The following is a 56,453-nucleotide window of genomic DNA, read 5'->3' as shown; positions in this document are numbered from 1 at the left end:
GCGCTTCCTGCCCCGCTGGTGCAGGGGATGCTGTTCCTGTGCGCCCTGCCCGCGACGGTGCAGTCGGCCATTGCCCTCACCAGCGTTGCCCGGGGCAACATCCCGGCCGCCGTGTGCAGCGCTTCCGGCTCGACCCTGATGGGCATCGTGTTCACCCCCCTGCTGGTCGGCGCCCTGCTGGCGCACAGCGGCGGCAGCGCGGGCGACCCGCTGGAGGCCGTCGCACGCATCGCCGTGCAACTGCTGCTGCCGTTTGCCGCAGGCCACCTGCTGCGCCCGTGGACAAGCAAGCTCTTGCAGCAGGCGGGATCGAAAATCCGCATCGTCGATCAAGGCTCGATCTTGCTGGTCGTCTACGCCGCCTTCAGCAGCGCCGTGGTCGCCGGACTGTGGCAGCAAATGCCGCTGCCGGCCATGGCGGTGCTGTTCGGCCTGTGCGCCCTGCTGCTTGCCATCGTCATGGGCTGGTGCCTCTGGATCAGCCGACGCCTGGGCTTCAGCGCGGCGGATGAAGCGACGATTCTTTTCTGCGGCGCCCAGAAAAGCCTGGTCAGCGGTATTCCCATGGCCAAGGTGTTGTTTTCCGCCGCCATGGTCGGGCCGATGGTGCTGCCGGTGATGCTGTTCCACCCGATGCAGATCATGGTGTCGGCCGTGCTTGCCGGGCGCTATGGGCGTCGGCACGACGCTGCCAACACCCTGGCCTGACAACAAGTACAACCCATGGTTACCCTCGATATACAAATATTAAAAACCATGGTTGCACCTACCTTTTCCCAGGCTTGCGAAAATAGGACGAACGTCCCCTTCGTGCGTGCTTGCAAAGCGCGTGCCAAGCGGGACTTTTCCTTTCAACAACGGCTGGCACCGCCAGCCCGCCAAGAAAAGAGGCCTATTTCATGCACATCAACTTCAGTGCCTACTACACGCTGATCCTGGCAGTGCTTGTACTGCTGCTCGGTAAATTCTTAGTCCAGCGCATCCGTTTTCTGCGCGATTTCAATATCCCCGAACCCGTGGCCGGGGGGTTGGTCGTTGCCGCCGTGATCTACACCCTGCATGAGACCATGGGGCTGACATTGGGTTTTGAAAGCAGCTTGCAGACGGCTTTCATGCTGATCTTTTTCTCCTCCATCGGCCTGAGCGCGAATTTCTCCAAACTACGCGAAGGGGGGATGGGACTGATGGTGTTCCTGGGCGTGATTGCACTGTTCATCGTTGTGCAGAATACGGTCGGCATGGGCCTGGCCGGACTGCTGGGACTGGACCCGCTGATCGGTCTGGTAGCCGGTTCGATCACCCTGGTGGGCGGACACGGCACGGCCGGTGCCTGGGGTTCGGTGCTGGAGGGGCAATATGGCCTGACAGGTGCAACCACTCTGGGGATTGCATGTGCCACCTTCGGCCTGGTGATTGGGGGACTGCTGGGCGGCCCGCTGGCCAAGCGCCTGATTACGCACCACCAGTTGGCCACGGCACGCCCGGACGCCGAGCAACTGGCCGCTACCGCCCCGACGGTGCCGGAGAGCGGCGAGCTGCCCAACTTCGAGTTCCCCTCGAATGCGCCACGCCTGATTACGGCCGACGCTGCCATCGAAACCCTGGCCCTGTTTGCCGGCTGCCTGGCGTTCGCCGAATTCATGACCCATTTGACCAAGGACACGGCCATCCAGCTACCGACCTTTGTCTGGGCGCTGGGTTCGGGGGTCGTGATCCGCAACGTTCTGGACTACGTCTTCGGCATCAAGGTGTTCGACCGTGCCATCGACGTGTTCGGCAACGCCGGCCTCTCGATTTATCTGGCCATGGCCTTGCTCTCTCTGAGGCTGTGGGAGCTGACCGACCTGGCCGCCCCGCTGATGGTGATTCTGGCAGCACAAACGGTGGTGATGGCGCTGTACGCCGGCTTCGTCACCTTCCGCATCATGGGCAAGAACTACGACGCCGCCGTGCTGGCCGCCGGTCATTGCGGGTTCGGCATGGGAGCCACCCCGACGGCCGTCGCCAACATGCAGGCCATCACCAACCAGTATGGCCCCTCCCACAAGGCATTCCTGATCGTGCCGCTGGTGGGTGCCTTCTTCATCGACATCATCAACGCCTTCATGATCCAGGGCTTCATCCAGCTGGTGCGCTAATCCCGGCGCTACGGCCCGGCCGCGCCACAGGGCTTTTTTCCGGCAGCACGGCGATGGGCTCCCGGGTCTGCGCATACCATCGGGGCCATGCGTTTTTTCCGGTTCCTTTCCGTCGCCCTGCTGGCACTGCTGGTTTGCGGCTGTGCCTTGCCGCCCCTGGCCGAACGCAGCCACAGCGCCGCCGTACCGGCCAGCAGCACCGCACACACGCTGCTGGGCCTGACGGCAGCACACCTGCGGGCGCAAGAGCAAGCACCGGCACAGACCACCGGCATCACCCCCCTGGACAGCCCGCGCGAGGCTTTTGCCGCCCGCCACTTCCTGGCCCGCAGCGCGGTGCAGACGCTGGACGTGCAGTACTACATCTGGCGCCCGGACACCAGCGGCCTGATGCTGCTGGGCGATCTGCTGGCCGCTGCCGACCGGGGCGTGCGTGTACGCCTGCTGCTCGACGATGGCGGCACGGGGGGCATGGACACCCTGCTGCACACCCTGAGCAGCCACCCGAATCTGGAGGTGCGCCTGTTCAACCCCTTTGTGCTGCGCTGGCCCAAGTTGCTGGGCTACCTGTTCGACTTTCAGCGCACCAACCGGCGGATGCACAACAAGTCGTTCACGGCGGACAACCAGGCCAGCATCGTCGGCGGGCGCAACATCGGCAATGAATACTTCGGCAGCCCGCAAGGGGTGCTGTTCGCCGATCTGGACGTGCTGGCCCTGGGCCCGGCGGTGCAGGACATTTCCCAGGACTTCGACCGCTACTGGGCCAGCGCGTCGGCCTACCCGATCGAGCGCATCGTCACCGTCCCCTACCAACTGACCCTGGCCGGGCTGCGCCAGCGCATCCAGGCCAAGGTGGACAGCGCCGAAGGCCAGCGCTACCAGCAGGCCCTGACGGGCAGCCGCCTGCTGCAACAACTGGCGCAGCAGGATTTGAGCCTGCTGTGGGCACCAACGCACCTGGTCAGCGACGATCCGGCCAAGGTGCTGGGCCAGGCCCCCGAACAGCAGCTGATCGGCGCCCAGCTCGCCGCCGTGATCGGCACCCCGATGGAATCGGTCGATCTGGTATCGCCCTACTTCGTGCCGACACAGGCGGGGGTGGACGCGCTGGCGCAACTGCGCAGTCAAGGCATCCAGGTGCGGGTGCTGACCAATGCGCTGGAGGCCACCGACGTGAGCATCGTCCACGCCGGCTATGCCCGCTACCGCGTCCCGCTGTTGCGCATGGGGGTGGAGCTGTACGAGCTGCGCCGCCAGGCACCGCCGGAACCGCCGCGCCCCCTGCACGAGCGCTTCAAGCGCCGCTGGCTGCTGGCCGGCAGCGGCACCAGCCTGCACGCCAAAACCTTTGCCATCGACGGCCAGCGGGCGTTCGTCGGCTCGTTCAACTTCGACCCGCGCTCGATGCTGCTCAATACCGAAATGGGGCTGATGATCGAAAGCCCCACCCTGGCCCAGCAAATCAGCAATGCCTTCGAGCAGGAAATTCCCTGGCGTTCGTATCGCCTGGGGCTGGATGCGCAGGGACATGTGCAGTGGGAAGTGCCGCCCCCGGGCAGCGGCATCGTCTACCGCCAGGAACCCAACACCCGCTGGTTCAAGCGCTGGGGGCTATGGCTGTTGCAGCACTTGCCGCTGGAGCCATTGTTATGAAAAAAGTAGCATTTTCCGCGCAAAAGCATTGATTTTCAGACCAATAAGATGCTGATATTCACTATTTATCAGCGTAAGAAGCTATCTTTTTAAAGAAAAATTCCTTTTACGCTACTGCCCCGGCAGGCGGGACAGCTCCCGCTCGATGCCCTGCACGTCGCTTTCCTGGCGGGCGATGCGGGCTTTCAAATCGGCCGCCCGGGCCTGGTACAGCTCGGGCTTGCTCTCCTCCAGCGCGGTCTTGGCAGGCTGGCCGTCGTTGTATTCGGTCTTCAGCACTGCCAGGCGCTCCTGGGCCTTGGCCAGTTCGGCCTGCAAAATCGCCCGTGCATCGTTGTCCCGCACCTGCTGCTGGCTGCTGCTGACCTGGGCGCTGGCCGGCCCCCGGCTGGTCGCAGCCGCCGTCGTACCGCTGGCCGTACCGCTCGTACTGGCCCGGCTGCTGCCCGCGCCCTGCGTATGCACCACGGTGACAGAGCCGCCTTCGACGACCCGGCAGTTTTCCTTTTTCGCCTGGGCCGCATTGTTCGTGTATTCGTTGCCGCAGCGGTAAATCCGGCTTTGCCCCCAACTGGCAGAGGCCAGCACCAGCAGCGCCACGGCACAGGCAGACTTCATACGGATTGATTTCATTGCGCTATCCACCTTCATAATTTTGCGTATCCTTGCAGACGAGAGTTTCCCCCAGCACTGTAAGCCACAGACGTGCCCAAGGTGCATGGCCCGGCAGCGTTCCTCCGTATGCAATACTTGCAGAAACAGTTTTTTACCAAAGCAGTGCGCCCATGACCACTACCGCCCACCCCGCAGCCACTGAGCGCGTAATCAAAAAATACCCCAACCGCCGCCTGTACGACACCAGCACCTCCACCTACGTGACCCTGGCCGAAGTCAAGCAACTGGTCATGCAGCGCGAGCCTGTCGTCGTCAGGGACGCCAAGACCGGCGAAGACCTGACCCGCTCCATCCTGCTGCAAATCATCCTGGAAGAAGAAGCCGCCGGCGCCCCCATGTTCAGCGAAGCCATGCTGGCCAACATCATCCGCTTCTACGGCCATGCCATGCAGAACCACATGGGCAGCTACATCGAGAAGAACGTGCAGATGTTCACCGACTTCCAGACCAAGCTGGCCGAGCAAACCGGCAACCCCGACGCCTGGGCCAAGATGATGCAGATGCCCCAGGCCATGCTGCCCGCCGGCTACGCCGAGCAAATGCAGAAAATGCAGGAGCAGATGCGCCAGCAGACCGAGCAAATGATGGGCATGTTCGGCTTCAAGCGCTAACGCGCTCTCCTGGCCCCTACACGTTCACACCAATGACGCCCAGGGTCCCAGCACAGCGGTAAGCCGCTGATCTTTTAAGGAAAAACGAAGCGGCAGCGCAATCGCTTGCGCCAGTGCGAACACCAGTGCAATGCCCAGGCCGGCGTGCTCTACCGTGCCGCCTTCCGGGTCCTTGCGCCAGAAGCGCTTGCCCAGATGCTCCAGATCGGCCATCTGCAGCCGGGGTGCGGTATTGGTAATGGAGAGCACCCAGCCCGCCTCGCCGCGCTGCAGACAACATTCAAGAACATCGCCTGCAGGGGCGTACTCCATGGCATTGCGCAGCAAGTTCGAGAGAATGCGCTCCAAGATGCCCTGGTCGCTTTGGATCCATACGGACGCAGGCAAATCCTGGCGGATGGCGGGAGGGATGCGCCCCGCCTGCATGGCCTGCTGGCGGCTGCACTGCAGCAGCTCCCGCACCAACGCCGCCAGATCCAAAGGGTCCGGAGCCGGTATTTGCTGGCCCGATTCCAGCTGGGCGACCAGCAGCAGTGTGTCCACGCTGCGCTGCATCCGCGAACATGCCTGGATGGCGGTACGCAGACCACGGCGTGCGCGTTCAGGGTCGGAATCGCGCAAGGCACTTTCTGCGCTGGTGCGAATTTCTGCCAACGGCGTGCGCAACTCGTGGGCCACATCGCTAGCGAAACGCCGCTCGCGGTCAATGGCGCTGTACAGGTGGTGCAGCCCCAAGTTGAACGCATCGACAAAGGGGCGCAGCTCGTGCGGAAAATCCCCGCCCAGCGGCTGCATCGGACGATCGGCACGCAAGCTGCTCAAGGCAACGCCTGTACGTTCCAGGATGGCCACCACCCGGCGCACAAGGTACAGCGCCAGGCCAGTGGCCAGCAGGGTGGCCAGTGCAATCCCTCCCAGCAAAGCGAAGTGCACGCGCCGCTCAGTGCGGTTCCAATCTTCGCGCTCTGTGGCCACCACCAAAATCTTGGAACGTCCCTCCGGCATCGGAAGGCGTGTGGCCAGGGCCCGACCAACATGGCCATCGGGGAGCGTGACATCGTAGTAGCGCGGCGTACCCTGCTGCATCGGCCCCAGCGAAAGGGTGGCACCCGCGCTGCTGGGCGAGCGCAACGCGACGGTGCCAGCCTCCTGATCGAATACCGTAAAAAATTCGGTATGCCCCTCAGGCTCGTACTCGGGCATGAGCAGCTGCAGCGCTTGTGGGCCCAGCGCCTGCAGCATGCGCCCCACGGCGGCCGAGCGCTGCATCAGCGAGGTATCCATGCGCTGGTAAATGGCACGGTCAATCCAATAATCCAGGGTCAGAAACAAGATAGCGAAAGTGCTGCCTATGGACAGCACCAGCCCTATGACCAAGCGGCGCTGTAAAGACCAGGAAGTGCCCTTTTCGGGCAAGCGTGGCTTCATAAACATCCGGTTCAAGGCAATACGTAACCAAAACCTCGGCGCGTCAGTATCACATCGCCCAGGCCGTGCTGACCCAGCTTGGTGCGCAAGGTGCTCACAATGACTTCCACCACTTTGTCCGAAGCGTCGCTGCTGCTGTCGTACAGATGCTCAAAAATTTGCGCACGCGAAAACGTCACCCCCTGACGGCGCAACAACAGCTCCAGCAGCGCGTACTCTTTGGGTGTCAGGCCCACATCCAGCCCCTGGCACTTGGCGGTACGTGAGCGTGGATCAACTTCCAATGCACCATGGCGCAGCACCGGAGTGTCCCGTTGCGGGGGGCGGCGCACCAGCGCCCGCAGGCGTGCCAGCAACTCCGCCAGTTCAAAAGGCTTGGTGAGGTAATCGTCGGCCCCGGCATCCAGCGCTCGCACGCGGTCGTCCAGGGCGTCACGCGCCGACAACAGCAGCACCGGCGCAGCATGGGGATCCTTGTTGAGTTCGCGCAATACGTCCAGACCATCCAGCCGGGGCAGCATCCAATCCAGGATCACGGCGTCATAGCGGTAGCTGGCCAGAAACGTCAAGGCCTGCTGACCATCGCCCGCAATATCGCAGGCATACCCCTCCAACACCAGGCTGCGGCCCAAGGCACTGGCCAGCATCTCTGAATCTTCAACAATCAATACACGCATGAAAGCAGTCCCGCCACTCACTTTTTATTTATAAAGAAATCGCCATATACCCCTTATAAATCAAGAGGTAACAGCTATCAAAAAACAAACCCATTCAGGGTTTGATTATGGGCAGCATTTGGGGAGAAATGCTCACACCGTGGTCAAGCGTGCATCCAAAGCTTTTCCAAAGCTTCGTTACCCAAAATAAGGGAAATTGCTTATTGGAGAACTGCCACCAATGTCTTATAGCCCGCTCTTACCCCATTCTCCCCGCCTTCGGTTGTTCAGCCACGGGCATTTATCCAACGGAGGGGCCTTGCTATGACCCCTCCCGCCCAAACCACCACAGGCTCCAGGGGCCACACCAAGGTTCTGGCAACGGCTGCTGTATTTGCCGCTGCGGTGGCCGCTGGCTATGGCGTGTGGACGGCGTCCACGCGCCCGGCAGCAGTGACCAGCTCCAGCACGGCTCAGGTACCGAACGCGCAGGCAGCCCCCGACGGCAGGGTGGTGCTGAACGCTGCCCAGTTGCGTGCGCAAGACCTGGAAACGGCAGCGATTGCGACCACCAGTGTTTTGTCTGTGGACGGACTGATGGCCCAGGCCATGGTGCCCCTGGCGGCCAGCGCACAGGTGGTGGCCCCGTACGGCGGGGTGGTGACACGCCTGCTGGTGGATGAGGGAACACCGGTACGCCAAGGCCAGGCCCTGGTACGCATCCAGAGCCAAGAAGTGCTGAACGCCGAAGCCGAGCTGGCACGCGCACGCACCGAAGCGGCCACCGCCCGCTTGCAGGCGCAGCGTGACGCAACGCTGCTGGCCGAGGGCATCATCGCCGCAGCCCGCAACGAGCAATCCCAGGCCCGCGCGGCGGCAGCCCAGAGCACGCTGCAACAGGCCCAGGGCGCATTGGCACGGCTGCGGCCCGTGACCAGTGGCGCAGCGGGCGAGTACGAATTGCTTGCCCCCATCGCTGGCCAGGTGGTTCGCCGCCAGGTCGTGCCCGGTCAGGCTGTGGCGGCCCTGGAGACGGTATTCATGCTGGCCGAACCCGGGCAGTTGGACATCTTTTTTTCTGCCCCGCTGCGGCTGCGTGCCGATTTGCGTCCAGGTTTGGAGGTGCGCTTGCCCGATGGCTCCCTGGCCCAGGTGCAGGCCGTGGGGGCCGATGCCGATGCCTCCAGCCAAAGCCTGCGGGTACGCGCACGCCTGTATGCCGCCGAAGGTGCAGCCCTGCCCTATGCGGCAGGCCAGCAACTGCGCGTGAGCCTGCTGCTACCCGCTCCCGACAATACCTTTATCGTGCCAGCATCTGCGCTGCTGCCCTCGGGCACTGGGCACGTGCTGTTTATCGCTGAAACCCTGCCCCAGCAGAAAACCAACCCCCAGCCTGCCCCAGTCGGCATCCGTGCAGTGGCAGTGGAATTGCTGGAAGAAAGCGATGCCGGCAGTGCCGTACGCGCTCTGCAGGTTACGGGCACTGCGACCGGCTCGGCCACCGGCGCCAGACCATTGGCGGCTGGTATGCAGGTCGTCACCCGGGGGACGGCCTTGCTCAAATCCATGATTCCCATGCCTTCGGCTCAGTAAGGAGGGACTGCCGATGTTGTCTCGCCTGATCGAGTTTTCCCTGCGCCAGCGTGCACTGGTGCTGCTGGCGGTGCTGGCCTTGGCCGGTGCGGGCATCGCCTCGTTCCTGAAACTGCCCATCGATGCCTACCCGGACATCTCGCCCACCCAGGTCAAGCTGATTCTCAAAGCACCCGGCATGACGCCCGAGGAGGTGGAATCGCGCGTCATTGCACCGCTGGAGATGGAACTGCTGGGCGTCCCCCAAGGGGTGATGCTGCGTTCCACCGCCAAGTACGCCATTGCCGATATCACGCTGGACTTTGCCGAGGGCAGCGATATTTACTGGGCACGCCAGCAGGTGGCCGAGCGCTATGCCAGCGTCTCGGACAATTTGCCCGAGGGAGTAAGTGGCGGCCTGGCCCCGATCTCCACCCCGCTGTCGGACATCTTCATGTTCACCCTGGAGGGTGGCGGCCTGAGTCTGGATGATCGCCGTACCCTGCTGGACTGGACGCTGCGCCCCGCCTTGCGCACCCTGCCCGGGGTGGCCGATGTCAACGTGCTGGGCGGACAGGCCAAAAGCTTCACCGTTGTCCCCGACCGTGCACGACTGTCTGCTGCAGGCCTGGGCTTCGCCGACATCATCACGGCGATTGGCGAGAACAACCGCAACGATGGCGCAGGCCGCCTGGAAGCGGGGGAAAACACACTCATCGTGCGTGCCGAGGGTGCCATCCGCAACCTGCACGACCTGTCCCGGGTGGTGCTGCGCCCAGGTACGGCCACCTCGCCCCCTGTCCTGCTGGGCGATGTGGCCAGCGTGCGGATCGAGGGCTTGACGCGCTACGGTGCCGTCAGCCGCGATGGCGCAGGGGAATCGGTGCAAGGCATCGTGGTGGCGCTGCGTGGTGCCGATGCTTCCACCTTGGTGCAAGCCATCCGCACCCGCCTGGACGAACTGGCCCCCAGCCTGCCCCCAGGGGTAAAAGTCGTGCCGTTTTACGATCGCAGCACGCTGATTGCCCGCGCCGTCGGGACGGTGGAAAGCGCATTGATGGAAGCCACCGCCCTGGTCATCGTACTGTTGCTGCTGTTCCTGGGGGAACTGCGGGCCGCCCTGGTGGTCGCGCTGATGGCCCCCCTGGCGGCCCTGGGCACGTTCTTGCTGATGCGCCTGACCGGCATCAGCGCCAACCTGATGAGTCTGGGCGGCCTGGCCATTGCCATCGGCATGCTGGTGGATGCGGCAGTGGTGGTGGTAGAAAACGCCGTCAGTCGCCTCGACCCCACCGCCCCTGGTGCACAACTGCCGCGCTTGCACCGCATTTTTGCAGCAGCACGCGAAGTCGCCGTCCCGGTGGCTTCCGGCATTCTCATCATCTGCCTGACGTTCATGCCCTTGCTCACCCTGCAGGGGCTGGAAGGCAAACTGTTCACCCCGGTGGCCTTGACCATTGTGTTTGCGCTGGCAGTTTCGCTGCTGCTGTCGCTCACCCTGGTGCCGGTGCTGGCATCGTTGCTGCTCAAGGAACAACCCCACAGCGAGCCTTGGGTCATGCGCGGCGCCATACGCCTGTACAAACCCCTGCTGGAGTCCGCGCTGCGCCATCCGCAGCGTGCTTCCGCCGTAGCGATTGCCGCGCTGGCCCTGGGATTTGCCGCCTACTTGAGCACGGGCAAGGCCTTTATGCCAACGATGGATGAGGGCGACATCCTGCTGCAGCTGCAAAAACCGCCGTCCATCGGCTTGCAACGCTCGCTGGAAATCGACCTGGCGGTGCAGCGTGCCATCGGTGCGGCAGTGCCCGAAGTGCAGCACAGCATCGCCCGGGTCGGCTCTGACGAACTGGGCCTGGATCCAATGGGCCTGAACGAGACCGATATGTTCATGCAGCTGGCCCCACACGCAACGTGGCGCATGGCCGACAAGGACGCCCTGAGTACCGAGATCCGCAAGGTGATGGAGGATTTTCCTGGTCTGGAATTTGGCTTTACCCAGCCAATCGAGATGCGCATTTCCGAAATGCTCACCGGCAGCCGGGGCGACGTGGCCGTCAAACTGTTCGGCCCCGATCTGCAAACCCTGGGGGACTTGGCGCAGCGCATGGCTGCCAGCATCGAAAAGGTGCCTGGCGCACGCGATGTGCTCACTCAGGCCAGCGACACCGTCGAATACCTGCAGGTGCAGGTGGACACCCAGGCGGCAGGCCGTGCCGGGTTGGCCGTCACGCAGATTCAGGACGAGCTACGCGCCCAGTTGGAAGGCGTGCCCGCCGGCACGGTGATTGAGCCAGACCGGCGCACCCCTATCGTGGTGCGCGGCGATGCCCAGCTGCGCACCTCTGCCGAGCGCTTTCAGAGCGTGCGCCTGGCACGGGGCGACCAGGGCGAAATCCCGTTGACGGCCCTGGCCAGCATCGGCGTTACCGACGGCCCCGTGCTGGTACACCGCGAAAATGGTTCGCGCTTCGCGCTGATCCAGTCCAGCGTGAGCGGGCGTGACCTGGTCGGCTTTGTGGCCGAAGCCCGTGCCGCCGTGGCCCGCGACGTGCCCCTGCCCCCCGGCTACCGGGTCGAATGGGGCGGCCAGTTCGAGAACCAGCAACGCGCCGCAGCCCGTCTGGGGCTGGTGGTGCCTGTAGCCCTGGGCCTGATCTTCTTCGTGCTATTCATGACCTTTGGCTCCGTGCGCCAGGCCACGCTCATTCTGGGCAACGTGCCCTTTGCCATGGTGGGCGGCATAACCGCACTATGGCTGTCCGGGCAATACCTGTCGGTGCCCGCATCGGTAGGCTTTATCGCATTGCTGGGGATTGCAGTACTCAACGGCTTGGTGCTGGTGACGCACTTCAACCACTTGCACACCCTGGGCTTGCCCATGGAGCAAGTCGTGCGCGAAGGCTCGCTGCGCCGCCTGCGCCCGGTGTTGATGACCGCCTCCATCACCGCCTTTGGTCTCGTCCCCTTGTTGCTGGCTTCCGGCCCCGGCTCGGAAATCCAGCGTCCACTGGCAATCGTGGTGATCGGCGGCTTGGTCACCTCCACTGCGTTGACGCTGGTGTTGCTGCCCGTTCTCTACCGACGTTTTGGTCAATCCCAAACAACCCAAGGAGGTGCCGCATGAGCACACCCCAACACCCCGCAGATATCGAATGGGTTCGGCTGAACCTCCTCTTCCCGCCCGCTTTGGAAGATGCCATCACAGACACCTTGATCGCCGACCCCTCCCTGCCTGGCTTTACCCTGCTGCAGGCCGAGGGGCACAGCAGCGATTTCGCCCACGCTACCATCCGTGAACAGGTGCGCGGCCGGGTCGATAAGCGTCTGCTCTGGATCGTGACCGAGCGCCAGCGCGTCGACAGCCTGCTCGATACGCTGCGCCAGCGCATCACCTCGCGCGATGTGCGCTGGTGGCTGGAGCCTGTGATTGCCGGAGGACGACTGGCATGAAGCTTCTTCCCTCTCTGAGTGCCCTGGCCCTGGCCTGCGTGTCTTGGTCGGCACCAGCGCAAGACGCCGCCGTCCCCTGGCTACCCGCCCCGGCGCAAGTTCAAGCCGCCATGCAGGCGCACCCCACCGTGCGAGCCGCTGCCGAACGCGTGCAGGCCGCCAGCACCACCCAACGCGCCCTGGACGTAGGCAGCCATGAATTCCAGGCCGATACGGTCCTGCAACGGCGCAATGTGCACGATGAACAACGGCGCTACAACGAGTGGGAGCTGGGCCTGAGCCGCGCCATCCGCCTGCCGCGCAAAGCCGCACTGGATCGGCAGATTGGCGACAGCACCCGCCACCTGGCCGATTTGCGCCGGGAAGATGCCGAGCACCAAGTCGCCCGACGGCTGCTCGACGCCTGGATGAACTGGCTGCGCTGCAGCGCCATCACCATCGAGACCACCGCACAAAGCCAACTGCTGGAACGCGAGCACGACACCCTGGCACGCCGCCTGACCCTGGGTGATGCGGCACAGCGCGATGTGGACGTACTGGAGGCCGAACGCGCCTCCCTGGCAGCTCAAACCCTGATGGCCCGCGACGCCCAGGCGGCCGCTCACCAGGCACTGGCACTGGGATTTACCCCCATCACAGTGCCCGACCAGCTGCCACTGCTGCCCAATCCGACGGATTGGCTGGACGACAGCCAAGACTGGCGTGCCCGCATCATTTCCGAAAACGCCGAAGTGGCTATTGCCCAGGGCACCAGCCAGTTGCAAGCCCTCACCGCCGAACGCGCCCGTGCAGATCGCACCCCAGACCCCACGCTCGGAGTGCGTGTCCTGTCCGACCGCGGCGGGCGCGAGCGCACCGTGGGCGTGGTGCTGTCCATCCCCATCGGTACCTCCTACCGCAGCGCCATCGCCAACGCAGAAAACGCCAACGCGAATGCTGCCGAAGCCGACGCCGCCGACATGCTGCGCACGGTCGAACAAGAGGCATGGATATCCGTACAAGCCGCCCAAAGCAAGCACGCACAATGGCAAGCGCTGCAACAAGCCCTGACCGCCCAGACAGCAGCCAGCCAACGCACACGCAAAGCCTGGGAATTGGGTGAGGCGCCATTGAGCGAATACTTGCTGGCCCTGCGCAACCTGCACCAGGCCCGCTTGGCAGAAACCCAGGCCCGGGTGGACGCGCTGCATGCCGCCCTGCGTGTACGCATTGATGCCCATGCCATGTGGCACAACGCCGCAGCAACACCATAGGCCACCGCAGCCCGAGCGGCTACGGGCGGTGGCCGCTATGGATCGCCGATCATTTCGAGAACGGCAAAAAGACCGGCGCTGCGGTATCGGTCTTTTTTTATACGGCCAGAGCCCTACGCCGGACCGGGCACTAAAATCGGTGCCATTGACGGCTGCCGCCGTCCCCATTTTCTGCATACAAAGGCACCCCGGGTGCCTTTTTCTTATCGCTTCGCGCTTTGTACCCTCCATGAACAACCTCACCAGCGCCCCCAAAGTCGGCTTCGTCTCCCTGGGCTGCCCGAAGAACCTGACCGACTCGGAACTCATCATCACCCAGCTCAGTGCCGAGGGCTACCAGACCGCCAAGAGCTTTGCCGGGGCCGATCTGGTCATCGTCAACACCTGCGGCTTCATCGACGATGCCGTCAAAGAAAGCCTGGACACCATCGGCGAGGCGCTGAACGAAAACGGCAAGGTCATCGTCACCGGCTGCCTGGGCGCCCGCACCAACGCCACGGGCGACAACATGGTCGCGGGCATCCACCCCAGCGTGCTGGCCGTCACCGGCCCGCATTCCACGCAGGAGGTGATGGACGCCGTGCATGAACACCTGCCCAAGCCGCACGACCCCTTCATCGACCTGGTGCCCGGCCTGCCCGGCGCGGTGGGCGAGGCGGGCATCAAGCTCACCCCGCGCCATTACGCCTACCTGAAGATTTCCGAAGGCTGCAACCACCGCTGCACCTTCTGCATCATCCCCAGCATGCGCGGCGACCTGGTATCGCGCCCGATTGGCGACGTCCTGAAGGAAGCGCAGGCGCTGTTCGCCGGCGGCGTGAAAGAGCTGCTCATCGTCAGCCAGGACACCTCGGCCTACGGCGTGGACATCAAATACCGCATGGGCTTCTGGGAAGGCCGCCCGGTCAAGACGCGGTTGTTCGAGCTGGTGCAGGAGCTGGGCAAGCTGGCGCAAAGGCATGGCGCCTGGGTGCGCCTGCACTATGTCTACCCCTACCCCAGCGTGGACGACATCCTGCCGCTGATGGCGCAGGGGCTGGTGCTGCCCTACCTGGACGTGCCGCTGCAGCACAGCCACCCCGACGTTCTGAAGCGCATGAAACGCCCAGCCAGCGGCGAGAAAAACCTGGAGCGCATCCAGCGCTGGCGCGAGGTCTGCCCCGAGCTGGTCATCCGCTCCACCTTCATCGCCGGATTCCCTGGCGAGACGGAGGAAGAATTCCAGCACCTGCTGGACTTCGTGCGCGAAGCGCAGATCGACCGCGCGGGCTGCTTTGCCTACAGCGACGTGACCGGCGCCACCGCCAACGACCTGCCCGGCCAGTTGCCGCAAGCCGTGCGCGAAGAACGGCGCGAGCGCTTCATGGCCGTGGCCGAGGAAGTCTCCATCCAGCGCCTGCAACAGCGCGTGGGCCAGACGATGCAGGTGCTGGTCGACAAAGCACACAGCCTGGGCAAGAAAGGCGGCATCGCCCGTAGCTGGGCCGATGCGCCGGAAATCGACGGCCTGGTTCACCTGCAACCGATTGCCAAGGCCAGCCAGCAGTACAAGGTGGGCGACATGCTCAAGGTGCGCATCGCCGCCGCCCAGGGGCACGATCTGATCGGCGAAGTGCTTTGATAAACATAGCTTTTACCGCTGGTATTCATTGGTTTTCAGATATTTTTATCCTTGAAAACCCTATCGAATCATCGGAAAAAGCTACTCAATCAATAGCATAATCCCAAAAAAGCGCCCCTTTCACAAGGGGCGCTTGGTATTTTTCTGCTGACCTGGAACGTATTTACGCTCCCGGCGCGAAAAGGTGTGCGCGGTGCGGATTTACACCGCCAGCAACTCGACGTCGAACTTGAGCGTGGCGTTCGGGGGAATCACGCCGCCGGCGCCACGGGCACCGTAGCCCAGTTCGGCCGGAATGATCAGGGTACGCTGGCCGCCGACCTGCATTCCCTGCACGCCTTCGTCCCAGCCGCGAATCACCATGCCGGCGCCCAGGGCGAACACAAAGGGATCGTTGCGGTCTTTGCTGGAGTCGAACTTGGCGCCTTGCTGGCCGTTCTGGTAAAGCCAGCCGGTGTAGTGAACGGTAACGTTTTTACCGGCAACCGCCGTCGCGCCGGTGCCGACGACGGCGTCTTCATATTGCAGGCCGGAGGCCGTGGTGGTCAGTGCCATGGGATTCCTTCATCCATCAGTCAATAAGAAGCCCGGCAAGCCGGGCTAAGGGAACAACGCCTGCGGTGCAGGCCGCTGCTGCAATTACCCCTTGGGCTTGCCGGCCCAGCGGTTGGCAAAGGCTTGCAGATCGCTCAGGCGCTTGAGCAAATCCTGGCCTTGCAGGGTGACGGTGTAGCCGTCGCTGCCATGCTCCATGAAGCCGGCTTCGCGCAGCTCCTTGATGCGGGTGTTCAGGGTGTTGGGGGTGATGCCGCCGACGCTGTCCTGCAGCAGGCGGAAGGTTTGCGGATGGCCATCGCGCAAGGCCCAGAGGATACGCAGGGCATAGCGGCGCTCGAGCTGTTCGAGCAACTGGTTGATGGCAATGTTTTCTTTGGGGCTCATGGGTGCTTCTCCTGGTGCTACGCCATGGTGGCGCGTCATTTCGCTACAAGTTTAGTAGCTCTAAAGGTGCGCTGACAAGGAACTGCCCCGGAATTTCGGACAATTTTCCTGAAAATGTTGCATTGCTGCTACGTTTTTTGCGGAAAATCAAATGAAAACCGATAAAAAAGAACGCCAGGCCTGATGCCATCAGTGCCTGGCGCTATCGGTTTGGAAATGGCTACGCGGCGACTCAGGCTGGCGTGCCGCCTTCGGGAGCGGTTTTCTGGTCGGTGCCTCCAGCGGCCATGGACAGTTCTGCCAGCTTGGCAGCCAGGAAGTCGTCGTAGCCTTTTTGCACCAGCTCGAAGGTTTTATTGATGCCTTCGGCAATCGGGCTGCCCTCGCCCAGGACGCCCAGGCCATTCAGGATGTCGCTGGCCTCGTTGAAGCCCTGCTCGAACCCGCCCCGGATCAGCGCGACGAAGTTGCGGGCCACGTCCTCGGGCGCCTCGTTCTTGTGCTGGGCCGCATAGGCATCGAAGAATGCCGTGGACATGCTCAGAATCCGCCCTGCCGTGGCCTCCGGGCTGTTGTCCTGGCCCATGGCCTGACCGATGGCATCGGGCCCCAGCTCGGGCGCCAGGTACTCGTTGATGCTGTCGATGGCACTGCGGTACAGCAAGGCCATGCTGTTGTTGCCCGCCTGCAAGGAAACCTGCAGCGAAGCCTGCAGGATTTGCGCATTCAGCGCATCGCGCTGGCCTTGCGGGCGGCTTTGGGCTGCGGCCTGGGCTTCGGTCAGCGCATCGCTGGCCGGGGCCGCATGGCCGGAAACGGGCTGAGGCTGGTTCGGGGACAGGCCAGAGGTGGATGCAAGCATGGGGTTCTCCTGCGTAGCTAAGGATGGACTTGGCCCTTTATCGGCAATCTGGCGCAGAACTTGAGTGCTGCAGGAGAAGAAAAATCACCCCTGCTCGGCCAGCAGTTCCTGCAAGGTCTGCACCTGCAGGCGCAGGCGCTGGTTTTCTTCCTCCAGCGCAGCGACACGCTCTTGCAGGGCGCGGGTCTGGGGGGCATCGCCAGGGGTGTCTGCCAAGGCCGATGGCTCGGCAGCATCCAGGGCCGTGGCTTTTTCCTGCCGGGCGGTCTTTTTTGCCTCGCGTACCCGCTTGGCGGCGTCTTTCAAGGCCTGGGCACCCTGCTGGGCCGTGGTCTGCTGCTCGGCCAGGGGCAGGTTGGCCAGCACGGCAGCGGTACTCAGGGACAGTTCCCCGTTCTTGACGGCGCTGACCACCTCGGGCGCGGCCTTTTGCTGGATGGTTTCGATCTGCTTGACCTGGCTGGGTGTCAGGCGGGCCGCCCGGGCCAGGGCTTCGCGGGTGTCCAGCGCCTGCTCGGGCACCTTGGCCACGCCGGCCAGGGCACTGCTGGCAAGGCTTTCCGGCTCGACGGCGGCATCGGATTCCTGAGCGCTGGCGTTTTGCGCGGCCTGCACGGCAGTGGCGGCAGCGGTGCGGCGCTGGGTGATGATTTCGCGTTTGCGCAGGGCCAGCACACCGCGCTGGAAGTCGGAGACGCTGCGCCGGCCCAGGTGCTGGTCGATCATCCACAGATGCACGTCCTCCATGCTCTGGAAGTGCGGGTTCTGCACGGTCTGGAACGGCAGGCCATGCTTTTGGCAGATGCCGTAGCGGTTGTGTCCATCGACCAGGATGTTGCCCCACAGCACCAGGGCATCGCGGCAGCCTTCGGCCAGGATGCTGCGCTCCAGCGCGTCGTGTTCGTCGGGGGTCAGGGGGTCGATGTACGCCTGCAGCTCGGGCAGGATGGTGATTTCCGAAGTCATAAATGGTTTTTCTGTGGCAGAAGCGCCCCGGTGCGGGGCCGTTTTTCACCCCGGTATTGTCGGCAAGACAGAGACGGATGGCAGCGCTAGGGATGTTCCTGTGCAGCACAGCACCCGTAACAATTGGTGTAAACACCAATGCGAACGCACGTTCGATGGTGTCCACTTCATAACCTGATTTAGCACGACCGTGCTTTTATTGATAACAGGAGTGGGCACTGTGACCAAAGGCAGGATGCATGGCATGAGCGTGACGCAAAAATTGTGGCTCGGCGTCGCGGCGATCGTGGTTGGCTCGATCATCATTACCGGCCTGGCGGGCTGGAACTCGGCACAGCACCAAAAGAGCTTCAATGCCCATGAACAGGTGCTTTCGACCCGTCTGGCGCAGGCGGTGCAGTGGCAGGCCCTGGCCCAGGTGAATGCGGTGCGCACCCAGGCCCAGGCGCTGGGCCGGGAATCCGGGCAGGCGGCCCATTTTGCCGAGCAGATCAGCGCCACCAGCGCCGAAATCGATACGCTGGCCCAGGCCCTGACGGCCAGCGCCCAGACGCCCGAAGACCATGCCCAGTTGCGCCAGGTGCTGCAACTGCGCCAGCAGGCCCAACAGCATCGGGCCGCCGCCACGGAGGCAACCGCCTCGGCCACGGCAGAGCAGGCGGCGGTCGAACAGACCTACCTGCCCGCTGCGCACAACTATCTGCAGGCGTTGCAGACACTGGTGCAGCACTGCAGGCAAAGCCTGGATGCCATGCGCTCGGAAATGGGCGCGGCCCGCCAGGGCGTGGTGCGGGGAGCGGCACTGAACATGCTCGGCTTGCTGGCGGCGATTGCGTTTGGCGCGTACCGGCTGATCAACGGCATTCGCCGTGACCTGGGCCAGGCCAATGCCGTGGCCGGGCAAATTGCCGCCGGGGACCTGGATGTGGCCGTGCAAGTGCAGCGCGGCGATGAATTTGGCCAACTGCTGCAATCCCTGCAAGCGATGAGCGGCTCGCTCGGCCAGATGATGGTGGAGGTACGCGACAGTGGCGACGCCATTGCCCTGGCGAGTGCCGAAATTGCCGGCGGCAACCAGGATTTGTCGCAGCGCACGGAACTGACCGCCAACCACCTGCAACAGGCCGCAGCCGCCATGCAGGAGCTGGTGCAGACCTTGCAGACCACCGCCGACGGCGCCCACCAGGCGGCCCAACTGGCCGGGCAGGCTTCCAGCGTGGCCCAGCGCGGCGGTGCGGTGGTCGGCGAGGTCGTCACGACGATGCAGGACATCCACGCCCACAGCGAAAAAATTGCCGACATCACCAGCGTGATCGACAGCATCGCGTTCCAGACCAACATCCTGGCGCTGAACGCTGCGGTCGAAGCGGCCCGCGCCGGGGAACAGGGCCGGGGCTTTGCCGTGGTCGCCGCCGAGGTGCGCCAGCTGGCCCAGCGCAGTGCCCAGGCCGCGCGGGAGATTAAGCAGCTCATCCAGGATTCGGTGCAGCGCGTGGCCGATGGCGCACGCCTGGTCAATAGCGCAGGCAGCACGATGACCGAGGTGGTCACCTCCATCCACAGCGCCAGCACCGTGATGCACGACATCAACACCAGCGTTGCCGCCCAGCGCGACAGCGTGGCCCAGGTGCATCAGGCCGTGGGGGCGCTGGATCAGATGACGCTGCAAAACGCCAGCCTGGTCGAGCAAAGCGCAGCCGCCGCGCACAGCATGCACCAGCAGTCCGAGCAGTTGCGGGCACTGGTGCAGCGGTTCAACCTGGGCACCACCGCACACGCCCTGTCCGCTTCGCCACCGGCTTTGCGCCTGGCGTAATTCCATTGCCAATATTTATACAATCGCCGATTCTTGATTTACCGTGCAAAGCCTTGCGGAATTTGCATAGCAAGCTATGAATTTAATGAATCTACGGAATCTGCGCATTGGCGAAGGCTGGGATGTCCACGCCCTGGTGCCCGGGCGGGCGCTGATGCTGGGCGGCGTGCAGGTGCCGCACAGCCACGGCCTGCTGGGGCATTCGGATGCGGACGTGCTGCTGCACGCCATTACCGATGCGGTGCTGGGCGCGGCCGCCCTGGGCGATATCGGACGGCATTTTCCGGACACCGACGCCCAGTTCTACGGTGCCAGCTCTGCCGTGCTGCTGCACGAGGCCATGCGCCGCGTGCGCCTGGCCGGGCTGGAACTGGTGAATCTGGATGCCACCGTGGTGGCGCAGGCCCCCAAGCTGGCGCCGCACATCCCGGCCATGTGCCAGACCATTGCCCAGACCCTGGGCGTGGCGGTCGAGCAGGTGAATGTGAAAGCCAAGACGGCAGAAAAACTCGGCCCCGTCGGCCAGGGCCATTCGATGGAAGCGCGGGCCGTCGCGCTGCTGGTACGCCAGGAAGCTTGATAAAAAAATAGCTGCTTCCGCTTTCCAAATAACGATTTCAATGCTTATTTATCTTGAAATCGTTTATTTACAAGCGAAAGCAGCTATTACTTCTCAACTATCTTTCAACTGTCGCCTTCCACCCCGGGCGGCAATTGGCGCTTGACCGACGGGCGCTGCAGGCGTTGCTGGGCCTGGGGACAGTCATCGTGGACACGCTGCAGGTGAATCTGCGCGACCAGCCCTCCGTCCTCGGCGTTTTGCAGGACGAAGCGTCCCCCCATGCGCTGCACGGTCTTGTCCACAATCGACAAGCCCAGCCCCGCGCCGGCAGCGGCGGTGCGGGCCGTGTCGCTGCGAAAGAACGGCTCGATCAGCTTGGCCAACTGCGCCGGCGGGACGCCGCTACCGTGGTCGCGCACCAGCAAATGGGCCTCGGAGCGGTGCAACTGCACTGAAATATCGACGTAGGCAATGTCGGTGTCCGGGGTTTTCCCGTAGCGACGGGCGTTTTCCAGCAAGTTGGAAATCACCCGGGACAGTTCCACCTCATCGGCAAGCACGGAACAGTCCTCGGGCACCTGCATGACGATTTGCAGCTCGTGGTGGTTCTGCACGGCGTAGACGCAGGAGGAGATCACCTGGTGTAGGTTGATCGCCGTCAGGCGCACGTGGTCGGGGCGGGCGTAGTCCAGGAATTTGTCGATCGTAGCGTCCAGCTGGACGATGTCGGCCACCATATGCTGGCGGGCAATGTCGTCGGTAACGCTCATTTCGGTTTCCAGACGCAGGCGGGCCAGCGGGGTGCGCAGGTCGTGCGAGATGCCGGCCAGCATCACCGCCCGGTCTTGCTCCAGGCTGGCAAGCTTTTGCGCCATGCGGTTGAAGCCGATGTTCACCTCGCGGATCTCGCTGGTCACGGCCTCTTCGTCCAGCTGGCTATCGACAAAATCGCCTTCGCGCACGCGGCTGGCCGCCTGGCGCAACTGCTTCAGGGGCCGGTTGATCAGCCCGGCAATCATGGCCGCGCCCGACAACGACAGCACCAGCGCCACGAAAAGCCAGATCAGCCAGGTCTTGCCCCCGGCCGCGGGCGACGAATCACGCGAGTCGAGCAGCAGCCAATGCGGCTGGTCGTGGATGTTGAAGCCCACCCAGGCACCCGGTGTGCCATTGACCTCGCTGGCCAGCAGCGTATCCGGCCCCAGGCGCTGGCGCATGGTGTTCAGCAGGTGCTGGTTCTCGGGCGTCAGTTCCACAAGGGCAAAGCGATCGTCCTCCTTGCGCTGGCGGATGCGCAGCCCTTCCTGGTCCGCCAGGGTTTTCAGCAGGGCCACCTGGGTGATGCCGTCCGCATGTTCCAGCGCAGCGCGGCTGAGGTTGACCAGCGAGGCCGTCTGCTCCGCCGTCTGCAGGCTGTGCGGCTGCGCGTCAAACGCCCGCAGGGCCTGCAGCCAGCCGCCCGTGCTGCACAGCATCAGAATGGCCAGCAGGAAAAAAGTGCGCCAGAAAAGGCTCAACTCCACCTTGCGCAGGTTCGACTTGGCCGGCATCAGTGTGTTCCATCAGGAACAAAGACGTAGCCCACTCCCCACACGGTCTGGATATAGCGCGGATTGGCCGCGTCCTCTTCCACCAGCTTGCGCAGGCGCGAGACCTGGACATCCAGGCTGCGGTCAAACGGCTCGAACTCGCGGCCCCGGGCCAGCAGGGCCAGCTTTTCCCGCGACAAGGGCTGGCGCGGGTGGCGCACCAGGGCCTTGAGCATGGCGAACTCCCCGGTGGTCAGGGGCTGCTCCTCGCCATGCTTCTGCAGCACCCGGGTGCCCAGATCCAGGCTGAAGGCGCCGAAATTGACCACCTCGTTGTCGTTGCTGGGAGCGCCCGGCGCCTCCTGCAGCGGACGGCGGCGCAAGACAGCATGAACGCGGGCCAGCAGCTCGCGCGGGTTGAAGGGCTTGCCCAGGTAATCGTCGGCACCGACTTCCAGGCCGACGATGCGATCGACATCCTCGCTCTTGGCCGTGAGCATGATGATCGGCGTGCGGTCGTGCGCCGCCCGCAGGCGCCGGCAAATCGACAGGCCATCCTCGCCCGGCATCATCAAATCGAGCACGATCAAATCCACGCTCTCGCGCAGCAGCAAGCGGCCCAGGGCCTTGCCATCTTCGGCCACGGAGACTTCAAACCCCTCCTGGGTCAGATAACGGCGCAGCAGATCGCGGATGCGGGCATCGTCATCAACCACGATGATTTTGTCGGCACGATTCGGGGAGGTGGACATGAAGGCTTCCTTTCGTTTCCTTGCGGGTAGATGCGATGGATTGTGCCGACTTCCGCCAGGGGAAAATGTTATTTTCTGTTTACCTGACTAAAAGTTACAGAATTCCCCTCCGCCCCCAACAGGCGCAGCCGAAAAGAAGCCCGCCGAAACGGGCGGGCTCGAGAGCGTGGCATGGATGCGGGTACAGGCTTATTGCGCTGCCCAGCCACCATCCATATTCCAGGCTACACCGCGCACGTTGTTGGCCGCCGCAGAGCAGAAGAAAACGGCCAGCGCCCCCAGCTCCTCGGGGGTGGTGAATTGCAGCGAAGGCTCTTTTTCCCCCAGCAGCAGCTTGGTCGCTTCGGCGTTGGACATGCCATGCTCGGCCGCCTTGGCGTCCACCTGCTTCTGCACCAGGGGGGTCAGCACCCAGCCGGGGCAGATCGCATTGCAGGTCACGCCCGTGGTGGCATTTTCCAGTGCCGTCACCTTGGTCAGGCCGACGATGCCGTGCTTGGCCGCAACGTAGGCCGACTTGTGCGCCGAGGCCACCAGGCCATGCACCGAGGCCACGTTGATGATGCGCCCCCAGTTGGCCTGCTGCATCGCGGGCAGCGCCAGCCGGGTGGTGTGAAAGGCGCTGGAGAGGTTGATGGCCAGAATGGCGTCCCACTTCTCCACGGGGAAATCCTGCACCGCCGCCACATGCTGAATACCGGCGTTGTTCACCAGAATGTCCACACAGCCAAAGCGTTCGGCAGCGAACGCCATCATGGCGGCAATCTCGTCGGCCTTGCTCATGTCGGCACCGTGGTAATCCACCTGGATGGCACGGTTGCCGCCAGCCTGGCGCACGGCGTCCATGGCGCTCTGGTGATCGCCGAAACCATTGAGCACCACGTTCGCCCCTTGCGCGGCCAGGGCCTGGGCAATGCCCAGGCCAATGCCGCTGGTCGATCCGGTAACTAAAGCTGTTTTCCCTGTAAGCATGGCGACTTCTCCCGTCTTTGATAGCACAAGAATGAATTAGGATGAGGCGCCGATTATCAAACGCCTCACTGCGAGTTTTCTACCATGATTGAACCTAGGCTGAACTACGTACTGTGCCCTGGCGCAGCCTGCGGTCCCGTGCCGCCCGTGCAGGATGGCATCGCCCTGCACCGTCTCGCGTATTGGGAATGGAATCAGACCGGCCAGAGCGACCATCCCCACGTCATCGTCTGCGTGCATGGCCTGACACGCCAGGGGCGCGATTTCGACGTGCTGGCCGAGGCCCTCAGCCACCATGCCCGCGTCATCTGCCCCGACATGGCCGGGCGCGGGCACAGCGATTGGCTGGCCGACCCCATGGCCTACGGCGTACCGCAATACACGGCGGACATGCTGGTGCTGCTGCAGCATGTGCATGCCCAGGCGCCGATCGGCACCCTCGATTGGGTCGGCACCAGCATGGGCGGACTGATCGGCATGGCGGTGGCCGGCTCCCCCGGGCTGGCTCTACCGGCCCCGGTACGGCGTTTGCTGCTCAACGACGTCGGCCCGCGCCTGGAGTGGGCAGCGCTGCAGCGTATCGGCGCCTACGTAGGCGAGCCGGTGCGCTTCGATTCGGTCGCCGAAGGGGCGGCGCTGATGCGGGTCATTTCCGCCAGCTTCGGCCCGCATACCGATGCCCAGTGGCTGGCCCTGAGTACGCCCATGCTGCGGCCCTTGCCGCAAGGCGGTTTCGGCCTGCATTACGACCCGCAAATCGCCGTGCCGATGCAGGGCATGTCACGCGAGCAGGTCGATCAGGGCGAAGCCTTGTTGTGGGCACTGTACGACGCCATCACCGCCCAGACCCTGGTGCTGCGCGGGGCCGAGTCGGACCTGCTGAGTACCGCCACCGTACAGGAAATGGCCCAGCGCGGCCCCCAAGCCCGCAGCGCCACGCTTGAAGGCGTCGGCCACGCCCCCACCTTGGTGCAGCCAGAGCAAGTGGCGCTGGTGCAAGAATTCTTATTTGGGTAATCCATGCCTGACACCATCAATGGCATCTGCCAGGAGACTCCATGCGCAGCGTAACCTCCTTGCCACCCACCGTGGGCGAGAACGTCGCGCCCCCGAACGCCATTGCCAAGCCGGTTGCGATGGTGCCCGACCTCATCGCTGCCACGGCCAACACCATTCCCGGCCAGGTCAACGCCCTGGTGCGGGCCCGCAGCTTTGCCGAGCCGTTGCTGGCCGGGGAAACCCTGTCCACCGGGGAAGGCACGCTGGCCCATGCCGATGCGGTGGCCGCCATCCTGCAGGGCATCGGCGGCTCGGAAACAATGCAGGCAGCGGTCTATCTGGTCTACGCCAGCCTGCATTTGAACAAGCCGCTGGAGGTGCTGACCAAGGCGTTCGGCCCGCACTTTGCTTCGCTGGCCGTGGAAACCGTCAAGCTCATGCGCGTACAGCAACAATCACGCAATGCCGAGCGGCTGGTCGCCCAGGCACATAACCCCAACCTGCAAACCGAGACGGTGCGCAAAATGCTGCTGGGTTTTTCGCGCGATGTCCGCGTGGTATTGCTGCGCCTGGCCTCGCGCCTGCAAACCTTGCGCTGGTATGCCGCCAGCAAGCAGCCGATTGCCCCCGCCATGGCGCACGAGGCGCTGCATGTGTTTGCCCCCCTGGCCAACCGCCTGGGGATCTGGCAAATCAAGTGGGAAATCGAAGACCTCTCCTTCCGTTTCCTGGAGCCGCAGACCTACCGTGAAATCGCCAAGCTGCTGGACGAAAAGCGTGCCGAGCGCGAGGTCTACCTGGAACAGCTGCGCCAAAAGCTCGAAGCACAATTGCGGGCTGCCAGCATCAGCGCCAGCGTGCAGGGGCGGCCCAAGCACATTTACAGCATCGTGAAAAAGATGCGCGGCAAGCGCCTGAGTTTCGACCAGCTGTTCGACATCCGAGCCTTGCGCGTCGTGGTGCCCACGGTCAAAGATTGCTACAGCACCCTGTCCTGGGTCCACCAGCACTTCAAGCCCATCGAATCGGAATTCGACGACTACATCGCCCGCCCCAAACCCAACGGCTACCAGTCCCTGCACACCGTGGTGCGCGACGAGAATGGCAAGGCCATCGAAATCCAGATCCGCTCCCAAACCATGCACGACCATGCCGAAAACGGCGTGGCCGCCCACTGGGCGTACAAGGAAGCTGGCACCAAGGGCTACGCCGGGGTGAGCGCCACCGGCCAGTACGACGCCAAGATCGCCGTGCTGCGCCAGTTGCTTGCCTGGGGCAGAGACTTGTCCGAAGACCCGGCACACAAAGGCCTGTTCGACGACCGCATTTACGTGCTGACCCCCGATGCCGCCGTCATCGAGCTGCCCCAGGGCAGCACACCCGTGGACTTTGCCTACAGCGTGCACACCGATCTGGGACACCGCTGCCGGGGCGCCCGGGTGGACGGCTCCATGGTGCCGCTCAATGCCACGCTGCAAAGCGGGCAGACCGTGGAGATCATCACCGTTCGGGAAGGACGCCCCTCGCGCGACTGGCTCAACCCCGATCTGGGCTATCTGCACAGCAACCGCGCCAAGGCCAAGGTGCGGGCCTGGTTCAATGCCCAGGCCACGCACGAAACCGTGGCCCGTGGGCGCGAAGCGGTGGAAAAGCTGTTGCAGCGCGAAGGCAAGACCGCGCTCAAGCTGGACGATCTGGCACTGCAACTGGGCTTCAAGTCGGCCGACGCCCTGTTTGAAGTCGTCGGCAAGGATGAGTATTCCCTGCGCAACATCGAAACCCTGTTGCGCCCCACAGATACGCAGCCCCAGTCGACCGAACCGCAATCGCTGGTGCGCAAGCCCCGCTCGACCGCAAGCAAGGGCGGCGTGCTGGTGGTGGGGGTCGATTCCCTCATGACCCAGCTGGCCAAGTGCTGCCGCCCGGCACCGCCGGATGCGATTGCCGGCTTCGTCACCCGGGGCAAGGGCGTGAGCGTACACCGCACCGATTGCAGCAACTTCCGCGAGATGGCCGCCCGCAACCAGGAGCGGGTGATCGACGTGACCTGGGGCGAAACCAAGCCCAGCAGCGATACCAAGACCGCCGTCTACCCGGTGGACGTGGCCGTGCAGGCCAGCGACCGCCAGGGCTTGCTGCGGGATATTTCCGAGGTTTTCGCCCGGGAAAAAACCAATGTGATCGGCGTACAGACCCAGTCGATCAAAGGCGTGGCGTGGATGACGTTCACCGTGGAAATTTCCGACGCTGTGCGTCTGGCCAAGGTGCTGGGGCAGGTGGCGGGGGTGCCCGGCGTACGATCTGCACGCCGAAGATGAAACAGCGCAAAAATGGTGCTAAAATTCGATCTTCGCAACGACAGGCGCGTAGCTCAGTTGGTTAGAGCACCACCTTGACATGGTGGGGGTCGTTGGTTCGAATCCAATCGCGCCTACCAAATTCAAAAAATCCCGCAACCACCGTTGCGGGATTTTTTTATTTCCATGCCTGCAACACCTCCTGCAACACCTTTGCGCTGGGATATTTTTTGCCAAGTCATTGATAATTTTGGCGATATTGGCGTGTGCTGGCGGCTGGCCGCCAATCTGGCCCAGCGCGGCTGCACCGTGCGTTTGCGGGTGGACGATGCCAGCGCCCTGGCCTGGATGGCCCCCGACGGGCTGGACGGCGTTCAGGTGCTGCCCTACGACGCGCCCTGGGATGCCAGCCACCCGCCACAGGCCGTAGTGGAAGCATTCGGCTGCGCAGCGCCTGCGCCCTATCTGGACGCACTGGCCCGGCAGCCTGCACCGCTGCTCAATCTGGAATACCTGAGCGCCGAGGACTACGTGCTGCGCTGCCACCGCCTGCCCTCGCCCATCCTGCACGGCCCCGGACAAGGGCTGACCCGCTGGTTTTTCTACCCCGGATTCACGGCAGGCACTGGCGGGTTGCTGCGCGAGCCGGATTTACTGCCGCGCCAGGCCCTATTCGACCGCCAGGCATGGCGCCAGCAGCACGGTGTGCGGGCCGATGCTGTCGCGATCTCCCTGTTTTGCTACGAGCCTGCCGCCTTGCCACACTGGCTGCAGCAATGCACCGCCCACGCCGACTGGCAATTACTGGTCACCCCCGGGCGGGCCACGGCCGCCGTCCAGAAAAACATGAATGAAAAGGGGCTGAACCCTTTGCCGGCAAAGCGCGAGAAGCTCCTGTTTCTGAAATCTTGCAGCCAAACGGATTTTGACGCGCTGCTCTGGGCCTGCGATCTGAACCTGGTGCGCGGCGAGGATTCGCTGGTGCGGGCGCTGTGGGCCGGGCAGCCCCTGGTCTGGCACATCTACCCGCAGGACGACAACGCCCACCATGCCAAGCTGCAAGCCTTCCTGGACTGGCTGCACGCCCCGGCCAGCCTGCGTGATTTTCACTACGCCTGGAATGGCATGGCCGATGCGCAGACCCTGCCGCAGGTGGATGGCCCCATGCTTGCGCAGTGGCGGGACTGCATCCAGGCGGCACGGACACGCCTGCTGGCACAAAACAGCCTTATTGATCAATTGCAAATGTTTATTAGCGAAAAAAGTTAGAATCCGCAGCTTTTGCTGCCCGTGGCCGATTCCTTCTTGCATTTCTGTGCGTTCTGACCGCTGCGTGCTTCCCCCTCTTCCTTCTTTTCCCCCTCACAGATTATGAAAATCGCTCAAGAAATCCGCGCCGGTAACGTCATCATGAACGGCAAGGACCCCATGATCGTTCTGAAAACCGAATACGCCCGCGGTGGCCGTGGCGCTGCCACCGTCCGCATGAAACTCAAGGCACTGCTGGGCAACATGGGCACCGAAGTGGTGTTCAAGGCCGACGACAAGATCGACAACGTCATCCTCGAAAAGAAAGAGTGCACCTACTCCTACTTCGCCGACCCCATGTACGTGTGGATGGACGAGGAATACAACCAGTACGAAGTCGAAGCCGAAAACATGGCCGATGCCCTGAACTTCCTGGAAGACGGCATGACCGCCGAAGTGGTGTTCTACGAAGGCAAGGCCATCTCGGTGGAACTGCCCACCATCGTGGTGCGTGAAATCACCTGGACCGAGCCGGCCGTCAAGGGCGATACCTCGGGCAAGGTGCTCAAGCCCGCCAAGATCGCCACCGGCTTCGAAGTGGCCGTGCCCCTGTTCGTCGATCAAGGCGACAAGATCGAAGTCGATACCCGCACCGGCGAATACCGCAAGCGCGTGTAAAACATCGGCCAGCGCTGCACAAAAAAGGCTTCCCCTTCGGGAAGCCTTTTTGCTTTCCAGCATTTCGCTGCCAACGATGATTCATATTTTGATAGCATTTTCCGTTCCATCAATAAGGATTTCAGCATTGAAAGAGACTGAAATCAAGGTATGAAAAGCGGAACAAGCTACTATTTTTTATAAAACCGGCTCACTGCCACCGTGACCAACACCCCGACCGGCACACCGAAGACGGCAGCGGAAATCGGCTGGATATCCCACCACAGGCCATCCGCCAGCCAGGCAGCGGGCACCACGGCCTGCACCATGGCGGTATGCGAAAGCATGTAGTACAGCGTCACCCCCAGGCCCGAAAGCATCCCGGCGACCGCCCCGACACGGTTGGTACCGCGCCAGAAAATGCCCAGCACCATGGCCGGAACAAAGGCCGAGGCCGCCACCGAGAACGAGGCCGTGACCATCGGCAAGATATCCGAAGAACGCCGGCTGGCCACGAAGGCGGCGGCCAAGGCCACTGCCATCAGCACGAACTTGGAAACGATGACGCGCTGCTCGGTACTGGCCTGGTGCGGGCGGGCCTGGAAATACAGGTCGCGCACCAGGGCGTTGCTGATCGTCAGCAGCAGGCCGTCGGCGGTCGAAAGCGCCGCCGCCAGCCCGCCGGCAGCAACCAGCCCGGACATGACGTACGGCAGCCCCGCGATTTCCGGCGTGGCCAGCATGATGAGGTCGGCTCCCAGACGGATTTCGCCCCACTGCAGGCGGCCATCGCCATTGACATCTTCGACCGCCAGCAGCGAACTATCGACGCGCGACCACTGGGCAATCCAGGTGGGCAGCTCATCGAAACGCACGCCGACCAGGTTGTGCATCACCTCGTACTTGACCATGGCGGCCAGGGCCGGGGCGCTCAGATACAGCAGGGCGATGAAAAACAGCGACCACGCCACCGAGGTACGTGCCTCGGCCACCGAAGGCGTGGTGTAGTAGCGCGTGAGCAGGTGCGGCAGGCCCGCCGTGCCGACCATCAGGCAGAACATCAGCGCCAGAAAGTTGCGCCGCGACTTGTCGAACAGTGCCTGCTCCTCGGGCGAACCATCCGGGTCGCCGGCAAAGGGCCGGGTGTGGCGCGGCACGCCACTGAGCGGTTTGGAGCGCTGGCGGTACTCGTGCATCTGCTCTTTCCACAGCGCCTGAGCCTCCTCCTCGGTCCGCGGCAAATCCGCCAGATCGCGGTTGGCCTGGACGATGGACGCCATGTCGCTGCGGATCGAGCGCAGGTAACGCACCCGCTCCTGCAGCACCTGGCGCTCCTGCTCCAGCGTCTGGGCCACATTGCTCAACTTGTACTCCAGCACCTGGGCGCGGCGCTCGAACTCCCGGCGCACCTGCAGCTCCTGGGGCGAGGCGAGCAACTGCGTCTCCATATCCGCAATGGCCTGCAAATGGCTGTCGTACGCCACCGCCGCCACCGGGTTGCCCAGCTGCTTGTACGCCAGCCAGGACATGGGGGCCAGAAAGGCGAGCAGGACAACGATGTACTGCGACACCTGCGTCCAGGTGATCGCCTTCATCCCGCCCAGGAAAGAACACACCAGCACCCCGCCCAGGCCGAGCATGACGCCGATCTCGAATTGCACCCCGGTCAGGCGCGAGGCAATCAGCCCCACCCCGTAAATCTGCGCCACCACGTAGGTGAACGAACACAGCACCGCAGCCAGCGCCGCAATGATGCGCGGCCAGCTGCCGCCAAAGCGCTGCTGGAAAAAATCGGGCAAGGTATACAGGCGCATGGCCCGCAGGTGCGGGGCCACCAGCAGGGCCACCAGCACGAAGCCCCCCGTCCAGCCCAGCACGTAGGCCAGCCCCCCGGGCCGCTCCGGGGTGCCGCCAAAGCCTTGCAGGTACAGGGCACCGGCCAGGCTGATGAAGGACGCCGCGCTCATCCAGTCGGCAGCGGCGGCCATGCCGTTGTAAATCGGCGGAATGCGCCGCCCGGCCACGTAATACTCTTCCGGGCTGCTGGTACGGCCGAAAATGCCGATCAGCGCATACACCATGACCGTGACAAACAGGAAAATCGGCCCAATCCACTGGCGCGACAGGCCCAGGCTCTCCGCCCAGGCCATCCAGGCCAGAAAGCCCAGCGTCCCCAGGGTGTAAAGCCCGACGAACCGATGCCAGCGCCCCCGGTAGGCGCGTTGTGCGGCAGACCGCCCCGCGCCCTTGCCGTCAGAATGAAGTGTCATCGGCAGACCCGTCGAGAGGGGCCGGGCCAGGGTTCTCTTTCCCGTCCCGGCGTTCAAACCGCGCCATGGCCCAGCAGTACACCACCACGATGGCGATGAAGATCAGTACCGAGCCCTGCGCCGCCATCCAGTAGCCCCACTGCCCGCCATCGCCCCAGGCTTGCAGTTGCCGCGCAAAAAACGTCCCGCCAAACGCCACCACCACCCAGACTGCCAGCAGGATTGCTTTCAGCCACAGGTGGTGGGTGTCATGCAGATCGGGAGGGAACACGCCCTCCTCGTCGGCGACGGCCTCGTCATGCTGGGCAGGGGGATGCGCGGGCACGGCGGGCTGGAACCGGCCTTACTTGGCCAGGTTTTGCCAGGTCTCGATCACGGTGTCCGGGTTCAGCGAGATCGAGACGATGCCCTTGTCGGCCAACCACTTGGCAAAGTCGGGGTGATCGGAAGGGCCCTGGCCGCAAATACCGACGTACTTGCCCTTGCTCAGGCAGGCGTCAATGGCGCGTTCGAGCATCTTCTGCACGGCCGGGTCGCGCTCGTCGAAGTCCTTGGCCAGCAGTTCCAGGCCCGAGTCGCGATCCAGACCCAGGGTGAGCTGGGTCAGGTCGTTGGAGCCGATGGAGAAGCCGTCGAAGTATTCCAGGAACTCCTCGGCCAGGATGGCGTTGGAAGGCACTTCGCACATCATGATCAGCTTCAGGCTGTTTTCACCGCGCTTCAGGCCGTTGTCCGCCAGCAGCTCGGTCACGCGCTGGGCCTGGCCCAGGGTGCGCACGAAGGGAATCATCACTTCCACGTTGGTCAGGCCCATGTCCTCGCGCACGCGGCGCAGGGCTTCGCATTCCATCTTGAAGGCTTCGCCGAAGTCGTCCGAGATGTAACGCGCCGCGCCCCGGAAGCCCAGCATCGGGTTTTCTTCTTCCGGCTCGTAGCGGCTGCCACCGATCAGCTTGCGGTATTCGTTGCTCTTGAAATCCGACATGCGCACGATGACGGGCTTGGGCCAGAAAGCCGCAGCGATGGTGGCCACGCCTTCGGCCACTTTGTCCACGTAGAAGGCACGCGGCGAGGCATGGCCACGGGCCACGGATTCGACGGCTTTCTTCAGGTCGGCATCGACAGCCGGGTAGTCCAGGATGGCCTTGGGGTGGACGCCGATGTTGTTGTTGATGATGAACTCCAGGCGGGCCAGACCCACGCCGCCGTTGGGCAGTTGGGCGAAGTCGAAGGCCAGCTGGGGGTTGCCCACGTTCATCATGATCTTGGTGGCGATTTCGGGCATGGCGCCGCGCTGCACTTCGGTCACTTCGGTTTCGATCAGGCCGTCGTAGATCTTGCCGGTATCGCCTTCGGCACAGGAGACGGTGACCAGCGTGCCGTCTTTCAGGCGGGCGGTAGCGTCGCCGCAGCCGACCACGGCCGGAATGCCTAGTTCACGCGCAATGATGGCGGCGTGGCAGGTGCGCCCGCCACGGTTGGTGACGATGGCAGCGGCCTTCTTCATCACCGGCTCCCAGTTGGGGTCGGTCATGTCGGTGACCAGCACGTCGCCCGCCTGCACCTGGTCCATTTGCGAGATGTCGGCCACCAGACGCACGGTGCCGGTGCCGATCTTCTGCCCGATGGCGCGGCCTTCGGCCAGCACGGTGCCGGTGCCTTTGAGCTTGTAGCGCAGCTCGGCCTGGCCCTTGGACTGGCTTTTCACGGTTTCGGGACGCGCCTGCAGGATGTAGAGCTGGCCGTCGGTACCGTCCTTGCCCCACTCGATGTCCATCGGGCGGCCATAGTGCTGCTCGATCACCAGGGCGTACTGGGCCAACTGCTGCACTTCGGCATCGGTCAGGGAATAGCGGTTGCGCAGCTCGGGGGCCACGTCGCAGGTTTTCACCAGCTTGCCGCTGGCGGCTTTTTCCTCGGGGGTGGCAAACACCATCTGGATCAGCTTGCTGCCCAGGTTGCGGCGGATCAGCGCCTGCTTGCCAGCCTTCAGCATGGGCTTGTGGACGTAGAACTCGTCCGGATTCACTGCGCCCTGCACCACGGTTTCGCCCAGGCCATAGCTGGAGGTGATGAACACCACGTCTTCAAAACCGGATTCGGTATCGATGGTGAACATCACGCCGGCGGCGCCCAGGTCGGAGCGCACCATGCGCTGCACGCCGGCGGACAGGGCCACCACGTCATGCTCGAAGCCCTTGTGGACGCGGTAGGAAATGGCACGGTCGTTGTAGAGCGAGGCGAACACTTCCTTCATCTTGTGCAGCACGTCCTCGATGCCGACGACGTTCAGGAAGGTTTCCTGCTGGCCGGCAAACGAGGCGTCCGGCAGGTCTTCCGCCGTGGCCGAGGAACGCACGGCAAACGAGGCCGCGCTGTTGCCGCCCTGCAGGGTGTCGAAGGCTTCGCGGATGGCTTTTTCCAGATCGGCAGGGAAAGGCTGGGCTTCCACCAGGGCGCGGATTTCCGCGCCGACCTGCGCCAGGGCACGCACGTCGTCCACATCCAGGGCCTTCAATTTGGCGGAAATGCGCTCCGACAGCCCTTCGAAGGCCAGGAACTGGCGGAAAGCGTGGGCCGTGGTGGCAAAGCCGGTGGGCACGCGCACGCCCTGGGGCAGTTGCGAGATCATCTCGCCCAGCGAGGCGTTCTTGCCGCCGACAACCTCGACATCCTCCATGCGCAACTGCTCGAAGGGCACGACCAGAGCATTCGCAGCAAAGCGTTCAGACATAACAAACTCCAAAGTTAAAAAACCGGCACCCCGGCCATATGGCACGGGGGAAATGGCGTCTGCCTGGCAACCGTCGCGGGGTTGTTCTTCGTTCTGGGACTTGTGCCGGCAGGCGCATGAATCTGGCAAATAATCGGCGATTGTAGGGCCGGGCGGCAAAAACGATGGCAAACCCCGGCAGTTTCTGATCCCACTTTGAAGGCAAGTGTATGCATACACGCACGGTTTTTGTGATTTCTGACGGTACCGGCATCACGGCAGAGACGTTCGGTACCGCCCTGATGGCGCAATTCGACATCACCCCGCGCATTGTGCGCATCCCGTTTGTCGATACGGTGGACAAGGCGCACCAGGCGGTGCGGCAAATCAACCACAACGCCGAGGTCGAAGGCAAAAACCCGATCGTGTTCAGCACCCTGGTCAATCAGGAAGTGCTGACCATCATCAATACCCACTGCAAGGGACTGCTGATGGACATGTTCGGCACCTTCGTGCAGCCGCTGGAGGACGAGCTGGGCCTGAAAAGCCAGCACCGTGTCGGGCGCTTCAGCGACATCAGCCAGAGCAAGGAATACCTCAACCGCATGGAGGCCATCAACTACACCCTGGCGCACGACGACGGGCAGACGAACGAGGACCTGTCCGGCGCCGACGTGGTGCTGATCGGCGTAAGCCGCTCGGGCAAGACGCCCACCAGCCTGTACCTGGCGATGCAGTTCGGCCTGAAGGTGGCCAATTACCCGCTGATTCCGGAGGATTTCGACCGCAAGCAGTTGCCCCCGGCGCTGGAGCCGATCCGCAAAAAGCTGTTCGGCCTGACCATCGACCCGGTGCGCCTGTCCGAAATCCGCAACGAACGCCGCCCCAATTCACGCTACGCCAGCCTGCAAAACTGCCGCCAGGAAGTGGCCGAGGCCGAGGCCATGATGCGCCGCGCCGGGGTGCAGTGGCTGTCCAGCACGCACAAGTCGATCGAGGAAATCTCCACCACCGTGCTGCAACAAGTGCTGCCCCAGCGCCTGGGGGTGAATCTGAACGGATAAGAACATATTTGCCATCTCCGCGCGGGTGTGCAATCGCGGCCTCGGGCGGAGATGGCAAATACGTTCTAGAATCCCGCCCCTTCTGCGCCGGCCCATCGGGGGCTGGCGCCATGGGTTCCCTCGCCCCCATGCGGTTTCACAAAAAGGACTCTGCCATGTTCCAGCTTTCGGCAACGGCCCAGCGCAACGCGCTGGTGGCCCTGATTGCCTTTCACATCACCCTCATCATTGCCAGCAACTACCTGGTGCAACTGCCCATCATGCTCTGGGGCTGGCACACCACCTGGGGGGCCTTCAGCTTTCCCTTCATCTTCCTGGCCACCGATCTGACGGTGCGCCTGATCGGCAAGCCCGCCGCCCGCACCGTGATTGCCCGGGTGATGCTGCCGGCGCTGATCGCCTCGTACGTCGTTTCGGTGTTGTTCCACGATGGCATGTTTGCCGGCTGGGAAAGCCTGGCGCAGTTCAATACCTTCGTGTTCCGCATTTCGCTGGGCAGCTTCATGGCCTATGTGCTGGGGCAGCTGCTGGACGTTCAGGTGTTCGACCGCCTGCGCCGCCTGCCCCAGTGGTGGGTGGCCCCGGCCATTTCGGGCATCGTCGGTCAGGCGGCCGATACGCTGATGTTTTTCAGCGTGGCGTTCTGGCGCAGCTCCAATCCCTTCATGGCCGCCAACTGGATGGAGATCGCCCTGGTCGATTACGTCATCAAGCTACTGGTCAGTCTGGCAGTGTTCGTGCCACTGTACGGCGCCTTGCTGAAGGCATTGCTGCGTCTGCTGCCGCAGCAACGGCTGGCGGTGGCAGCTCGCTGATTTGATAGCTGCTACCGCTGACAAAGCAACAATCCCAGGGGGATTTAACCCTGGGATTAGCTTGAATAGAGCGCAAGCCGCTCTTTTTTCAGATCAAACCGGCTCTGCTACCGGCTGCGGTGCGGCTTGCAGCGCCTGCACGCGCAGGCGGGCATTGGCCAGATCGAACGTGCCGCCATCGGGGCAGTGGCGGCCATCAATGCAGTCGGGCACCACGGGCGCAGTGGCCGCCGGTGCGACCGCTTCGACACGCACCCGCAGGAGCCAGGCGCCCTGGGCGCCGCAGACATGCAGCATCGGCACCGGGCCATGCTGCTGCAACTGGCCCAGGGTGTAGCGGCGGGCGTCCATGGTCGGGTCGTCCGGCTCGTCCGGATTGGGCTGGCCGTAGCGCTGGCCGGCAATATCGAAATAAAACGGCAACGGCTGGTGCCAGCCGAATGCCGCCTGCACGATGCGGTGCAGCTGCGCCAGGGGGGTGCTGTCCAGAATCCACAACCGGCGCCAGACGGCGGGCGTCACGCCCTGCAGTTGCAGGTGCAGCTGGTAGGCATAACGGATGGCTGGCGGCGGCATGGAAAAACTCCTTGGAAACGTGGCAAAGCGGCAGAACCCGTTATTTAAGTCCAGGCGCTGGCGGCGTGCAGGGCCGGGGCCAAGAAAGTCCGACCCCGGGGTGGTTATGCCGCACGGCGGCGGCTACTGATCGGCGGCGCTGGTAAAGGCGTCGGCAAAGAATGCCTCGGGCGGCAGGCTGCGTGTGGCAATGCAGCTTTCGCGGGCAGCTTCGACCATCGCCGGGGCGCCGCAGGCATAGACCTCGTACGGCGCCAGATCGGGAAAATCGTCCAGCACGGCCTGGTGGACGAAGCCGGTGCGGCCCTGCCAGCCGTCTTCAGGCAAGGCGTCCGAGACGACCGGGACAAAGTTCAGCCCGCCCGGCAGCGTGTGCTGGGCCAGCCAATCGGCCATGTAGATGTCCTGCGGCCGGCGCCCGCCCCAGTACAGCATCACCGGACGGCGGCTGCCCAGGTAGTCCAGGTGTTCGAGGATGGCCTTGATCGGCGCAAAGCCGGTGCCCGAGGCGATGAAGATCAGCGGCTTCTTGCTGTCCTGGCGCAGGAAGAAGCTGCCGAACGGGCCTTCGACGCGCAGGATGTCCTTTTCCTTCATGCCATCGAAAACATGATCGGTGAACACGCCGCCGGGCATGTGGCGGATGTGCAGCTCCATGCCGGGGTTGTCCGCCTGGGTGTGCGGCGCGTTGGCCATCGAGTAGGCGCGGCGCGTGCCGTCGCGCAGCAGAAACTCGATGTACTGCCCGGCAAAGTAGACGAACTTTTCCGTGGCTGGAATCTGGAGCTGCACGCGCATCACGTCGTGGCCCAGCCGCTCCAGACAGCGCACGCGCACCGGCATTTTCTTGATCGGCGGCGTGCCTTCCTGGCTGACCTGGCGCGACTCGATCACCACGTCGCTGCCGGCCGTGGCGCGGCAGGTAAGGATCAGGTCGTTCTGCGCCTCGTCCTCGCTCAAGGCATGGGCCGAGTGGCTGCCATGCGTGACGCTGCCGCTGATCTTCTGGCATTTGCACGAGCCACAGGCCCCGTCCTTGCAGCCGTAGGGCAGGCCCACTCCGGCCTCGATGGCGGCGGCCAGAATGGTCTGCCCTGCCTGCACGGTAAAACTGCGGCCGCTCGGTTCGACGGTGACTTGGTAAGCGTTGTCTGCGCTCATATTCTGGCTATCCTTGGTATTTTTTCTGCACTGGCCCTGCGCCAGGGAAGGCCGGATTGTGCCCACAAACACAAACCCACCAAAACCATATACCCCCGCTTCAGCCCCCCGCCCTGCCAAGCCCGCCCGGTTTCGTCGCACCCGGGTGCTGATCGTCGGCTGCGGCGACGTCGGCCAGCGCTGCGCCCGCCTGCTGCTGGCCCGGGGCGTGCGCGTGCTGGCGCTGACCTCTTCACCGGACAACCAGGCCGCGCTCCAGGCCCAGGGCATCACCGCCCTGCGCGGCGATCTGGACGCCCCGGCCAGCCTGCGCCGCCTGGCCGGTCTGGCACCCTACGTGCTGCACCTGGCCCCGCCGCCCGGCCAGGGCCGGCACGACACGCGCACCCGCGCCCTGCTCCGCGCCCTGGGCCGGGGCACGGCGCCCCGGGCGCTGGCCTATGTCTCCACCACCGGGGTGTACGGCGACTGCGCCGGCGCCTGGGTGGATGAAACCCGCCGCCCGGCCCCGGCCACCGCCCGCGCCCGGCGCCGGGTGGATGCCGAAGCGCAATTGCGCACCTGGGCACGGCAGCGCGGCGTGCAGGCCAGCGTGCTGCGGGCGCCCGGCATCTATGCCCCCGACCGTCCCAACGGCACGCCGCGCCAGCGCCTGCTGAAAAAGCTGCCCATCCTGCACGCCGCCGAGGATGTGTTCACCAACCACATCCACGCCGACGATCTGGCCCGCGCCTGCCTGCTGGCGCTGTGGCGGGCCAGGCCCCTGCGGGCCATCAACGTCTGCGACGACAGCCAGCTGCGCATGGGCGATTATTTCGAGCAGGCCGCCGACCTGTACGCCCTGCCACGCCCGCCGCGCATCAGCCGCCAGCAGGCGCAGGAGCAGCTCCCGCCCGTATCCCTGAGCTTCATGAGCGAATCGCGGCGGCTGTCCAACCGCCGTTTGAAGACCGAACTGGGGCTGCGCTTGCTTTGGCCGGAGGTGCTGGAGGGGCTGGCTGCCGAACAAACTTTGAACAAGCGCTAAGGCCGGGGCCGCACATTGCCCTTGCCGTCGTAGCAGCGAAACACGTTGCACTGCCAGGGGCCTTCCGGCTCGGGCGGGGGCGGCTTGCCATGCGGGGGGCGGGGCCGGTGTCCCGGGGGGTAGGCCGGCGGATACGGATAGACCGGATAGGGCACCACCTGGGGTTCGGCAGGTGGCGGCAGCTGAATCTGCACTGGCGGGCGCTGCGCAGCAGCAGCGGCGGCCTGGGCGGCGGCTTTTTCCGCTTCGGCGCGGCGCAGGGCTTCGGTGCGGGCTTGCTCGGCCTGCCAACGCGCCTGGGCTTCCTCGTACTGCCGGGCTTGCGCGGCTTTTTCCTCGGGCGTCTGGGCGGGCAACACCTCCACACTGCGCTGGTGGCTGGGGCAGGGGCCATCGGTGTAGGTCACCTGCCCGGTGCGCGTGTCCGTGCAGCGCTGCACCTGGGCCGCGGCAGGGGCCATCCAGCCGATCAAGGCGGCAAGGAAAAAAGGAAAAAACAAACGCATGGTGTGCGCTACTGTGCCCGGGCTGCGCTTGCGGCGCAAGTTTTCAAAAAAAGAAGCTTCTTCCGCTTGAATACCCTAAATATCAAAGATAAAACAATCTGAAAATCATGATAATCAATCGGAAGAAGCTATCAATTCTGATAAACAGTGCATGAAAAACGGGCCTTGCGGCCCGTTGCAGCGCTGCGGTCATGCAGCCGATGCGTACATCACTTCAACGCCTTGTAGCGGAAGCGCTTGGGCGCTGCGCCATCCTCGCCCAGGCGGCGTTTCTTGTCGGCTTCGTATTCCTGGTAGTTGCCGTCGAAGAAGACCCATTGCGAGTCGCCTTCCGCCGCCAGGATGTGCGTGGCGATGCGGTCGAGGAACCAGCGGTCGTGGCTGATGACCAGCACCGTGCCCGCGTATTCCAGCAGGGCGTCTTCCAGGGCACGCAGGGTTTCCACGTCCAGGTCGTTGGAGGGTTCGTCCAGCAGCAGCACGTTGCCGCCCTGGATCAGCGTCTTGGCCAGGTGCAGGCGGCCACGCTCCCCGCCCGACAGGTTGCCGACCTTCTTCTGCTGGTCCTGGCCGCTGAAGTTGAAGCGCCCGCAGTAGGCGCGGCTGGCCATCTGGAATTTGCCGATGTTCAGGATGTCCAGGCCGCCGGAGACGTCTTCCCACACGGTCTTGTCGTCCGACAGGCTGTCGCGTGACTGATCGACGTAGGCCAGTTGCACGGTCTGGCCGATGTCTACAGTGCCGCTGTCCGGCTGTTCCTTGCCTGCGATCAGCTTGAACAGCGTGGATTTACCCGCTCCGTTGGGGCCGATGATGCCGACGATGGCCCCGGCCGGGATGTTCATGCTCAGGTTGTCGATCAGCAGGCGGTCGCCAAAGGCTTTCGAGACGTTGTTGAACTCGATCACCTTGCTGCCCAGACGCTCGGCCACGGGGATGAAGATTTCCTGCGTTTCGTTGCGCTTCTGGTATTCGTAATCGCTCAGTTCCTCGAAGCGGGCAATGCGTGCCTTGGATTTGGTCTGGCGGCCCTTGGCGTTCTGGCGCACCCATTCCAGCTCTTTCTTCAGTGCCTTGGCGCGGGCTTCCTCGCCTTTTTGCTCGGCCTCCAGGCGGTTTTGCTTTTGCAGCAGCCAGTCGGAGTAGTTGCCTTTGTAGGGAATGCCGTGGCCGCGGTCCAGCTCCAGAATCCACTCGGCGGCGTTGTCCAGGAAGTAGCGGTCGTGGGTGATGGCGACGACGGTGCCGCTGAAACGGTGCAGGAACTGCTCCAGCCAATCGACCGATTCGGCGTCCAGGTGGTTGGTGGGTTCGTCCAGCAGCAGCATGTCGGGCTTGGACAGCAGCAGCTTGCACAGCGCCACGCGGCGCTTTTCCCCGCCGGAGAGCTTGCCCACCATCGCATCCCAGGGCGGCAGGCGCAGCGCGTCGGCGGCGATTTCCAGCTGGTGTTCGCTGTCGGTGCCGGCAGCGGCAATGATGGCTTCCAGCTCGCCCTGCTCGGCAGCCAGGGCGTCGAAGTCGGCATCTTCCTCGGCGTAGGCGGCGTAGACTTCTTCCAGGCGGGCCTTGGCGTTGTTCACTTCGGCCATGGCTTCTTCCACGGCCTGGCGCACGGTGTGCTCGGGGTTGAGCTGCGGCTCCTGCGGCAGGTAGCCGATGGACAGGCCGGTCATGGGGATGGCTTCGCCTTCAAACTCCTTGTCCACCCCGGCCATGATTTTCAGCAGGGAAGATTTACCCGAACCGTTCAGGCCCAGCACGCCGATCTTGGCGCCCGGAAAGAACGACAGAGAGATGTCTTTCAAGATCTGCCGCTTGGGCGGCACGGTCTTGGTCAGGTGGTTCATCGAGAAAACGTATTGAGCCATGGGTCTTTCAAGGAAGAAATTTTTGCAATTGTTTCGCCGTCTTTGTACAGCGGCCAACCCGTGATTATCAACGCATGCGACAATGCACGGCGCACAGGGCTCCAGTTTGCCCTTGGCATCAGCATTTTTGCTGGGGAGCAGCCCACAGCCTACCCACGCTGCCAAGCCATTCCCAAATTTTTGAAAATCCCTTCTGCCTAGAGACTGGCCCGGCTACCCGCAAGGGGTGGCCCTGCAAGGCAGACTCCGTGTGAAAACCCAGCGCCCAGGAAGGGCGCATTGCTACAACAATGACATTTGAAGAACTGAACTTGGCTCCGGCCATTGTCCAAGCCGTGCATGAGCAAGGCTATACCGCACCCACCCCCATTCAGGCCCAGGCCATTCCCGCCGTACTGGCCGGTCATGACCTGCTGGCCGGTGCCCAGACCGGCACGGGCAAGACCGCCGCGTTTGCGTTGCCCATCCTGCACCGCCTGACGCAAGGCGGCACGCAGAAGCCCGCTGGCGGCATCCGCGCCCTGATCCTCAGCCCCACGCGCGAGCTGGCCGCCCAGATCGAGGAGAACCTGCGGGCCTACGCCAAGCACCTGCCGGTGAAATCCACCGTCATCTTCGGCGGCGTGGGCATGAAGCCGCAGATCGACCGCATCAACCGGGGCATCGACGTGCTGGTCGCCACCCCGGGCCGCCTGCTGGACTTGCAGCAGCAAGGCTTCATGGATTTGTCCAGCGTGGAAGTGCTGGTGCTGGACGAGGCCGACCGGATGCTGGACATGGGCTTCATCCACGACGTGAAGAAAATCCTGGCCCTGGTGCCCAAGGACAAGCAAAGCCTGCTGTTTTCCGCCACCTTCAGCGACGACATCCGCGAACTGGCCAATGGCCTGCTAAAAAACCCGCAAAGCATCCAGGTCACCCCGCGCAACACCACGGTGCAGCGCATCACCCAGGTGATCCACCCGGTGGGCCGCGGCAAGAAAAAAGAGGCACTGCTGCACATCATCCAGGAACACAACTGGAGCCAGGTGCTGGTCTTTACCCGCACCAAGTTCGGCGCCAACCACGTGGCCGAGTACCTCACCAAGCACGGCGTCACAGCGATGGCGCTGCACGGCAACAAGAGCCAGAGCGCCCGCACCCAGGCGCTGGCCGGATTCAAGACCGGCGAGCTGCGTGCCCTGGTCGCCACCGACATCGCTGCCCGCGGCATCGACATCGACGAGCTGCCGCACGTCGTGAACTACGAGATCCCCAACGTGCCGGAAGACTACGTCCACCGTATCGGCCGCACGGGCCGCGCCGGGCGCGAAGGCCATGCCGTGAGCCTGGTGTGCCTGGATGAAGAAGGCTTCATGATGGAAATCGAGCGCTTCACCAAGCAGGAAATTCCCGTGCAGGTACTGCCGGATTTCGGCCCTGCCGAAGGGGAGAAGGCCGAGCCCATCGCCATGGGCCGCCAGACCATCTGGGGCGGCGCCGGCAAACCGCCCAACCGCGAAGTCATGCAGGCAGCGGCCAAGGCAGCCCGCCAGGAAATGATGGAACGCATCCGCAGCAACAAGACCGCCCAGGGCAACCGAGGGGGCGGACGTGGCGGGCGCAAGCCCGTGGCCGAGGCGGCTGCCCAGGCCAGCGGGCAGGACGGCAACGCACCGGCAGACGGCAGCACCCCGTTGGGAGAAGCTGCACCGCGCCGGGGCGGCCAGGGCTACAACCGTTCGCGCCAGCGCCCGGGGCGCAATACCCCCCCGCGCCAGACCGAAGGACGCGAGCCTCGGGACGCCCGCCCCCCCCGCAGCGAACCGCGCGACCACGAAGGCGGCAGCCGCTTTGAATTTCAGCCCCCGACCGATGCCCACCTGGGCACCCAGCTGGGCCGCCCCCGCAAACCGGCCCGTGCCGGCAATGGCGGCCAGCCCGACCCGACCCGCACCAGCATTGACCTGATGGTCGATCGCCCCCGCCGAGGCGGTGGTGGCGGCGGCGGCGGATTCAGCGGCAACCGCCGCCGCAGCGGCGGCAATTTCGGGCGCTGATCCCTGCTCTCCCGGCCCCAAGCGCTCCGGCCTTGGGGCCTTCGTTCTTCCAGGCCCACCGGCCACCGGGGCTTCGGCCCTGACCCTATTGCGGTAGACCACATATGACCAATCCTCTTGCTCTTGTCGTCCCCCTCAACCCCTCTCCCGCCAAAACGCCGCAGCGCCTGCTGCTGGCCGCCTGCGTGCTGGCCCTGAGCGCCTGCGGCACCAGCGTGCCCCTGCCGCAATGGCCGGCCAGCCAGCCCGCCACGGCACCCGCCCCGCAAACCGGCGCCCCGGCACCGGTCAGCACTGCCACCGATACCACGGCCAGTACCGCCCCCATCAGCCAATCCCGGGTGCAGGCCCTGCCCTACAGCGATGCCGTGGCCGCGCTGTTCCCGGAACCCGCCCAGCGCTACCACACCCCGGGGCTGGCCAGCGGGCGCAGCGCCTTCACCAGCAATGCCGAGCTGGCCGCGCAATTGCAGCAGTTGCCCCCGGCCAGCAGCGATGGGCTGCAAATTGCGGTCCTGTCCGCCGGCAGCTCCCAGAACGGCCGCCCGATCAGCGCCGTCCTGGCGGCACAAAGCACGGATCTGACTCCGGCCAGCCTGGATGCCGCCGGGCGCCCGACGGTCATGATCGTCGCCGGCCAGCAAGGCAACGCGCCGGCCTCGACGGAAGCCGTCCTGGCCCTGTTGCAAGAGTTGCAGGCAGACGGCCTGCTGCGCCCCATGCTGGCGCACATCAACCTGCTGCTGGTGCCCCGCGCCAACCCCGACGGCTTTGAAACCGGGCAGCCCACCACCGCCAGCGGTGCCGACCTGCGCCACGACCATCTGCGTCTGGCCACCCCGGAGGCCCGCGTCCTGGCCCGGCTGGTCGGCATGTACCGCCCGGCCGTGGTCGTGGACGCAGGCGAATTTGCCGCGCTGGAGCCTGTCCAGACCCGCTTTGGCGCAGTGCGGGCCAACGACATGGGCCTGCAATACGCCATGCCCGCCAACACGCACGAATTCATCGCCAAGGCCGCCCGGGAATGGTTTTACCAACCCATGGCCAGCCGCCTGACCGATGCCGGGCTGCGCGTCGACTGGCTCTCCGAGCCCACCGGCAACGACGCTGCGGCAGGCTTTGCCATGGACACCATCGCCCCGACCACCCTGGCCAACGTCGCCGCGCTGAAAAACGCCATCGGCCTGACCGTCCAAAGCCGGGGCAACGACCTGGGCCTGCTGCACGCCCAGCGCCGGGTGCATGGCCTGGTGCAGGCCCTGCTGGCCGTGCTGGACAACGCCAGCGCCCGGGCTGCCGATCTGGCCAAGGTGCAAACCTTCGCAGCCCGCGACATCGCGGCCAAAGCCTGCCAGGGCAGCCTGCTGGTGCAGGCCCAGATGCAGCAGGAGACGCGCAACCTGGCCCTGGTCGATCTGGCCAGCGCACAAATCGCCCCCCAGTCCGTCGCCTGGCAATCCGCCCTGGGCCTGACGGCCACGGCGCAGCGCAGCCGCCCCTGCGGCTACTGGCTCTCGCCCGAGGCCCGCAACACGGCGGCACAGCTCGACCAACTGGGCCTGCAGGTGCAGCGCGTGGCCGAACTGACCCCCCTGGTGGCCGATGGCTACCTCAGCCACGGCAACAGCGCCATCACCACCCAACGCGCCCTGGCCGATGCGCCCCCGGGCAGCTACTACGTCAGCATGAACCAGGGCCAGGCCAACCTGGCCGCCGCCCTGCTCGAACCCGATACGCCCTACGGCAGCTATGCCCAGGGCGTGCTGCTCGACCTGGGCCATCTGGTGCGCGTCGTCACCCCGGCGCCGCTGGTCTTCGAGGACGAATGAGCCGCCGCCCGAAACCCAGGCAAGGGCCATCCCCCCGGTCAGCCGGGGTATGATCGCGCCCCTGTCCGCCTGTAGCTCAACTGGATAGAGCAATTGCCTTCTAAGCAATAGGTCGGGGGTTCGAGCCCCTCCAGGCGGACCAAATTCAATAGCTGTTTGCGCTTGTAGATACTGAATTTCAATATTAAAAAAACCTGAAATCCTTTTAAACAAAGCGGTAGCAGCTTCTTTTTTTGATACCCCTCCCTGCCCGACAGCACAGATTGTGCTGCCGGGCTTTTTTTCGGGTGCCGGGTCGGCAGAAGGCACAGTGGGATAATCGCGCCCCATGAACATCACCTTCAAAACCCCTGAAGACATTGAGCGCATGCGCGAGGCCGGCCGCCTGGCCTCGGAAGTGCTGGACTACATCACCCCCTTCATCCAGCCCGGCATCACCACGCTGGAAATCGACCGCCTGAGCGCCGAGTGCATGGCCCGCCAGGGCACCAAATCGGCCACCGTGGGCTACCAGCCGCCGGGCTATCCGCCGTACCCGGGGCATGTCTGCACCTCGGTCAATCATGTGGTGTGCCACGGCATTCCCAACGACAAGCCGCTCAAGAAGGGCGACATCCTGAACGTGGACGTGACCGTCATCACCAAGGATGGCTGGTTTGGCGACAACAGCCGCATGTTCCTCATCGGCGAGGGCACCATCGCCGGCAAGCGTTTGTGCCAGCTCACCTTCGAGGCGATGTGGAAAGGCATCGAACAGGTCAGGCCCGGTGCCACCCTGGGCGATGTCGGCCACGCCATCCAGACCTTTGCCGAGGGGCACCACCTGTCGGTCGTGCGCGAATACTGCGGCCACGGCATCGGGCAGAAATTCCACGAAGACCCGCAGGTGCTGCACTACGGCAGGCCGGGCACCGGCGTCAAGCTCAAGGAAGGCATGGTGTTCACCATCGAGCCGATGCTCAACCTGGGCAAGCGCGACGTGAAGGAGCTGGGCAAGGACGGCTGGACCATCATCACCAAGGACCGCAGCCTGTCGGCCCAATGGGAGCTGATGATGGCCGTCACCCCCACCGGCTACGACATCCTGACGTGGTCGGACGGCTCGCCCACGCCGCCACCCTTCATCAAAGGCATTCGCACTTAAGGATGCCCTGCACGAATCATCACGCCGTGGGCATCTGCGGCCTCGGGCGTTCTGCGGCGTTGCAAATCCTCGCAATAGCACCGCTATTGCTGCGGTTTGCGCCTTGCAACCCATCCCGATCCGCAGCACCCACTTGGCTGCGCAATTCATACAGAGCATCCTGAACACAACAGGAAATACACCCGTGGTAGCGCTTTCACTCCCCCTGACCGAACTACGCCAACGCTACCACGACCAGAAGGCGCAATGCCTGGCACACCTGCATGCCCCGGGCGGCCCGCCCATCCGCCCATTGCTGCAACGCCTGGCGCTGCTGGTGGATGCGCAGCTCACGGCACTGCGCCATGCCACCGGGCTGCCGCCGGAGGTGGCCATCGTCGCTGTCGGCGGCTATGGCCGCTGCCAGCTCTTTCCGTATTCCGACGTGGACGTGCTGCTGCTGGTGCCGCAAGACTGCACGCCGCTGCGCCCGGCACTGGAGGCCTTTGTCGGCGCCTGCTGGGATACGGGGCTGGAGATCGGCTCCAGCGTACGCACCGTGGCCGAATGCCTGGCGCTGGCCCGCCAGGACGTGACTGCGCAGACCTCGATGCTGGAGGCACGGCACATCGACGGCCACCGGCAGTGCTTCGACCAGCTGATGGCGCAACTGCCCGAAACCTTGCAGCCGCAGGAGTTTTTCCTGGCCAAGCACCTGGAACTGCGCCAGCGCCACACCAAGTTCGAGAACACCCCCTACGCGCTGGAGCCCAACTGCAAGGAAGCCCCCGGCGGCCTGCGTGACCTGCAAACCATCATCTGGGTGGCCAAGGCCGCAGGCCTGGGCAGCAACTGGCACGAACTGGCCCACCACGGCATTCTGACGGCCCTGGAAGCCCAGCAGCTGGAGCGCAACGAGACCACGCTGTTCCAGATTCGCGCCCGCCTGCACGCCGTGGCGGGCCGCCACGAAGACCGCCTGCTGTTCGACCTGCAGACTGCCGTGGCCCACAGCCTGGGCCTGCAAAGCCATACCCCGCCCGGCCAGACCTACCCGGTACGGGCCAGCGAGGTGCTGATGCGCCGCTACTACTGGGCAGCCAAGGCGGTCATGCAGTTGCAGCAGATCGTGCTGCTGAACATCCAGGAGCGCCTGCACCCCAGCCAGGCCGCGCCCATCCCGATCAACGACTGGTTTGCCGACAAGAACGGCCTGCTGGACGTGCGCGACGATGCCCTCTACCAGCGCCAGCCCCAGGCCATCCTGCACACCTTCCTGACACTGCAAACCCACCCCGGCCTGCGCGACGCATCGGCACGCACCCTGCGGGCGCTGTACAACGCCCGCGACCACATGAACGCCCCCTGGCGCCGCGACCCGGCCAACCGCGCCACCTTCATGCACATCCTGCAGCAGCCCAGCGGCATCACCCACGCGCTGCGGCTGATGAACGCCACCTCGGTGCTGGGGCGCTACCTGTGGTCGTTCCGGCGCATCGTCGGCAAGATGCAGCACGACCTGTTCCACGTCTACACCGTCGATCAGCACACGCTGATGGTGCTGCGCAACATGCGCCGGTTCTTCATGCCGGAATTTGTCCACGAGTACCCGTTGTGTTCCGAGCTGGCCAGCCAGTGGGCGCAGCCCTGGCTGCTCTACCTGGCCGCACTGTTCCACGACATCGGCAAGGGCCGGGGCGGCGACCACAGCACCGTCGGCGCCATCGAAGTGCGCCGCTTTGCCCGCCAGCACCACCTGGCCAGGGCCGATGCCGAGCTGGTCGAGTTCCTGGTGCGCGAACACCTGCGCATGAGCACCGTGGCGCAAAAGCAGGACACCAACGACCCCGCCGTGGTGCAGGCCTTTGCCGACTGCGTGGGCACGCCCGAGCGCCTGACGGGTCTGTACCTGCTCACCGTGGCCGACATCCGGGGCACCAGCCCGAAAGTATGGAGCGCCTGGAAAGGCAAGCTGCTGTCCGACCTGTACCACGCCACCTTGCGCATGCTGGGCGGCCAGGCCTTGCAGGGCCAGGCCCTGACCCAGGCCCGCCAGCACCAGGCCCAGGTGCTGCTGCGCCAGGCAGGCCTGCCCGCCGACAGCGCCCAGCTGCTGTGGAATACGCTGGAGGCCGGCTACTTCCTGCGCCACGAGCCCGCCGACATCGCCTGGCACGCCCGCCAGCTGTACCTGCACGTGGGCAGCCCCAGCCCCATCGTCCGCGCCCGCCCATCGCTGGCCGGCGAAGGGGTACAGGTGCTGGTGTACGCCCCCGACGGCAACGACCTGTTTGCCCGCATCTGCGGCTATTTCGACCAGATGGGGCTGTCCATCCTGCACGCCCGCATCTACACCAGCCCCCACGGCCACGCGCTGGACACCTTCCAGGTCGTCGCCCCGCAACTGTCCATCGAGGAGCGCGAACTCAGCGCCCTCGTCCAGGCCGGCCTGCCCCCGGCGCTGGCGGCCGAAACACCCCTGCCCGAACCCGTGCGCCGCCCGCCCTCGCGCCGCGCCCGCAGCTTTCCCATGCCGCCGCACGTCAGCCTGCAGCCCGACGAAAAAGCCCAGCGCTGGCTGCTGCACATCAGCGCCACCGACCGCGCCGGACTGCTCTACAGCATCGCCCGCGTCCTGGCCCGCCACGGCCTGAGCGTACAACTGGCCAAGGTCATGACCCTGGGCGACCGGGTGGAGGACAGCTTCCTCGTCGAAGGCCCGCAACTGCAGCACACCATCCGCCAGCTCGATCTGGAAAAAGAGCTGGTACACATGCTGACGGTCGGAGCCTGACCCTGGAACTTGTTCACGATCCCCACACGGGTCTGTCAATAGGTTCTTATTCCCCGATCTGCTGCACCGCGCCAAAGCGCAGCGCGGACGGCAGCCATTGCAGCATGGAATCGGCCGTGGTGGTTTCGATGCGGCTGGCAAAGCGCTGCTCGTTCGGATGGTCGTCAAAGGCGATGTTGGCGCGGGTCACGCGGGCGCCCAGACGGGTCATCGTGCCGATGTGCAGCATCGCCGGACGGTAGCCCTTGAAGCGCAGCCATGCCTGGGCCTGGTCGCGGTCACCCACCTCCGGCTCAGCCGCCAGGGCCAGGGTTTCCAGCGCCCACTGGTTGGACTGCTGGTAGCGCGTGCCCCAGGTGTAACCGAGCATGTTGTAGCGGCTGTGGTGCAGGCGCTGCACGTGCTGGTTGTCCTGCAACAGCGTCCACAGTGCATCGGCCAGCGGGGCCGGGGCGGCCGTCCAGCCCGCCTGGTAGCGCCACAGATCGTCCAGGAAAAATTCGCCCACTCCCTGGCGCATCAGGGCCGACTGGTCGGTGCCGCACTGGTTGAGCTTGTGAACCACACGCCAGGGGCCAGCGGCGCTGCGGTAGGCCCAGCCAACGTGCGACCAAGTCTGGCGATAACGGCTTAAGTCCTGCCCGGCCCGCGCCAGCAGCACGACACGGGTGCCATCGCGCCGGTAGGCCGCCTCCAGGGCATCGGCGGTACGCTGCGCCAATGCCATGCTGCGGGCGACAGTTTCCGGGGTGGTTTTTTTCTCTGCGCAGGTCTGGCCTGCCCGGGCCTGGGGCATGGCCCAGGCGGCCAGCAGCAAGGCGCCCGCCAGAAAACGAAAGCGTTGATGGCAAAAAGCAGTCATGACGGTACTTTCCATAGGTTGGGAACAAGCCCTGGCAGGCATCATCCAATGCGCTCGTTGAACAGCAGGGCCTGACCAACGGCATTGGGGATGAACGCCAGCACCTCGGCACCCGCAGAAAGAATCACCCCCGAGGCGATCACCGTGGTCGTAATGGCCGTACCGACCGACAACAGCGCACTGCCCGCCGCCACGGCGACGACTTCGATACTCACCGCCACGCCGTCACTGACACGTTCCAGCACGATGACCGTGCCGCGTGCAGAAGCCTCGACGGCCTTGACGGTCAGCACCGCGCCGGTGACCGACAACACCGCCGGCACGACTGCCACGGCAGCGCTGGCATCCCCGCTGGTGCGACCTGCCGCAGCCCTGGTGGCCGAAGCCGCCACGACCACCGATGCCACCGGCAGGAGGGACAAGACCGCCGACGTATCGCTTTGCGCCTGGGCCGGTGCCAGGGCACTCAGGCCGACCGCGCACAGGGCTGCAAGCACACCGTGGCGCAGGGTAGTAGGGAAAGGTTTTGGCATCATCAATACTCCTTAATCGATAGCTATTTTCGCTTGACCATCAAGCGAAAAAGACACTTTTTATTCAAATTTCCTCATGGGCTTGCGCCAGGCTTTCCGTCGGGCGCTGACGGCTGCGCCACTGGGCTTCGAGCAGATCGGCTTCCTGGCGGTCACGCAGCATCTTGGCCAGGGTGAAGGCGCTGGTGATCAGGTACAGCCAGGCGACGCCGAGAAACACCTTGTACGTCGGGTTCACCTCCATGCGCACCAGCCCCCAGGCCGTCAGCGCCATGGCCAGGGCAAAGCTGTCCCACACCACGATGCGGAACAGCGGGGTATCGCTCTGCCGCCCCTGGGCCGCTTCGCCGTCGCGGACAAATTTGGACAGCACGAACGCTGTGGACAGGCAGAACAGATAGCCCATGAACATGAAGGCGCGGTCCAGGTCCTGCCCCGGCAGGTAGGCCAGGCCGGTGGCGCACAGCGCCATCGCCAGACCAAAGGACACCCAGACTTGCAGCTGCCAGGGCCTGGAATCGCGGCGAACCAGCGGCTGGGGCAAAGAAGGGGAAAAAGTAGAGGTGTGGGTTTGCATGAACGTCTCCAATCAGGTTGATGCGGGGTTGGTATGGGCGCAAGTGTCCCCGGCCCGCCCGATTGGAGAGGCGTATATTGCTTCCAGTGCTTTTTTATTGGACAGAAAGTACCTTTATTCGATACCAACGCTCCCACCCAGCGCCTTTGTCCAGGTACATCCGGGCATCCGCGTGCCGCAACAGGCTCAGGCCATCCGCCCCATCGCGGGAATACAGGGCGCCTCCCATGCGGACCCCGACGATCGTTCGCCTGAAGCAGCGCATCGCCGCTCCGTGCGGCATGGACACGTTGTGATTGGCGCCGTCCCTAATGGGCCGGCGCATATTGAAATAAATGTCATTGCTGCAGCAGTTGCTGCACCTGCGCCTGGAGGACCGCCGGGGTCACGCTGGCCGCCGCCAAGGGCATCCCGATATTCAGCCCCACCCGATTGAACATGCCGCGCCGGAAAGGCCGCACCATCGCGCCGCCGCGCTCGATGCGGCTGAAGAACGACCCCCACAGCCCCGTCAGCGCCATGGGCACGGTGGGCACCTGCAGCCCCTCTTTTTCAGCGCGGCGCAGGATTTTGGCGATACCGCCCTTGAAGGGCTGCAACTGGCCGTCGCGGGTCAGCCCGCCTTCGGGAAAGATGCCCAGCAAATCCCCCTCGGCCAGCACCTGCTGGGCGGCATCGAAGGCACGTTCGTAGGCCTGGGGATCTTCATGGTGCGGGGCAATCGGGATGCACTTGGCCAGACGGAAAATCCAGCCCAGCACCGGCACGCGGAAGATGCGGTGGTCCATCAGAAAGCGGATGGGCCGGGGGCTGGCCGCCATGAGCAGCACCGCATCGACAAAGCTCACATGGTTGGCCACCAGCACCGCCGCGCCGGTGGTGGGAATGTGTTCATCGCCCTGCACGTGGTAGCGGTACACCAGGCGCGAAAGCACCCATGCAATAAAGCGCAGCAGGTATTCAGGCACCAGCATGAAGATGTGAAAGCTCACCACCGCATTGGCCAGCCCCAGCAACAAGAAAATCTGCGCAATGCTGCACCCCGCCCCCAGCAACAGCCCGACGATGACGCTGCTGGCAATCATGAACAAGGCGTTCAGGATGTTGTTGGCCGCAATGATGCGGGCGCGATGCGTAGGGGCGCTGCGCACCTGGATCAGCGCATACATCGGCACGCTATACAGGCCCACAAACAGGCTGACCAGCAGCAAATCCGCCAGCACGCGCCAGTGGGCCGCCTGGGACAGAAAGGCCGCCACGCCCATTTCCGCCTGCATCGGCAAATGGTGCGTGGCAAAGTACAGGTCGATGGCAAACACCGTCATGCCGATGGCGCCCACGGGCACCAGGCCAATCTCCACATGGCGGTGCGAAAGCTTTTCGCACAGCAGCGACCCCACGCCCACCCCCACGGAAAACACCACCAGCAAAAGCGAGGCCACTTGCGCATCGCCATGCAGCACCTCCTTGGCAAAGGCCGGAAAGTTGGTCAGGAAGACCGCGCCAAAGAACCACATCCAGGAAATACCCAGTAACGAACGGAACACCACCACCTGCCGGCGGGCCAATTGCAGATTGCGCCAGGTTTCACTCAGAGGGTTCCAGTTGATCTGCAACTGCGGCGCCGTCGCCGTCAGCGTCGGAATCGCCTGGGCACTGAACCGCCCCAGCAGCGCCAGCCCCAGGCAGGCCAGTGCCACCGCAGTGTGCCCAATGCCCGGCAGCGCCACCAGCAGGCCGCCAGCAACATTGCCCAGCAGGATGGCGACGAAGGTGCCCATCTCGATCATGCCGTTGCCCCCCGTCAGCTCCCGCTCGCTGAGTACCTGGGGCAGGTAGGCATATTTCACCGGGCCGAACAGGGTGGAGTGCAGCCCCATCAGAAACACACAGACCAGCAGCACCGGCACCTGGGCGGCCCAAAACCCCCAGGCGGCCAGCGCCATGATGGCGATTTCCAAATCCTTCACCAGCCGGATCAGCATGGTTTTGGGGTACTTGTCCGCCAGCTGCCCGCTGGTGGCGGAAAACAGCAAAAACGGCAGGATGAACAGCGCCCCGATCACCAGACCCGCCTGGGCCGGCGGCAGCCAGTTGATGGAAAGCTGGTAAGTCACCAGCACCGTAAAGGCGAACTTGAACAGGTTGTCGTTGGCCGCACCGGCAAATTGCGTCCAGAAAAACGGGGCAAAACGGCGCTGGCGCAACAGGGCGAACTGGCTGGGGGCAGAGGTTGGCTGGCTCATGATGGAAACCTTGGAATGGCGTGAAGCATACGCGCCGGGGAGGCGCTGCAAACCGGCCGCACTATGCCCCAGCCCTGCCGACAGGCCTGGAAAAAACAGAACTTCATTAAAATTCAGACCAAAAAGTATCTTTATTTAATACCTCATGAGTACCACCGCCGATTTGGTCACCCACCTCAAAGCCGCCCTGAAAGCCGCGCACATGACCTACGCCGATCTGGCGCAGGCGCTGGGCATGGCCGAATCCAGCGTCAAGCGCATGTTTGCCAAGGGCGACATGCCGCTGTCGCGCATCGACGCCATCTGCCGCGCCCTGAAAATGGACTTTGCCGAACTGGCCCAGCGCGTGGCCGACGCCCAGCCCCTGCTCGCGGAACTCACGCTGGAGCAGGAACGCACGGTCGTGGCCGACGAAAAACTGCTGCTGGTCGCCGTCAATGTGCTGAGTCAATGGACGGCAGAGCAAATGACCAGCGCCTACCGCCTGACCGAAGCCGAGGTGGTGAAGTACCTGGCCCAGCTCGACCGCATCGGCATCATCGAACTCAAGCCCGGCAACCGCTACCGCCTGAAACTGGCAAAAACCTTCCGCTGGCGGCCGCACGGGCCGGTGATGCAGTTTTTTCGGGAGCACGTCGTACTCGACTACTTCGGCGGCGGCTTCGACGGCCACGGCGAAGGGCTGCTGCTGGTGCACGGCTCGATCAGCAGCGCCCTGGCCCCCAGCTTCATCGAGCGCCTGCAGCGCGTGGCCCAGGACTTTGCCCAGCAGCACCAGACGGACCAGAAATTGCCGCCCGCCCAGCGCCGGGGCTACACCCTGGTGCTGGGGATGCGCGACTGGGAGCTGGCGGCGTTTGCCCGTCTGCGGCGCTAAGAACCTGTTCACGCTCTTTTCCTGGTGCCCGCAAGGCAGCCAACCGCCGCAATCTAGGCGCGTGCCGCAGGCCAGGCTGGTGGCCTGGTCAAGGTGCGCAACGACGAGTGCGGCGGTTGGCTGCCTTGCCCCAAGGGTTGCCCCGCCAAGACAGCATCTGCGGCGTTGCAAATCCTCGCCGCCCCACCAGGGCGACTGCGGTTTGCGCCTTGCATCTGCCGCCTTGGCGGGGCAACGGGCATCAGGAAAAGAGTGTGAACAGGTTCTGAGCCTACTCCTGCGTGCAAGCCTCCAGCACGGCGCCGCTGGTGCCATCGGCCAGATGCTGCAGCACCGAACCGCTGGCGCCACGGCCTGCGCCCTTCGTCCACCACTCGATGCCCTCCCCCACGTACCGCGCCCCGCTGGCGGAAACGGCGTTTTTCAGGCTATAGGTGCGCCCCTTGTAATGGACGGTGGCAGTATCGGTATCGGAATAGCCGGCGACGATCTTCACCCCGCTTTCGCAGGTGTAGAGCGCCGAGGTGACGGCCTCCTCCTGCGCGGGTGGCACGCTGTTGCAGGCCACCACCAGCAGGGGCGCGGTCAGCACAAGGCTCAGTCGGTAAATCGATTGCATCAGGTTTGCTCCGTTTTGGGTTTGAAATCGCAATATGCGGCCACGCTGCACTCCCAGCAGCGCGGTTTGCGAGCCTGGCAGACATAGCGGCCCAGCAGAATCAGCCAGTGGTGGGCGTGCTGCAGGTATTCCTTGGGAATGCGCTTGAGCAGCCCCTGCTCCACCGCCAGGGGCGTGGCCCCGGGGGCCAGCCCCGTGCGGTTGCCAACGCGAAAGATATGCGTGTCTACCGCCATGGTCGGCTGGCCGAAGGCGACATTCAGCACCACATTGGCGGTTTTGCGGCCCACGCCGGGCAGGGCTTCCAGGGCTTCGCGGGTGGCCGGGACTTCGCCGCCGTACTGCTCCAGCAGAATCCGGCAGGTTTGCAGCAAATGCCTGGCCTTGCTGCGGTACAGGCCGATGGTCTGGATATAGCCCTCCAGCCCTTCCTGCCCCAGATCGAGGATGGCCCGGGGCGTATTGGCCACGGGAAAGAGCTTGCGCGTGGCCTTGTTCACGCCCACGTCGGTTGCCTGGGCCGAGAGCAGCACGGCGGTGAGCAACTCGAAGTGGCTGGAATACTCCAGCTCGGTACGCGGATGCGGATTGGCCGCCTGCAAGATGGCGAAAAAAGCGCTGATGTCGGACTTTTTCATAAGGCAGGCATTGTCATACAAGCACGGCCCCGGTGGCAGCGGGCCTTAAGATGTTAAGTTTTCGTCTAACACAATTCACACGAGGATAGGCATGAAAACGGAGCAACTGGCCCAGCGCCTGGACAGGGTAGAGACATCGGCCATTCGGGAGCTGTTCAAACTGCTGGGCAAGCCCGGCATCGTCAGCTTTGCCGGGGGCTTTCCGGACAGCGCCCTGTTTGACGTGGCCGGCCTGCAGGCCGCCAGCCAGCAGGCGCTGACGCAAGACCCGGGCGCTGCGCTGCAATACGGCGCAACCGAGGGCTACCAGCCGCTGCGCGAGCAAATCGCCCGGTTCATGCAGGCCAAGGGCGTATCGTCCCTGGCGGCGCAGGAGCTGATCGTCACCACCGGCAGCCAGCAAGCGCTGGACCTGCTGGGCAAATGCCTGATCGACGAGGGCGACAAGGTCATCGTCGAAGGACCGACCTTCCTGGCCACCATCCAGTGCTTCCGCCTGTACGGCGCCGAAGTCATCAGCGCCCCCATCGACGCCGAAGGCGTGCAGGTAGACGCGCTGGAGCAGCTCATCATCGAACACCGGCCCAAGCTGATCTACACCATCCCCACCTTCGGCAACCCCAGCGGGGCCACCCTGAGCCTGGAACGGCGCAAGCGCCTGCTGGAGCTGGCCGTGCGCCACCAGGTGCTGGTGGTCGAGGACGACCCGTATGGCGACCTGTACTTCGACGCCCCGCCGCCGCCCAGCCTGCTGGCCCTGTCGGCCCAGGTGCCGGGCAGCCGCGATTTTCTGGCGCACTGCGGCAGCCTGAGCAAGGTGCTGTCGCCCGGCCTGCGCATCGGCTGGCTGATCGCGCCGCCCGAACTGCTGGCCAAAGCGGTCATGTGCAAGCAGTTTTCCGATGCACACACCAGCACCTTCGCCCAGGCCACGGCTGCGCAGTACCTGGCCGCCGGCCACATGCCTGCCGCGCTGGCCAAGGTGCGCAAGGTCTATGCAGAGCGTGCCCAAGTCATGATGCAGGCGCTGCGCGAAGAGCTGGGCGATGCCGTGCAGTTCACCGCCCCGCAGGGCGGCCTGTTCCTGTGGCTGCGCCTGACCGGCGCGGGCGGCAAGCTGACCGATGCGGCCACGCTGGCCCAACGCGCCATCGAGCAGGGCGTGGCCTTTGTGCCAGGGGCGCCCTTCTTCAGCCAGCACCCGGACACGGCCAGCCTGCGCCTGTCCTTTGCCACCGCCGACGAAGAAAAAATCCGCGAAGGCGTGCGCCGCCTGGCCAGGGCATTGGCATGAGCACCGCCACGAATACCGAACCGACCCGCGCCCTGCAGGCGCGGGTCGAGGCGCTGGAAATCAAGGCCAGCTATGGCGAGGATTTGCTGGAGACGCTGAACCTGACGGTGTACCGCCAGCAACAAACCATCGACGCGCTGGTGCAGGAACTGCGCCAACTGCGCCAGCAATTGCCCGAGACAGGCAATGCCGGCCCCCGCAGTCTGCGGGATGAACTACCACCTCATTATTGATAGCTGTAACCGCTGATATACATTCAATTTTACTAATAAAACTCAATAAAAATGTTGTATTTAAAGCGGAAGCAGCTATAAAATATATTATAATAGGGTTATTGGAACAAATAATGGGACC

The 56,453-nt window shown here is 64.3% G+C and carries 48 protein-coding genes and 2 tRNA genes (1 of these 50 only partly in view); 27 read left to right on the top strand and 23 right to left on the bottom strand.

Annotated features, from left to right (window positions below; all coding sequences use genetic code 11):
• From ACFO3A_RS10340 to ACFO3A_RS10330, 3 genes are all read left to right on the top strand, one after another.
• Nucleotides 1–708: the 3' portion of a bile acid:sodium symporter family protein gene (locus ACFO3A_RS10340; protein WP_377726117.1), read on the top strand. The gene continues 270 nt to the left of window position 1, outside the view; 708 of the gene's 978 nt are visible here — the last part of the coding sequence; its start codon lies beyond the left edge, outside the window; its stop codon occupies nucleotides 706–708.
• A 191-nt stretch (nucleotides 709–899) separates the two neighbouring features.
• The gene (gltS, locus tag ACFO3A_RS10335; protein ID WP_377726116.1) at nucleotides 900–2,138 is read left to right on the top strand and encodes a sodium/glutamate symporter; all 1,239 of its coding nucleotides are present in this window, start codon (nucleotides 900–902) and stop codon (nucleotides 2,136–2,138) included.
• 87 nt (nucleotides 2,139–2,225) lie between these two features.
• Entirely contained in the window at nucleotides 2,226–3,794 is a 1,569-nt protein-coding gene (locus ACFO3A_RS10330; protein WP_377726114.1) for a phospholipase D family protein, read from the top strand.
• A 111-nt stretch (nucleotides 3,795–3,905) separates the two neighbouring features.
• Here the strand turns inward: ACFO3A_RS10330 and ACFO3A_RS10325 are convergent, their stop codons facing one another.
• Complete coding sequence (locus ACFO3A_RS10325) at nucleotides 3,906–4,412, bottom strand: hypothetical protein (RefSeq protein ID WP_377726113.1); 507 nt, start codon at nucleotides 4,410–4,412, stop codon at nucleotides 3,906–3,908.
• 167 nt (nucleotides 4,413–4,579) lie between these two features.
• Between ACFO3A_RS10325 and phaR the strand changes: the two genes are divergently transcribed.
• On the top strand, nucleotides 4,580–5,080 hold the full coding sequence (gene phaR / locus ACFO3A_RS10320) for a polyhydroxyalkanoate synthesis repressor PhaR (protein ID WP_377726111.1): 501 nt from the start codon (nucleotides 4,580–4,582) through the stop codon (nucleotides 5,078–5,080).
• Between the two features lie 24 nt (nucleotides 5,081–5,104).
• On the opposite strand, the gene ACFO3A_RS10315 is transcribed toward phaR, so the two are convergent.
• The gene (locus tag ACFO3A_RS10315; protein ID WP_377726110.1) at nucleotides 5,105–6,412 is read right to left on the bottom strand and encodes a sensor histidine kinase; all 1,308 of its coding nucleotides are present in this window, start codon (nucleotides 6,410–6,412) and stop codon (nucleotides 5,105–5,107) included.
• Between the two features lie 107 nt (nucleotides 6,413–6,519).
• A complete protein-coding gene (locus tag ACFO3A_RS10310; protein WP_377726108.1) occupies nucleotides 6,520–7,185 on the bottom strand; it encodes a response regulator transcription factor in 666 nt (221 codons plus the stop codon).
• Between the two features lie 303 nt (nucleotides 7,186–7,488).
• Between ACFO3A_RS10310 and ACFO3A_RS10305 the strand changes: the two genes are divergently transcribed.
• The 5 genes from ACFO3A_RS10305 to rimO all read left to right on the top strand — a co-directional run bounded on the left by ACFO3A_RS10305 (nucleotide 7,489) and on the right by rimO (nucleotide 15,063).
• Complete coding sequence (locus ACFO3A_RS10305) at nucleotides 7,489–8,757, top strand: efflux RND transporter periplasmic adaptor subunit (RefSeq protein ID WP_377726106.1); 1,269 nt, start codon at nucleotides 7,489–7,491, stop codon at nucleotides 8,755–8,757.
• Between the two features lie 13 nt (nucleotides 8,758–8,770).
• Complete coding sequence (locus ACFO3A_RS10300; RefSeq protein ID WP_377726105.1) at nucleotides 8,771–11,863, top strand: efflux RND transporter permease subunit; 3,093 nt, start codon at nucleotides 8,771–8,773, stop codon at nucleotides 11,861–11,863.
• Nucleotides 11,860–12,189: a DUF3240 family protein gene (locus tag ACFO3A_RS10295; protein WP_377726104.1), complete on the top strand. Its 330-nt coding sequence runs from the start codon at nucleotides 11,860–11,862 to the stop codon at nucleotides 12,187–12,189. Before ACFO3A_RS10300 ends, ACFO3A_RS10295 begins: the two co-directional genes overlap by 4 nt.
• Nucleotides 12,186–13,442, top strand: a complete 1,257-nt coding sequence (locus ACFO3A_RS10290) for a TolC family protein (RefSeq protein WP_377726103.1) — start codon at nucleotides 12,186–12,188, stop codon at nucleotides 13,440–13,442. The genes ACFO3A_RS10295 and ACFO3A_RS10290 overlap by 4 nt, the downstream gene beginning before the upstream one ends.
• A gap of 229 nt (nucleotides 13,443–13,671) precedes the next feature.
• Nucleotides 13,672–15,063: a 30S ribosomal protein S12 methylthiotransferase RimO gene (gene rimO, locus ACFO3A_RS10285; RefSeq protein WP_377726102.1), complete on the top strand. Its 1,392-nt coding sequence runs from the start codon at nucleotides 13,672–13,674 to the stop codon at nucleotides 15,061–15,063.
• 201 nt (nucleotides 15,064–15,264) lie between these two features.
• Here rimO and ACFO3A_RS10280 read toward each other — a convergent pair whose 3' ends face one another.
• From ACFO3A_RS10280 to ACFO3A_RS10265, 4 genes are all read right to left on the bottom strand, one after another.
• On the bottom strand, nucleotides 15,265–15,618 hold the full coding sequence (locus ACFO3A_RS10280; protein ID WP_377726100.1) for an FKBP-type peptidyl-prolyl cis-trans isomerase: 354 nt from the start codon (nucleotides 15,616–15,618) through the stop codon (nucleotides 15,265–15,267).
• Nucleotides 15,619–15,702: 84 nt separating this feature from the next.
• Complete coding sequence (locus ACFO3A_RS10275) at nucleotides 15,703–16,005, bottom strand: winged helix-turn-helix transcriptional regulator (RefSeq protein ID WP_377726099.1); 303 nt, start codon at nucleotides 16,003–16,005, stop codon at nucleotides 15,703–15,705.
• A 232-nt stretch (nucleotides 16,006–16,237) separates the two neighbouring features.
• Nucleotides 16,238–16,867, bottom strand: a complete 630-nt coding sequence (locus ACFO3A_RS10270; protein WP_377726096.1) for a DUF5610 domain-containing protein — start codon at nucleotides 16,865–16,867, stop codon at nucleotides 16,238–16,240.
• A gap of 84 nt (nucleotides 16,868–16,951) precedes the next feature.
• Nucleotides 16,952–17,833: a ParB N-terminal domain-containing protein gene (locus tag ACFO3A_RS10265; protein WP_377726095.1), complete on the bottom strand. Its 882-nt coding sequence runs from the start codon at nucleotides 17,831–17,833 to the stop codon at nucleotides 16,952–16,954.
• A gap of 244 nt (nucleotides 17,834–18,077) precedes the next feature.
• Between ACFO3A_RS10265 and ACFO3A_RS10260 the strand changes: the two genes are divergently transcribed.
• Both ACFO3A_RS10260 and ispF read left to right on the top strand, forming a co-directional pair.
• Complete coding sequence (locus tag ACFO3A_RS10260) at nucleotides 18,078–19,649, top strand: methyl-accepting chemotaxis protein (protein ID WP_377726094.1); 1,572 nt, start codon at nucleotides 18,078–18,080, stop codon at nucleotides 19,647–19,649.
• An 85-nt stretch (nucleotides 19,650–19,734) separates the two neighbouring features.
• A complete protein-coding gene (ispF, locus tag ACFO3A_RS10255; protein WP_377726092.1) occupies nucleotides 19,735–20,229 on the top strand; it encodes a 2-C-methyl-D-erythritol 2,4-cyclodiphosphate synthase in 495 nt (164 codons plus the stop codon).
• A 104-nt stretch (nucleotides 20,230–20,333) separates the two neighbouring features.
• On the opposite strand, the gene ACFO3A_RS10250 is transcribed toward ispF, so the two are convergent.
• The 3 genes from ACFO3A_RS10250 to ACFO3A_RS10240 form a co-directional block, all read right to left on the bottom strand.
• Nucleotides 20,334–21,761, bottom strand: a complete 1,428-nt coding sequence (locus ACFO3A_RS10250) for an ATP-binding protein (RefSeq protein WP_377726090.1) — start codon at nucleotides 21,759–21,761, stop codon at nucleotides 20,334–20,336.
• On the bottom strand, nucleotides 21,761–22,492 hold the full coding sequence (gene ompR / locus ACFO3A_RS10245; RefSeq protein ID WP_377726088.1) for an osmolarity response regulator transcription factor OmpR: 732 nt from the start codon (nucleotides 22,490–22,492) through the stop codon (nucleotides 21,761–21,763). The genes ACFO3A_RS10250 and ompR overlap by 1 nt, the downstream gene beginning before the upstream one ends.
• Before the next feature lie 189 nt (nucleotides 22,493–22,681).
• Nucleotides 22,682–23,464, bottom strand: a complete 783-nt coding sequence (locus ACFO3A_RS10240; RefSeq protein ID WP_377726086.1) for a 3-hydroxybutyrate dehydrogenase — start codon at nucleotides 23,462–23,464, stop codon at nucleotides 22,682–22,684.
• A gap of 84 nt (nucleotides 23,465–23,548) precedes the next feature.
• On the opposite strand from ACFO3A_RS10240, the gene ACFO3A_RS10235 reads away from it, so the two are divergent.
• The 5 genes from ACFO3A_RS10235 to efp all read left to right on the top strand — a co-directional run bounded on the left by ACFO3A_RS10235 (nucleotide 23,549) and on the right by efp (nucleotide 28,686).
• Nucleotides 23,549–24,481, top strand: a complete 933-nt coding sequence (locus ACFO3A_RS10235; RefSeq protein ID WP_377726084.1) for an alpha/beta fold hydrolase — start codon at nucleotides 23,549–23,551, stop codon at nucleotides 24,479–24,481.
• Between the two features lie 119 nt (nucleotides 24,482–24,600).
• A complete protein-coding gene (locus tag ACFO3A_RS10230) occupies nucleotides 24,601–26,781 on the top strand; it encodes a RelA/SpoT family protein (RefSeq protein WP_377726221.1) in 2,181 nt (726 codons plus the stop codon).
• A 42-nt stretch (nucleotides 26,782–26,823) separates the two neighbouring features.
• Nucleotides 26,824–26,900 (top strand) — tRNA-Val (locus ACFO3A_RS10225).
• Nucleotides 26,901–26,946: 46 nt separating this feature from the next.
• Nucleotides 26,947–28,029: an elongation factor P maturation arginine rhamnosyltransferase EarP gene (gene earP, locus ACFO3A_RS10220; RefSeq protein ID WP_377726082.1), complete on the top strand. Its 1,083-nt coding sequence runs from the start codon at nucleotides 26,947–26,949 to the stop codon at nucleotides 28,027–28,029.
• A gap of 102 nt (nucleotides 28,030–28,131) precedes the next feature.
• On the top strand, nucleotides 28,132–28,686 hold the full coding sequence (gene efp / locus ACFO3A_RS10215; protein WP_377726080.1) for an elongation factor P: 555 nt from the start codon (nucleotides 28,132–28,134) through the stop codon (nucleotides 28,684–28,686).
• Between the two features lie 170 nt (nucleotides 28,687–28,856).
• On the opposite strand, the gene ACFO3A_RS10210 is transcribed toward efp, so the two are convergent.
• From ACFO3A_RS10210 to ppsA, 3 genes are read right to left on the bottom strand one after another with little or no spacing between them, the layout of a single operon-like run.
• Entirely contained in the window at nucleotides 28,857–30,935 is a 2,079-nt protein-coding gene (locus tag ACFO3A_RS10210; RefSeq protein WP_377726079.1) for a VC_2705 family sodium/solute symporter, read from the bottom strand.
• The gene (locus ACFO3A_RS10205; protein ID WP_377726078.1) at nucleotides 30,919–31,260 is read right to left on the bottom strand and encodes a DUF4212 domain-containing protein; all 342 of its coding nucleotides are present in this window, start codon (nucleotides 31,258–31,260) and stop codon (nucleotides 30,919–30,921) included. The genes ACFO3A_RS10210 and ACFO3A_RS10205 overlap by 17 nt, the downstream gene beginning before the upstream one ends.
• A gap of 18 nt (nucleotides 31,261–31,278) precedes the next feature.
• Nucleotides 31,279–33,669, bottom strand: coding sequence for a phosphoenolpyruvate synthase (gene ppsA, locus ACFO3A_RS10200; protein WP_377726077.1), 2,391 nt, complete (start codon nucleotides 33,667–33,669; stop codon nucleotides 31,279–31,281).
• A 209-nt stretch (nucleotides 33,670–33,878) separates the two neighbouring features.
• Here ppsA and ppsR point away from each other — a divergent pair, with 209 nt between their 5' ends.
• Nucleotides 33,879–34,712, top strand: coding sequence for a posphoenolpyruvate synthetase regulatory kinase/phosphorylase PpsR (ppsR, locus tag ACFO3A_RS10195; RefSeq protein WP_377726076.1), 834 nt, complete (start codon nucleotides 33,879–33,881; stop codon nucleotides 34,710–34,712).
• A gap of 155 nt (nucleotides 34,713–34,867) precedes the next feature.
• Nucleotides 34,868–35,527 carry a 7-cyano-7-deazaguanine/7-aminomethyl-7-deazaguanine transporter gene (locus ACFO3A_RS10190; RefSeq protein ID WP_377726074.1) on the top strand — a complete coding sequence of 220 codons (660 nt, stop codon included), beginning with the start codon at nucleotides 34,868–34,870 and terminating at the stop codon, nucleotides 35,525–35,527.
• A gap of 93 nt (nucleotides 35,528–35,620) precedes the next feature.
• Here ACFO3A_RS10190 and ACFO3A_RS10185 read toward each other — a convergent pair whose 3' ends face one another.
• Both ACFO3A_RS10185 and ACFO3A_RS10180 read right to left on the bottom strand, forming a co-directional pair.
• Nucleotides 35,621–36,103: an IS1096 element passenger TnpR family protein gene (locus ACFO3A_RS10185; RefSeq protein WP_377726073.1), complete on the bottom strand. Its 483-nt coding sequence runs from the start codon at nucleotides 36,101–36,103 to the stop codon at nucleotides 35,621–35,623.
• A 123-nt stretch (nucleotides 36,104–36,226) separates the two neighbouring features.
• Nucleotides 36,227–37,264, bottom strand: coding sequence for a CDP-6-deoxy-delta-3,4-glucoseen reductase (locus ACFO3A_RS10180; protein ID WP_377726072.1), 1,038 nt, complete (start codon nucleotides 37,262–37,264; stop codon nucleotides 36,227–36,229).
• Between the two features lie 58 nt (nucleotides 37,265–37,322).
• Between ACFO3A_RS10180 and ACFO3A_RS10175 the strand changes: the two genes are divergently transcribed.
• Complete coding sequence (locus tag ACFO3A_RS10175) at nucleotides 37,323–38,291, top strand: SDR family oxidoreductase (RefSeq protein WP_377726071.1); 969 nt, start codon at nucleotides 37,323–37,325, stop codon at nucleotides 38,289–38,291.
• On the opposite strand, the gene ACFO3A_RS10170 is transcribed toward ACFO3A_RS10175, so the two are convergent.
• Nucleotides 38,288–38,797, bottom strand: a complete 510-nt coding sequence (locus ACFO3A_RS10170; protein ID WP_377726069.1) for a DUF4124 domain-containing protein — start codon at nucleotides 38,795–38,797, stop codon at nucleotides 38,288–38,290. The genes ACFO3A_RS10175 and ACFO3A_RS10170 overlap by 4 nt on opposite strands.
• A 209-nt stretch (nucleotides 38,798–39,006) precedes the next feature.
• Nucleotides 39,007–40,668 carry an energy-dependent translational throttle protein EttA gene (gene ettA / locus ACFO3A_RS10165; RefSeq protein ID WP_377726067.1) on the bottom strand — a complete coding sequence of 554 codons (1,662 nt, stop codon included), beginning with the start codon at nucleotides 40,666–40,668 and terminating at the stop codon, nucleotides 39,007–39,009.
• 290 nt (nucleotides 40,669–40,958) lie between these two features.
• Here ettA and ACFO3A_RS10160 point away from each other — a divergent pair, with 290 nt between their 5' ends.
• From ACFO3A_RS10160 to ACFO3A_RS10140, 5 genes are all read left to right on the top strand, one after another.
• Nucleotides 40,959–42,707, top strand: coding sequence for a DEAD/DEAH box helicase (locus ACFO3A_RS10160; RefSeq protein WP_377726065.1), 1,749 nt, complete (start codon nucleotides 40,959–40,961; stop codon nucleotides 42,705–42,707).
• 104 nt (nucleotides 42,708–42,811) lie between these two features.
• Nucleotides 42,812–44,536: a M14 family zinc carboxypeptidase gene (locus ACFO3A_RS10155; protein WP_377726064.1), complete on the top strand. Its 1,725-nt coding sequence runs from the start codon at nucleotides 42,812–42,814 to the stop codon at nucleotides 44,534–44,536.
• Between the two features lie 65 nt (nucleotides 44,537–44,601).
• Nucleotides 44,602–44,678, top strand: a tRNA-Arg gene (locus ACFO3A_RS10150).
• A 186-nt stretch (nucleotides 44,679–44,864) separates the two neighbouring features.
• Nucleotides 44,865–45,680, top strand: a complete 816-nt coding sequence (map, locus tag ACFO3A_RS10145) for a type I methionyl aminopeptidase (protein ID WP_377726062.1) — start codon at nucleotides 44,865–44,867, stop codon at nucleotides 45,678–45,680.
• Between the two features lie 184 nt (nucleotides 45,681–45,864).
• A complete protein-coding gene (locus tag ACFO3A_RS10140; RefSeq protein ID WP_377726061.1) occupies nucleotides 45,865–48,453 on the top strand; it encodes a [protein-PII] uridylyltransferase in 2,589 nt (862 codons plus the stop codon).
• A gap of 46 nt (nucleotides 48,454–48,499) precedes the next feature.
• Here the strand turns inward: ACFO3A_RS10140 and ACFO3A_RS10135 are convergent, their stop codons facing one another.
• The 4 genes from ACFO3A_RS10135 to ACFO3A_RS10120 form a co-directional block, all read right to left on the bottom strand.
• Nucleotides 48,500–49,315 carry a DUF2145 domain-containing protein gene (locus tag ACFO3A_RS10135; protein ID WP_377726060.1) on the bottom strand — a complete coding sequence of 272 codons (816 nt, stop codon included), beginning with the start codon at nucleotides 49,313–49,315 and terminating at the stop codon, nucleotides 48,500–48,502.
• Between the two features lie 41 nt (nucleotides 49,316–49,356).
• On the bottom strand, nucleotides 49,357–49,848 hold the full coding sequence (locus tag ACFO3A_RS10130; RefSeq protein ID WP_377726058.1) for a hypothetical protein: 492 nt from the start codon (nucleotides 49,846–49,848) through the stop codon (nucleotides 49,357–49,359).
• Between the two features lie 64 nt (nucleotides 49,849–49,912).
• Nucleotides 49,913–50,425: a YiaA/YiaB family inner membrane protein gene (locus ACFO3A_RS10125; protein WP_377726057.1), complete on the bottom strand. Its 513-nt coding sequence runs from the start codon at nucleotides 50,423–50,425 to the stop codon at nucleotides 49,913–49,915.
• Nucleotides 50,426–50,763: 338 nt separating this feature from the next.
• Nucleotides 50,764–52,671 carry an MFS transporter gene (locus tag ACFO3A_RS10120; protein ID WP_377726056.1) on the bottom strand — a complete coding sequence of 636 codons (1,908 nt, stop codon included), beginning with the start codon at nucleotides 52,669–52,671 and terminating at the stop codon, nucleotides 50,764–50,766.
• 145 nt (nucleotides 52,672–52,816) lie between these two features.
• Here ACFO3A_RS10120 and ACFO3A_RS10115 point away from each other — a divergent pair, with 145 nt between their 5' ends.
• A complete protein-coding gene (locus ACFO3A_RS10115) occupies nucleotides 52,817–53,548 on the top strand; it encodes a helix-turn-helix domain-containing protein (RefSeq protein WP_377726054.1) in 732 nt (243 codons plus the stop codon).
• A gap of 271 nt (nucleotides 53,549–53,819) precedes the next feature.
• On the opposite strand, the gene ACFO3A_RS10110 is transcribed toward ACFO3A_RS10115, so the two are convergent.
• Both ACFO3A_RS10110 and nth read right to left on the bottom strand, forming a co-directional pair.
• On the bottom strand, nucleotides 53,820–54,167 hold the full coding sequence (locus ACFO3A_RS10110; RefSeq protein WP_377726052.1) for an MliC family protein: 348 nt from the start codon (nucleotides 54,165–54,167) through the stop codon (nucleotides 53,820–53,822).
• Nucleotides 54,167–54,805 (bottom strand): endonuclease III, encoded by a 639-nt coding sequence (gene nth / locus ACFO3A_RS10105; RefSeq protein WP_377726050.1) that lies wholly within the window; start codon nucleotides 54,803–54,805, stop codon nucleotides 54,167–54,169. The genes ACFO3A_RS10110 and nth overlap by 1 nt, the downstream gene beginning before the upstream one ends.
• Before the next feature lie 91 nt (nucleotides 54,806–54,896).
• Between nth and ACFO3A_RS10100 the strand changes: the two genes are divergently transcribed.
• Both ACFO3A_RS10100 and ACFO3A_RS10095 read left to right on the top strand, forming a co-directional pair.
• Nucleotides 54,897–56,099, top strand: a complete 1,203-nt coding sequence (locus tag ACFO3A_RS10100) for an aminotransferase-like domain-containing protein (RefSeq protein ID WP_377726049.1) — start codon at nucleotides 54,897–54,899, stop codon at nucleotides 56,097–56,099.
• Nucleotides 56,096–56,332, top strand: a complete 237-nt coding sequence (locus tag ACFO3A_RS10095) for a SlyX family protein (protein ID WP_377726047.1) — start codon at nucleotides 56,096–56,098, stop codon at nucleotides 56,330–56,332. The genes ACFO3A_RS10100 and ACFO3A_RS10095 overlap by 4 nt, the downstream gene beginning before the upstream one ends.
• Nucleotides 56,333–56,453: the final 121 nt, after the last annotated feature.

Origin of the sequence: Comamonas nitrativorans (assembly GCF_042654765.1) — a bacterium.
GTDB classification, from domain to species: Bacteria; Pseudomonadota; Gammaproteobacteria; order Burkholderiales; family Burkholderiaceae_C; genus Comamonas; species Comamonas nitrativorans.
This window is presented reverse-complemented; position numbering and strand designations above follow the sequence as displayed.

Bases quoted from the DNA above. Each gene is read 5' to 3' on its own strand.
- gltS (WP_377726116.1), top strand. From the start codon at position 900: ATGCACATCAACTTCAGTGCCTACTACACGCTGATCCTGGCAGTGCTT.
- ACFO3A_RS10330 (WP_377726114.1), top strand. From the start codon at position 2,226: ATGCGTTTTTTCCGGTTCCTTTCCGTCGCCCTGCTGGCACTGCTGGTT.
- ACFO3A_RS10325 (WP_377726113.1), bottom strand. From the start codon at position 4,412: ATGAAGTCTGCCTGTGCCGTGGCGCTGCTGGTGCTGGCCTCTGCCAGT.
- phaR (WP_377726111.1), top strand. From the start codon at position 4,580: ATGACCACTACCGCCCACCCCGCAGCCACTGAGCGCGTAATCAAAAAA.
- ACFO3A_RS10310 (WP_377726108.1), bottom strand. From the start codon at position 7,185: ATGCGTGTATTGATTGTTGAAGATTCAGAGATGCTGGCCAGTGCCTTG.
- ACFO3A_RS10305 (WP_377726106.1), top strand. From the start codon at position 7,489: ATGACCCCTCCCGCCCAAACCACCACAGGCTCCAGGGGCCACACCAAG.
- ACFO3A_RS10300 (WP_377726105.1), top strand. From the start codon at position 8,771: ATGTTGTCTCGCCTGATCGAGTTTTCCCTGCGCCAGCGTGCACTGGTG.
- ACFO3A_RS10295 (WP_377726104.1), top strand. From the start codon at position 11,860: ATGAGCACACCCCAACACCCCGCAGATATCGAATGGGTTCGGCTGAAC.
- ACFO3A_RS10290 (WP_377726103.1), top strand. From the start codon at position 12,186: ATGAAGCTTCTTCCCTCTCTGAGTGCCCTGGCCCTGGCCTGCGTGTCT.
- rimO (WP_377726102.1), top strand. From the start codon at position 13,672: ATGAACAACCTCACCAGCGCCCCCAAAGTCGGCTTCGTCTCCCTGGGC.
- ACFO3A_RS10280 (WP_377726100.1), bottom strand. From the start codon at position 15,618: ATGGCACTGACCACCACGGCCTCCGGCCTGCAATATGAAGACGCCGTC.
- ACFO3A_RS10275 (WP_377726099.1), bottom strand. From the start codon at position 16,005: ATGAGCCCCAAAGAAAACATTGCCATCAACCAGTTGCTCGAACAGCTC.
- ACFO3A_RS10270 (WP_377726096.1), bottom strand. From the start codon at position 16,867: ATGCTTGCATCCACCTCTGGCCTGTCCCCGAACCAGCCTCAGCCCGTT.
- ACFO3A_RS10265 (WP_377726095.1), bottom strand. From the start codon at position 17,833: ATGACTTCGGAAATCACCATCCTGCCCGAGCTGCAGGCGTACATCGAC.
- ACFO3A_RS10260 (WP_377726094.1), top strand. From the start codon at position 18,078: ATGAGCGTGACGCAAAAATTGTGGCTCGGCGTCGCGGCGATCGTGGTT.
- ispF (WP_377726092.1), top strand. From the start codon at position 19,735: ATGAATCTACGGAATCTGCGCATTGGCGAAGGCTGGGATGTCCACGCC.
- ACFO3A_RS10250 (WP_377726090.1), bottom strand. From the start codon at position 21,761: ATGCCGGCCAAGTCGAACCTGCGCAAGGTGGAGTTGAGCCTTTTCTGG.
- ompR (WP_377726088.1), bottom strand. From the start codon at position 22,492: ATGTCCACCTCCCCGAATCGTGCCGACAAAATCATCGTGGTTGATGAC.
- ACFO3A_RS10240 (WP_377726086.1), bottom strand. From the start codon at position 23,464: ATGCTTACAGGGAAAACAGCTTTAGTTACCGGATCGACCAGCGGCATT.
- ACFO3A_RS10235 (WP_377726084.1), top strand. From the start codon at position 23,549: ATGATTGAACCTAGGCTGAACTACGTACTGTGCCCTGGCGCAGCCTGC.
- ACFO3A_RS10230 (WP_377726221.1), top strand. From the start codon at position 24,601: ATGGTGCCCGACCTCATCGCTGCCACGGCCAACACCATTCCCGGCCAG.
- earP (WP_377726082.1), top strand. From the start codon at position 26,947: ATGCCTGCAACACCTCCTGCAACACCTTTGCGCTGGGATATTTTTTGC.
- efp (WP_377726080.1), top strand. From the start codon at position 28,132: ATGAAAATCGCTCAAGAAATCCGCGCCGGTAACGTCATCATGAACGGC.
- ACFO3A_RS10210 (WP_377726079.1), bottom strand. From the start codon at position 30,935: ATGACACTTCATTCTGACGGCAAGGGCGCGGGGCGGTCTGCCGCACAA.
- ppsA (WP_377726077.1), bottom strand. From the start codon at position 33,669: ATGTCTGAACGCTTTGCTGCGAATGCTCTGGTCGTGCCCTTCGAGCAG.
- ppsR (WP_377726076.1), top strand. From the start codon at position 33,879: ATGCATACACGCACGGTTTTTGTGATTTCTGACGGTACCGGCATCACG.
- ACFO3A_RS10190 (WP_377726074.1), top strand. From the start codon at position 34,868: ATGTTCCAGCTTTCGGCAACGGCCCAGCGCAACGCGCTGGTGGCCCTG.
- ACFO3A_RS10185 (WP_377726073.1), bottom strand. From the start codon at position 36,103: ATGCCGCCGCCAGCCATCCGTTATGCCTACCAGCTGCACCTGCAACTG.
- ACFO3A_RS10180 (WP_377726072.1), bottom strand. From the start codon at position 37,264: ATGAGCGCAGACAACGCTTACCAAGTCACCGTCGAACCGAGCGGCCGC.
- ACFO3A_RS10170 (WP_377726069.1), bottom strand. From the start codon at position 38,797: ATGCGTTTGTTTTTTCCTTTTTTCCTTGCCGCCTTGATCGGCTGGATG.
- ettA (WP_377726067.1), bottom strand. From the start codon at position 40,668: ATGGCTCAATACGTTTTCTCGATGAACCACCTGACCAAGACCGTGCCG.
- ACFO3A_RS10160 (WP_377726065.1), top strand. From the start codon at position 40,959: ATGACATTTGAAGAACTGAACTTGGCTCCGGCCATTGTCCAAGCCGTG.
- ACFO3A_RS10155 (WP_377726064.1), top strand. From the start codon at position 42,812: ATGACCAATCCTCTTGCTCTTGTCGTCCCCCTCAACCCCTCTCCCGCC.
- map (WP_377726062.1), top strand. From the start codon at position 44,865: ATGAACATCACCTTCAAAACCCCTGAAGACATTGAGCGCATGCGCGAG.
- ACFO3A_RS10135 (WP_377726060.1), bottom strand. From the start codon at position 49,315: ATGACTGCTTTTTGCCATCAACGCTTTCGTTTTCTGGCGGGCGCCTTG.
- ACFO3A_RS10130 (WP_377726058.1), bottom strand. From the start codon at position 49,848: ATGCCAAAACCTTTCCCTACTACCCTGCGCCACGGTGTGCTTGCAGCC.
- ACFO3A_RS10125 (WP_377726057.1), bottom strand. From the start codon at position 50,425: ATGCAAACCCACACCTCTACTTTTTCCCCTTCTTTGCCCCAGCCGCTG.
- ACFO3A_RS10120 (WP_377726056.1), bottom strand. From the start codon at position 52,671: ATGAGCCAGCCAACCTCTGCCCCCAGCCAGTTCGCCCTGTTGCGCCAG.
- ACFO3A_RS10115 (WP_377726054.1), top strand. From the start codon at position 52,817: ATGAGTACCACCGCCGATTTGGTCACCCACCTCAAAGCCGCCCTGAAA.
- ACFO3A_RS10110 (WP_377726052.1), bottom strand. From the start codon at position 54,167: ATGCAATCGATTTACCGACTGAGCCTTGTGCTGACCGCGCCCCTGCTG.
- nth (WP_377726050.1), bottom strand. From the start codon at position 54,805: ATGAAAAAGTCCGACATCAGCGCTTTTTTCGCCATCTTGCAGGCGGCC.
- ACFO3A_RS10100 (WP_377726049.1), top strand. From the start codon at position 54,897: ATGAAAACGGAGCAACTGGCCCAGCGCCTGGACAGGGTAGAGACATCG.
- ACFO3A_RS10095 (WP_377726047.1), top strand. From the start codon at position 56,096: ATGAGCACCGCCACGAATACCGAACCGACCCGCGCCCTGCAGGCGCGG.